This is a genomic window from Lactococcus sp. NH2-7C, assembly GCF_029953655.1.
Lineage (GTDB): Bacteria > Bacillota > Bacilli > Lactobacillales > Streptococcaceae > Lactococcus > Lactococcus lactis.
On the sequence record NZ_CP124538.1, the window covers coordinates 922,744 to 980,414 of the forward strand.

The 57,671-nt window shown below is 34.9% G+C and carries 54 protein-coding genes and 1 pseudogene (1 of these 55 running past the window's edge); 7 read left to right on the forward strand and 48 right to left on the reverse strand.

All coding sequences use genetic code 11. The features are described 5' to 3' along the window. The 20 genes from QJV49_RS04415 to QJV49_RS04510 all read right to left on the reverse strand — a co-directional run. Window positions 1–85 carry the 5' portion of an SMODS domain-containing nucleotidyltransferase gene (locus tag QJV49_RS04415; protein WP_225511833.1) on the reverse strand. The gene continues 1,004 nt to the left of window position 1, outside the view, so 85 of the gene's 1,089 nt are visible here — the first part of the coding sequence; it begins with the start codon at window positions 83–85; its stop codon lies beyond the left edge, outside the window. Window positions 86–96: 11 nt separating this feature from the next. Next, on the reverse strand, window positions 97–1,338 hold the full coding sequence (locus QJV49_RS04420; RefSeq protein WP_021722632.1) for an SAVED domain-containing protein: 1,242 nt from the start codon (window positions 1,336–1,338) through the stop codon (window positions 97–99). Window positions 1,339–1,542: 204 nt separating this feature from the next. Then, complete coding sequence (locus tag QJV49_RS04425) at window positions 1,543–3,774, reverse strand: pLS20_p028 family conjugation system transmembrane protein (protein WP_225511832.1); 2,232 nt, start codon at window positions 3,772–3,774, stop codon at window positions 1,543–1,545. Then, on the reverse strand, window positions 3,771–6,551 hold the full coding sequence (locus tag QJV49_RS04430; RefSeq protein ID WP_225511831.1) for a VirD4-like conjugal transfer protein, CD1115 family: 2,781 nt from the start codon (window positions 6,549–6,551) through the stop codon (window positions 3,771–3,773). The genes QJV49_RS04425 and QJV49_RS04430 overlap by 4 nt, the downstream gene beginning before the upstream one ends. Beyond that, window positions 6,535–6,945 (reverse strand): single-stranded DNA-binding protein, encoded by a 411-nt coding sequence (locus QJV49_RS04435; protein ID WP_081213683.1) that lies wholly within the window; start codon window positions 6,943–6,945, stop codon window positions 6,535–6,537. The genes QJV49_RS04430 and QJV49_RS04435 overlap by 17 nt, the downstream gene beginning before the upstream one ends. Window positions 6,946–6,978: 33 nt before the next feature. Next, window positions 6,979–8,811, reverse strand: coding sequence for a hypothetical protein (locus QJV49_RS04440; RefSeq protein WP_225511830.1), 1,833 nt, complete (start codon window positions 8,809–8,811; stop codon window positions 6,979–6,981). A gap of 132 nt (window positions 8,812–8,943) precedes the next feature. After that, window positions 8,944–9,285 carry a TrbC/VirB2 family protein gene (locus QJV49_RS04445; protein ID WP_021722627.1) on the reverse strand — a complete coding sequence of 114 codons (342 nt, stop codon included), beginning with the start codon at window positions 9,283–9,285 and terminating at the stop codon, window positions 8,944–8,946. Window positions 9,286–9,340: 55 nt separating this feature from the next. Next, window positions 9,341–9,592 carry a hypothetical protein gene (locus QJV49_RS04450; RefSeq protein ID WP_068872839.1) on the reverse strand — a complete coding sequence of 84 codons (252 nt, stop codon included), beginning with the start codon at window positions 9,590–9,592 and terminating at the stop codon, window positions 9,341–9,343. A gap of 15 nt (window positions 9,593–9,607) precedes the next feature. Further along, window positions 9,608–10,216, reverse strand: coding sequence for a hypothetical protein (locus QJV49_RS04455; protein ID WP_225511829.1), 609 nt, complete (start codon window positions 10,214–10,216; stop codon window positions 9,608–9,610). A gap of 48 nt (window positions 10,217–10,264) precedes the next feature. Continuing rightward, window positions 10,265–14,122, reverse strand: coding sequence for a collagen binding domain-containing protein (locus QJV49_RS04460; RefSeq protein ID WP_225511828.1), 3,858 nt, complete (start codon window positions 14,120–14,122; stop codon window positions 10,265–10,267). Between the two features lie 190 nt (window positions 14,123–14,312). Continuing rightward, entirely contained in the window at window positions 14,313–15,185 is an 873-nt protein-coding gene (locus QJV49_RS04465; protein ID WP_225511827.1) for a hypothetical protein, read from the reverse strand. A 15-nt stretch (window positions 15,186–15,200) separates the two neighbouring features. Continuing rightward, window positions 15,201–15,533, reverse strand: a complete 333-nt coding sequence (locus tag QJV49_RS04470) for a hypothetical protein (RefSeq protein ID WP_021722622.1) — start codon at window positions 15,531–15,533, stop codon at window positions 15,201–15,203. Between the two features lie 94 nt (window positions 15,534–15,627). Then, entirely contained in the window at window positions 15,628–17,469 is a 1,842-nt protein-coding gene (locus QJV49_RS04475) for an AAA family ATPase (protein WP_225511826.1), read from the reverse strand. Then, window positions 17,462–18,151 (reverse strand): hypothetical protein, encoded by a 690-nt coding sequence (locus QJV49_RS04480; RefSeq protein ID WP_225511825.1) that lies wholly within the window; start codon window positions 18,149–18,151, stop codon window positions 17,462–17,464. Before QJV49_RS04480 ends, QJV49_RS04475 begins: the two co-directional genes overlap by 8 nt. Further along, window positions 18,151–19,947: a type IA DNA topoisomerase gene (locus QJV49_RS04485; protein ID WP_225511824.1), complete on the reverse strand. Its 1,797-nt coding sequence runs from the start codon at window positions 19,945–19,947 to the stop codon at window positions 18,151–18,153. Before QJV49_RS04485 ends, QJV49_RS04480 begins: the two co-directional genes overlap by 1 nt. Then, window positions 19,940–20,143 carry a hypothetical protein gene (locus tag QJV49_RS04490; RefSeq protein WP_021722618.1) on the reverse strand — a complete coding sequence of 68 codons (204 nt, stop codon included), beginning with the start codon at window positions 20,141–20,143 and terminating at the stop codon, window positions 19,940–19,942. The genes QJV49_RS04485 and QJV49_RS04490 overlap by 8 nt, the downstream gene beginning before the upstream one ends. Window positions 20,144–20,241: 98 nt before the next feature. Next, a complete protein-coding gene (locus tag QJV49_RS04495) occupies window positions 20,242–21,981 on the reverse strand; it encodes a toprim domain-containing protein (RefSeq protein WP_225511823.1) in 1,740 nt (579 codons plus the stop codon). 211 nt (window positions 21,982–22,192) lie between these two features. Continuing rightward, entirely contained in the window at window positions 22,193–24,166 is a 1,974-nt protein-coding gene (locus QJV49_RS04500) for a hypothetical protein (protein ID WP_225511822.1), read from the reverse strand. A 3-nt stretch (window positions 24,167–24,169) separates the two neighbouring features. Continuing rightward, window positions 24,170–26,557, reverse strand: a complete 2,388-nt coding sequence (locus QJV49_RS04505) for a zincin-like metallopeptidase domain-containing protein (protein WP_225511821.1) — start codon at window positions 26,555–26,557, stop codon at window positions 24,170–24,172. Window positions 26,558–26,697: 140 nt separating this feature from the next. Beyond that, window positions 26,698–26,835, reverse strand: a complete 138-nt coding sequence (locus tag QJV49_RS04510; RefSeq protein WP_155242627.1) for a hypothetical protein — start codon at window positions 26,833–26,835, stop codon at window positions 26,698–26,700. A gap of 46 nt (window positions 26,836–26,881) precedes the next feature. Here QJV49_RS04510 and QJV49_RS13225 point away from each other — a divergent pair. After that, window positions 26,882–27,004 (forward strand): annotated as a pseudogene (locus QJV49_RS13225) (IS3 family transposase); the annotation flags it as partial. 13 nt (window positions 27,005–27,017) lie between these two features. Here the strand turns inward: QJV49_RS13225 and QJV49_RS04515 are convergent. From QJV49_RS04515 to QJV49_RS04535, 5 genes are all read right to left on the reverse strand, one after another. Further along, the gene (locus tag QJV49_RS04515) at window positions 27,018–29,186 is read right to left on the reverse strand and encodes an AAA family ATPase (protein ID WP_225511820.1); all 2,169 of its coding nucleotides are present in this window, start codon (window positions 29,184–29,186) and stop codon (window positions 27,018–27,020) included. Between the two features lie 441 nt (window positions 29,187–29,627). Beyond that, on the reverse strand, window positions 29,628–31,739 hold the full coding sequence (mobL, locus tag QJV49_RS04520; RefSeq protein WP_225511817.1) for a relaxase MobL: 2,112 nt from the start codon (window positions 31,737–31,739) through the stop codon (window positions 29,628–29,630). After that, the gene (locus tag QJV49_RS04525) at window positions 31,729–32,142 is read right to left on the reverse strand and encodes a hypothetical protein (RefSeq protein WP_225511816.1); all 414 of its coding nucleotides are present in this window, start codon (window positions 32,140–32,142) and stop codon (window positions 31,729–31,731) included. The genes mobL and QJV49_RS04525 overlap by 11 nt, the downstream gene beginning before the upstream one ends. A 21-nt stretch (window positions 32,143–32,163) precedes the next feature. Further along, window positions 32,164–32,406, reverse strand: a complete 243-nt coding sequence (locus tag QJV49_RS04530; RefSeq protein ID WP_225511815.1) for a hypothetical protein — start codon at window positions 32,404–32,406, stop codon at window positions 32,164–32,166. Window positions 32,407–32,464: 58 nt separating this feature from the next. Next, the gene (locus tag QJV49_RS04535; RefSeq protein WP_068872840.1) at window positions 32,465–33,031 is read right to left on the reverse strand and encodes a hypothetical protein; all 567 of its coding nucleotides are present in this window, start codon (window positions 33,029–33,031) and stop codon (window positions 32,465–32,467) included. Window positions 33,032–33,327: 296 nt separating this feature from the next. Between QJV49_RS04535 and QJV49_RS04540 the strand changes: the two genes are divergently transcribed. Then, window positions 33,328–34,293 carry a hypothetical protein gene (locus QJV49_RS04540; protein WP_225511813.1) on the forward strand — a complete coding sequence of 322 codons (966 nt, stop codon included), beginning with the start codon at window positions 33,328–33,330 and terminating at the stop codon, window positions 34,291–34,293. On the opposite strand, the gene QJV49_RS04545 is transcribed toward QJV49_RS04540, so the two are convergent. From QJV49_RS04545 to QJV49_RS04590, 10 genes are all read right to left on the reverse strand, one after another. After that, complete coding sequence (locus QJV49_RS04545) at window positions 34,270–34,728, reverse strand: hypothetical protein (RefSeq protein ID WP_021722605.1); 459 nt, start codon at window positions 34,726–34,728, stop codon at window positions 34,270–34,272. The genes QJV49_RS04540 and QJV49_RS04545 overlap by 24 nt on opposite strands. After that, window positions 34,728–35,192, reverse strand: a complete 465-nt coding sequence (locus tag QJV49_RS04550) for a hypothetical protein (RefSeq protein ID WP_021722604.1) — start codon at window positions 35,190–35,192, stop codon at window positions 34,728–34,730. Before QJV49_RS04550 ends, QJV49_RS04545 begins: the two co-directional genes overlap by 1 nt. Window positions 35,193–35,208: 16 nt before the next feature. Further along, window positions 35,209–35,925, reverse strand: a complete 717-nt coding sequence (locus QJV49_RS04555; protein WP_225511812.1) for a DUF2786 domain-containing protein — start codon at window positions 35,923–35,925, stop codon at window positions 35,209–35,211. 108 nt (window positions 35,926–36,033) lie between these two features. Beyond that, window positions 36,034–36,969, reverse strand: a complete 936-nt coding sequence (locus tag QJV49_RS04560) for a hypothetical protein (RefSeq protein ID WP_225511810.1) — start codon at window positions 36,967–36,969, stop codon at window positions 36,034–36,036. A 25-nt stretch (window positions 36,970–36,994) separates the two neighbouring features. After that, the gene (locus tag QJV49_RS04565; RefSeq protein ID WP_225511809.1) at window positions 36,995–37,351 is read right to left on the reverse strand and encodes a hypothetical protein; all 357 of its coding nucleotides are present in this window, start codon (window positions 37,349–37,351) and stop codon (window positions 36,995–36,997) included. Window positions 37,352–37,377: 26 nt separating this feature from the next. Next, window positions 37,378–37,860, reverse strand: coding sequence for a glutaredoxin family protein (locus QJV49_RS04570; protein ID WP_021722601.1), 483 nt, complete (start codon window positions 37,858–37,860; stop codon window positions 37,378–37,380). A gap of 4 nt (window positions 37,861–37,864) precedes the next feature. Next, entirely contained in the window at window positions 37,865–38,188 is a 324-nt protein-coding gene (locus QJV49_RS04575) for a hypothetical protein (RefSeq protein WP_021722600.1), read from the reverse strand. A 4-nt stretch (window positions 38,189–38,192) separates the two neighbouring features. Further along, a complete protein-coding gene (locus QJV49_RS04580) occupies window positions 38,193–38,423 on the reverse strand; it encodes a hypothetical protein (RefSeq protein ID WP_225511808.1) in 231 nt (76 codons plus the stop codon). Window positions 38,424–38,441: 18 nt separating this feature from the next. Next, a complete protein-coding gene (locus QJV49_RS04585) occupies window positions 38,442–39,374 on the reverse strand; it encodes a hypothetical protein (protein WP_225511807.1) in 933 nt (310 codons plus the stop codon). 22 nt (window positions 39,375–39,396) lie between these two features. Beyond that, complete coding sequence (locus tag QJV49_RS04590) at window positions 39,397–39,609, reverse strand: hypothetical protein (RefSeq protein ID WP_021722597.1); 213 nt, start codon at window positions 39,607–39,609, stop codon at window positions 39,397–39,399. Window positions 39,610–39,960: 351 nt separating this feature from the next. On the opposite strand from QJV49_RS04590, the gene QJV49_RS04595 reads away from it, so the two are divergent. Continuing rightward, the gene (locus tag QJV49_RS04595) at window positions 39,961–40,089 is read left to right on the forward strand and encodes a hypothetical protein (protein WP_255597677.1); all 129 of its coding nucleotides are present in this window, start codon (window positions 39,961–39,963) and stop codon (window positions 40,087–40,089) included. Window positions 40,090–40,107: 18 nt separating this feature from the next. Further along, window positions 40,108–40,656, forward strand: a complete 549-nt coding sequence (locus tag QJV49_RS04600) for a hypothetical protein (RefSeq protein ID WP_225511806.1) — start codon at window positions 40,108–40,110, stop codon at window positions 40,654–40,656. Between the two features lie 10 nt (window positions 40,657–40,666). Here QJV49_RS04600 and QJV49_RS04605 read toward each other — a convergent pair whose 3' ends face one another. The 11 genes from QJV49_RS04605 to QJV49_RS04655 form a co-directional block, all read right to left on the reverse strand. Further along, complete coding sequence (locus tag QJV49_RS04605; RefSeq protein WP_225511805.1) at window positions 40,667–41,371, reverse strand: HAD family hydrolase; 705 nt, start codon at window positions 41,369–41,371, stop codon at window positions 40,667–40,669. A gap of 169 nt (window positions 41,372–41,540) precedes the next feature. Then, a complete protein-coding gene (gene mnmG / locus QJV49_RS04610) occupies window positions 41,541–43,418 on the reverse strand; it encodes a tRNA uridine-5-carboxymethylaminomethyl(34) synthesis enzyme MnmG (RefSeq protein WP_225511803.1) in 1,878 nt (625 codons plus the stop codon). A gap of 373 nt (window positions 43,419–43,791) precedes the next feature. Further along, the gene (locus QJV49_RS04615) at window positions 43,792–44,379 is read right to left on the reverse strand and encodes a hypothetical protein (protein ID WP_225511801.1); all 588 of its coding nucleotides are present in this window, start codon (window positions 44,377–44,379) and stop codon (window positions 43,792–43,794) included. Window positions 44,380–44,511: 132 nt separating this feature from the next. Continuing rightward, entirely contained in the window at window positions 44,512–44,880 is a 369-nt protein-coding gene (locus QJV49_RS04620) for a DUF1033 family protein (RefSeq protein WP_225511800.1), read from the reverse strand. A gap of 114 nt (window positions 44,881–44,994) precedes the next feature. Then, complete coding sequence (locus tag QJV49_RS04625) at window positions 44,995–45,396, reverse strand: Mini-ribonuclease 3 (RefSeq protein WP_225511799.1); 402 nt, start codon at window positions 45,394–45,396, stop codon at window positions 44,995–44,997. After that, window positions 45,389–46,735 carry a cysteine--tRNA ligase gene (cysS, locus tag QJV49_RS04630; RefSeq protein ID WP_225511797.1) on the reverse strand — a complete coding sequence of 449 codons (1,347 nt, stop codon included), beginning with the start codon at window positions 46,733–46,735 and terminating at the stop codon, window positions 45,389–45,391. Before cysS ends, QJV49_RS04625 begins: the two co-directional genes overlap by 8 nt. 12 nt (window positions 46,736–46,747) lie before the next feature. Next, window positions 46,748–47,341 (reverse strand): TMEM175 family protein, encoded by a 594-nt coding sequence (locus QJV49_RS04635; protein WP_225511796.1) that lies wholly within the window; start codon window positions 47,339–47,341, stop codon window positions 46,748–46,750. A 13-nt stretch (window positions 47,342–47,354) separates the two neighbouring features. Continuing rightward, entirely contained in the window at window positions 47,355–47,954 is a 600-nt protein-coding gene (gene cysE, locus QJV49_RS04640; RefSeq protein ID WP_225511793.1) for a serine O-acetyltransferase, read from the reverse strand. Between the two features lie 106 nt (window positions 47,955–48,060). Next, window positions 48,061–48,831 carry a hypothetical protein gene (locus QJV49_RS04645; protein WP_225511790.1) on the reverse strand — a complete coding sequence of 257 codons (771 nt, stop codon included), beginning with the start codon at window positions 48,829–48,831 and terminating at the stop codon, window positions 48,061–48,063. 207 nt (window positions 48,832–49,038) lie between these two features. After that, complete coding sequence (gene pnp / locus QJV49_RS04650; RefSeq protein ID WP_225511789.1) at window positions 49,039–51,357, reverse strand: polyribonucleotide nucleotidyltransferase; 2,319 nt, start codon at window positions 51,355–51,357, stop codon at window positions 49,039–49,041. A 282-nt stretch (window positions 51,358–51,639) separates the two neighbouring features. Then, window positions 51,640–52,785 carry a hypothetical protein gene (locus tag QJV49_RS04655; RefSeq protein ID WP_225511787.1) on the reverse strand — a complete coding sequence of 382 codons (1,146 nt, stop codon included), beginning with the start codon at window positions 52,783–52,785 and terminating at the stop codon, window positions 51,640–51,642. A 363-nt stretch (window positions 52,786–53,148) separates the two neighbouring features. On the opposite strand from QJV49_RS04655, the gene QJV49_RS04660 reads away from it, so the two are divergent. Further along, window positions 53,149–54,114, forward strand: a complete 966-nt coding sequence (locus QJV49_RS04660; protein WP_225511786.1) for a ribose-phosphate diphosphokinase — start codon at window positions 53,149–53,151, stop codon at window positions 54,112–54,114. Between the two features lie 120 nt (window positions 54,115–54,234). Here QJV49_RS04660 and QJV49_RS04665 read toward each other — a convergent pair whose 3' ends face one another. After that, window positions 54,235–54,666 (reverse strand): universal stress protein, encoded by a 432-nt coding sequence (locus tag QJV49_RS04665; protein WP_225511785.1) that lies wholly within the window; start codon window positions 54,664–54,666, stop codon window positions 54,235–54,237. Between the two features lie 228 nt (window positions 54,667–54,894). Between QJV49_RS04665 and QJV49_RS04670 the strand changes: the two genes are divergently transcribed. Together QJV49_RS04670 and QJV49_RS04675 are read left to right on the forward strand one after the other, a co-directional pair. After that, entirely contained in the window at window positions 54,895–56,022 is a 1,128-nt protein-coding gene (locus QJV49_RS04670) for a cysteine desulfurase family protein (RefSeq protein WP_225511951.1), read from the forward strand. A 23-nt stretch (window positions 56,023–56,045) separates the two neighbouring features. Beyond that, window positions 56,046–56,390 (forward strand): DUF1831 domain-containing protein, encoded by a 345-nt coding sequence (locus QJV49_RS04675; protein ID WP_225511784.1) that lies wholly within the window; start codon window positions 56,046–56,048, stop codon window positions 56,388–56,390. A gap of 93 nt (window positions 56,391–56,483) precedes the next feature. Here the strand turns inward: QJV49_RS04675 and tuf are convergent, their stop codons facing one another. After that, complete coding sequence (gene tuf / locus QJV49_RS04680) at window positions 56,484–57,671, reverse strand: elongation factor Tu (protein ID WP_003132374.1); 1,188 nt, start codon at window positions 57,669–57,671, stop codon at window positions 56,484–56,486.

Below are 57,671 nucleotides of genomic sequence, written 5' to 3' on the forward strand. Positions count from 1 at the left end.
ATCCTCTTGCCAGATCTTCCATTTGATATTTAGATAATCTAATATTAGATAAAAAATCTTTAAAATATTGTTTTGCTTCTGCCATAAAATTCTCCTTTAACTTAATACTATTGAGTCCTGATACTTAAATGTTTTACGATTATGATGAAGTAGAGTCACCTTACCATACTGAGTTGCATGTTGTCCTAAAATAAAAACAAAGGCATTAGGAGCCGCGATAGCGAATTTCCACCTTTTTGACTTAATTTGTAGCCCTAGTGCCTGCAGTTTTCCATCTATTTCATAAAGAAGTTTAGCACAATGTTCTGCATCTATAACGTATCTTCTATCAGGTTTTTTTGGTTTTATTTTGAAAATACTATCTTTTTCAATGGAATAACTCTCTTCAATACTTTCACTTAGACCTATATTCATCAAATCTATAGTAATTATAAGATTTTCCCCTGTGTTTTCTATTAATTCATAATTTAGTTCCTCTTCACTAGCAGTATCTCTTTGGTAAGTGGACCAATCCCATACCTCATGATTTTGAACTGGAAATACAGTCTTATTAGATTTAGAGTGAGTATAATATCCAATAGTAAAAGCAACAGACTGAACAGAACTAATATTTAAAGAGTAGTCAATATTCGATTCTAGTTTATTCTGGGAAAACTCTCTAATTTCTGCTATTATTTCTGAATTCCATGCATCCTCAACAATGATATTTCCATCCGAAAAATAATCTGATAAATCCAGAAAATGTGAACATTCTTCAGACAATTTTTCTGTACCATCTATATATGTTCTTATCCCAATCTGCTCATATTCTTTTTCAACTTTACTTACTGAAACAAGATTATTTTCTTCCTTAATTACTGCTCGAAAATCTTCTTTCATTTGAGAAGCTAGTAACTGATTATCGAGACTCAGGTAACTTGTTCTTTTTAATTTTATTTGACTTCTTATTTCTAAAAAGTATTCTTCTAGTAAATCACGGTTATCAAGGATGGATAACCCTTTACTTTTTCTATCCTCACTAAGAAGCTCCTCTGCTTTACTAACCAAGAATTGGAGCTTCTCTTCTGAATCTGCACTTTCTCCGTTCCAAAAAAGCTCTTTATAATAGTTTTTCACTCTAAAATTTTCGTTCAGAAATTCGGAAAATACCCGTGTATCAATTGAAGAATCATCATATTTCTTTTTAAAACCACTTGTCGTTAAGTGGATGTCTTTTTTTATTCTCTTTATTTTTCTTCTATCTTTTAGACTGTCAAGTTTTTCACTGACTGCATCTTCAAATAGAATATCTCCTACTTTTATAATTATTGAAGTAGCTCCATTCCAAAGTATACCCATAAAATCTTTTTGTCCCTTTTTTCAATTCTAATTTGTCATTTTATCCTTAAAAGTTTATATCCCATTTTAAATTATTAAAGCTGTAAGATCAATCACCTATCCATATCACCTTCAAGCTTGAAGTTAACTTTCTCGTTCATAACTAAATTGTAGCATATTTTACAAATAAAAAACTTGCCAAATTTGACAAGTTTCATAAATTTTCTATTCTTCACTTTCAATCGAGTTAATATGTGGTTCAAATTGTTGCATGGTTTGCCCCGCTTGACTAAGGTTTTGAGAAGCTTTTTGAAGGCGAGCAGATTGCTTTTGTTTACGAACCTGCTTTGCCTGAGCTTTTGCCTCTTTTTGCCTTTGTTCATCCGATTGGTTCATCCGATTTTCAAGCAGATCAATGCGATTGGGTGTAGCTAGCAGCTCTTCAGCTGTTTCTTTTTCATTAGAATGCCCTGAAGGGTGAGGTGATTCTTGTGTCAAATCATTTTGAGTTTGGGTAGAATCACTAGAATTTGAACTTGAACCCGTTGCTTGCCCTGTTTTATTTTGTCTCATTTTTTCTTGAGCCTTTTCTCGACGTGATTTTTCAGGTTGAATGGGACTGCTGCTGGCATTTCCAGCAGGTTCAAACGGTTGTGCTTGTTGAGGTTTTTGCTCTTCATCTTGTGTAGTTGATTGTGTAGGCTGTTGAATATTTCTTTGTTGTTCTTTCTTAAGCGCTTCTTGTGCCTCTTTTTGTCGTTGACTTTCACTTTGTTTACCTGTAGAGTTTTGTGATTGGGCGCCATTAGTTGGCTGTCTCAAATCTGCTCCTGATGTTTTATCATCTTTTCCTGAAATTCCAGGCATCATAGTCAATCCTCTCATCCAATTTGCAAACCCGTTTACTTCTCCAGGTGTATTCTTGGTGGAATTCCAGCCAGCTTTAGCTGCCGCAGCTCCTGCTGGAGCAAGCATACCAGCAGCAAATTGTCCTCCTGAGAATGCAGCACGAGCAACCATAGCGCCTGCCATGACTTGTTTCAAAGCATTGCCGTGTCCTGAAGAAACACCCAAGAAGCTTTCCACAGCGCCTATTCCTGCAAATACACCAAAGAATACAACAACATAGAGGACAGCTTTCAAAATCGCTACAATCAATGATGGTAAACCTGCATCAAAGAAAGCTGTGGTCGATGTTATCCAATAAATAATGCCGACTGCAATCGCAACAATCAGGAAATCAAAGTATATTCCTAAAACTCCATGAAAGATATTCGCAATTAATTCTTTTACTTTTTTCGTATGACTTGCTTTTATCGCAGCTAAAACAGGTCCAGAAATCGTTGTGATTGTAATCTGTGTTACTGAAAGACCTACTTTAATGGTCATAGTTAAAAAGAGAAGACAAATGGCGACTAATGAGATAATGAGCGCTAACCAATTTACCTTATATCTTAAATAATTAGATTGGAACCAACTTTGAATATCCCCTGTCACTTTCGGACGTGGTATCAAACCAATATGACTGTTAGATGATAATTTAGAACTTCCTGAAGCAACAATCGGTGTGTTCGTAATAAGTTTATGTTCAAAAATAACAGTTGCTGGGGTTGCTCCACCACCACCGTCTTTATTTCCTAAGCTCTGTAATGTGTCATCTGACATTACACCTGCAATTTCGCCAGGAGCCCAGCCATCAATGGATTTAATAACATTATATTTAGAAGGATCTGCCACTGTACCATCTGATTGAAGGGGCACCTGCCAACCGTATGCATTTAAAGCATATTTATCAACCACATTGTTTTGAATTAAAGAAAGAGCAATGGATTTTTCACCTGAAGCTGCAGCTGTTTCTGTTACCGCATCTTGTGTAAGAGTTAACGTTTGTCCCACTGCCCAAGGAATAAAGCTAAACACTAAAGTTGCTAAAAAAACTGTTTGTAAGATATTTCTAAAAATTTTACTTTTTCCATTGAAAATAACAAAAACAGCGTAAATGACAATACTTAGACCAAAAACGATTATTCCCAATTTTTGCATAAGCGAATAAAGCTTACCAATTGTTGTATTTTGATTGCCTAAATCATTAAGAATAGTCATGAATTTGATAGAAGCATAGAAAACTTGTTGCAGAACATCTGCTAAATGAGCGAATCCTTGAACAATCCAACCTCCAAATGTTGCTATAGCTGTGGCCATAAATCCTGGCCACGCATACAAATAGTTTTGGAAATGTTGATAAAAGGCGATGGATTCTGCTTCATTAGCCACTGTTCCCCCTCCATTAGCTGTGGTCATCCAATCTCCGCCACCCTGAGGTATTGCCCAATTTTGAGCATTATCTGCACTTACTGCTAAAGGAATAATCATCAAAATCAAAAACGTCAGCATCATCACTCGTTGTGGTGTTATACATTTCTTGAATTTTAGCCATCTTTGTTTTATTAAAATCATGCGACCGCCTTTCTTGCTAATACTTGTGGATTAGGATTATTTCCAGCTGCTAATTGTTGTTCATATGTTTTCAGCTGTTCCAATTGTTCCGACCAGTCAATTGCAATACTCGATAATTTCAAATTGCGATGCTTGGTTTTGATTGGAATGTCTGCCAGTGTTTTCTTCTGATCAAATTCTTCAAATAAAAACATATACCGTGAAGGAAATTCAAACTTTCCTGTGACTAGAATTGGATAATTTGACGTCTTTTGACCTGCTTTTGTCTCTGCTTTTACTCCAATAGAAATAAAGGCTTCCCCCGATTGCAATTTTTGCAACTGGTTCTTTGTAACAACAGGTTGTTTGACAGGATCATACGACACTGAAACGTGATCTCCTTTTTCACCTGAGACAGCTTTTTTACGTGCCATCACTGTTTTTTCTCCTGAAAGTTCTTCAAATTTTTTCATGGTCTGTGTGGAAACAGATTTAATATATTCATTAATCGAGCAGTTAGATAGGATTGTTTCTGCTACTTTTTCACCATATACAGTACCAATTTGTTCTAAATTTTGCACTACTAAATCAAAGAGAAGTCCAAAACCAGCACCAATAGAAAGTTTTGTATCTAGTGCAGGAATCATCGGCAAGTTCCCAAACTCATCCAATAAGAAGTGAATACGAGTATAAAGACGTCTATCATTATCTAGTCCCATATCATAATTGGCATTGAAAACCTGATCCACAAAAAGACTCACCATCGCCCCAAACGCTTTTTTATTCGGGGGCATTACCAAAAAAACTGCCGTCGGTTGTTCTGAATATTTAATTTCCACATCTTTTTCATCAATGGTAATCCCATCAGTTGTCTGCGCTTTTGTTTTCTTAACCGCTCCAGATTTTGTACTTGTCAGCACCTCTAAACTTCGCCGATCAATCTCAATAGATTTTATTTTTTTAAATTGCTTCTTGACGTTAATGGTTACTTTTTCATCAAATTTTTCCAATTTAATTTGAATGACAAAGTCATTAGGAAGGGTCGGTTCAATGGCAAAATTCAAGTAACCCGCCACGTCCACAATAACCTTTTTATTGTTGATTATTGGCTTCCCTTTTTTATCTAAAATAGAAAGTGATGCAATTTGATTGGCATACGGATTATCTTCCTCTAAGTTTGTGCTTTTCCTTAACTTCACAGAGAGTTGTCGTGGGAAACCGAGTGTTGTAATATCCAAATTATTTTCACTTGTCATCCTGGCAATGGAATCATTGGCAAATAGTTTCAAGCCTTGCAACATACTTGAGAAAATAGAACCTTTGGTTTCTTCTCCTGCAAAGTTAGATTGTCTAAATGAATTATCTGCCATCGTCAAAAATGGTGAAGCTTTCAATTTATTTGTTCTTCTCAAGTCATCAAAGTAAACCGTAATCTTGCTCTTCTTCTCTAGGCTACCATCTTCCAATTGACTATCATAAATTGTTCCCTCACTATCCACCCAGACAAATTCCGATCCCAGTTGATTTAACAGGCTCATCATATTGGGAACAGTTACAGTTTCCCATTCTTTGGTCATTTTTGCCCGCCAAATCATTGCCATAAATAAAGCTGAAAAAAGAAACATTGAGGAATCTTCCCAGAACTTAGCGTTTCCACCTGCTTCTGCTTTAGCTTGTCTATAAAGGGATTCTGCGACAACGTCAACTTCTGTTTGTACTTTTTCGTAGTAACCTTTTTGGGCATAAGCTTTTGCTAACTGTAAAGGGTTATTACTCATAGAAAAGTCAACGTTTTGATAATTCAATACTTGAACGTTATAGCCACGTTTCCTGAGTGTTCCTGAAGCCATTTGGAAGAGTTCACCTTTAGGGTCTCCGATAACCATTGAAGCTTGGAGCTGTGCTCTAGACAATATATCGACCATCACATTGACAAAGGTTTCCCCTTTGCCTGAACGTGTCATTCCTGTAAGCAAAGTATTGACTGTTGTTTGATCAATATAATAAGAACCGCTGGGATTTTTCACAAGACGTAAAACTTGCTCACACTGTGAAATTCGTTTTCCTATCTTAGCAAGTTTTTTGATGTGCCATTTATCATTATCATTGACAAATTCATCCGCATTTTCTTTGGTTTTATTTTCAAAATCAACACGTGGAAAGTGACAAATCATTTTGCTTTTCAAAGCAAATTTACTTAAATCAAATCCTGGTTTTAATTCATGTGCAACGGGCACGCCTCCATATCCTGCAAAACGTTTCCCTCGGTTAGGAATTTTAGTGTATGTTTTTTTGAGTTCACGTTCAGTAATGAGGCGATCATCTCCTTGCTCATTTCCGTTATAATCACGATGAACAGCATAATATTTTTTCACAAGTTGGTAAAATACAAGTCCAAATACAACCCAAATGGGGATTGTCAAGATTGGCGCTCTAAAAAGTAAGCTAAAATCAAGACTATTTGCAAGATTAACCACTTGCCAATCAAAGGTTGGGAAACTACCAGATCCTCCTGCTGTCAAGAAACCAATAGTGTATCGAATAAAAGAAACGAGCCAGTTGGTTACCATTCCTGCCACAATAACACTTCCAAAACTTAAAAGTGGCAATATCAACCTACTTCGGATTTGAAAAAGTGGTTTAATTTCTTTCTTAAATCGCTCATCTGAAGTAAGACGGCTATAAAGGCTCCAAAAGCCAATAAAGAGAGGTGTCGTCACCCCCAAATAAAAAATAGCTCGAATTTTAGTGAATCTTTGATTATTTTTTAATTCTTTGGGTTTAATCATCTCTCTCATCCATATCTCGTCCTACAGGAGGATAAACCTGTGTATCATCTTCGATTCTTTGGTTCCGATTTTTTCTAGATAATGCCATTTCAAGACTTTCACCGTAATCGTATTTATCTACTTGAAGAAAAGTATAATATCTCTTTTCTCCATTTTCATCTGCATAGATTCGTGTTCCTAAATCTCCAGACAATGTCAAAGGACTTCCTTTAGATAAGGTGTCATAAAGTGTCTCTGCTGGTTTCCCATAAATGACCGCAGAAACAGTGAAGTTCAAATACTCATTGCCTTCTTTGATACGACTTCCTGAGATAAATGTGAAAGTCAGTTTAGATTTTCCACTTTGTGTTTTTCCAAATATAGGTTCATTTGCCACACGACCAGTTGCTATGTAATTATTCATAGTATTTTCCTCATTTTTTCTTTCTATGATTTTTTATTTTGTGAAATTATTAAAGAGTACCCAACCCCCTGAAAAACTTAACAAGCCAATAGCAATAACAACAACAAAGGCTACTAGAGTTAAAAGTCGATTTTGCTTATATTGATATTGCAAGAATGAGAGAACTGCCCCTTTAGATGTTGTATGTCCAGGTGTTTCATTTAAGTTTTCTTGAATTTGAGTATTTTCGTATGCTTTTTCTTGTGTATCTATATGTGTATTTTGTTGTGTAACTTCTTGCACGTGTTCTTGAGCTACCTTATTCTTAATTTCTCCTTGAGATGGAGGAGAAATTCCGGCTTTCGGATCAAGTGAAGTGGCCTTCGGTAAGTCGCCCAACTCATCTAATAAAAAATGAGAATGAGAGAAATTAGGTGTATGGAACTGCTCTACACCTGAGTTAACTTCTTCTAGATTCAACAAAGGTTGAAGTTGAATATTTAAGGGCAATGCCAAGTTCTGTTTGTAATAAACTTCAAGTGCTTTTTGTTGCACTTCTGACAGATGATAAAGTTCTTCTCGAACATTATCTGCTTCTTTCTTCCTTTCAATTTGCAAATCTAAAAGTGCCTCTCCTAAAAATGCTCTGAGTTGCGCTGTTTCATTAGAAAGTACGTTTGAGAGTTCATTGTGCACTTGATTTTTTGATTCATTTTTAATTTGCTTCAATTTTTCTTCTAAGGCAAGCGAAGCTTCATGCTTGATGGTTTCAACACGCAACTCATATGCTTTTCTTTCTTCAAGTAAAGCTAACTTTTCTTTATCTTTAGCACGCTTTGATTCAAAGTCCAGAGCTTCTTGTAATTTTTGAGCTGCAGTATACACCAATTTGTTTTTTAATTGAACACGTTTATCTTGTTTTTTTAAGCTTATTGCCAGTTGATTTTTCTTTTCTACCTCAAAATAGGCCATTTTTCGCTCAAAAATTGATTTTTGTAATGTTTTACTTTCTTGATTAAATTGATCAATTTCTTTGTTTATAGTTTCTATTTTTTCTGAAATTGGAATTGGAACAAAGAAATCAGGTGAAGTAGTTTTCAATTGGAAATAAGTGAAAGAGTATGGTTTAAAATCTATTTGTTCTTCCCTTGAAATGAGTGGGGGTGAAACTTTTTTTACAATTTCTTCTTTCTCTATATTTTCATGGTTATGGGCTTTATTAATTTGTTTTTCAGCAATTTCTGTAATATTTTTAGAAGTCTCTTTTTCTTCTACCTCTTGGGTTTCTGGTGCCCCTCCTTTCTCAACTAAAACTTCAGCAGCACCAGTTTCTTCTTTTTCTACTTCTTCTAATTCTTGATTTTCTTCCTTAGTATTTTTTTGATTTTGATAAAACGGAATAATGAATTCCACATACTCTTCATCATCCCACTCAAAATCTGGCAATAACGGTAAATGCTCATTACCTAACCCACTACTCTCCTGCCAAGCTTCAAAAATTTCTTTTAGGTAATTCAATTTTTCTTCAAAAGGCACTGCCGAAAAGGGCATTAAGTTGAACATTGCCTCAGAAAGTGGTTTTAATGCATTTTCATAGTCATTTGCAATTTCAAAATCCGTTAGAAATAGTTCATCTTCTGTAGAGGTAACTCCCTCCTGATTCAAAACCAATTCCATTTTTGAAATCAGAAACGTCTCTTCAGCATCCAGCTTTTTCGCTAATTCATTAAAAATTTTCTCTGCATTTTCAAAAGTAATTTGAGGAAAAAACCTCTTATCTTCCTCATCATCTAAAAAAGACTGGATTTTTGACTTCTCTAGTTTTGAAAGTGACAGCTTGAGAAAATAATGATCTTTAAGTGTTGTTTTTTTCTTAAATAATTGCATAGTTTACCTTTCATTTTGTTCTTTTCTTGATTTTATCCTGCATTCAAAAATCTTGCTTTATGCCCCCACTTCACTTCCGAAAATTTTTAAAATAATAAAAAAAGAACCACCTTTACAGTGATTCTTTTGTAATTATTTAAGATTCAAGTAGTTCATGTACCAAGCAATAAATTGTCCAGCTCCAAAGATAATCACAATGGCAACAAGAATCCCCCACCAATAACTTCGTACCCATTTTTTGACTGCTTTACCGCCTAAAGCATAAGCAACAGCCGTTGCGACAACCACTAGAATGATAATAATAACAGACCAGGTTTGAATTTTAGTTGTTAAATTTGCCGCATCTGTTTGTGTTTTCGCAAAGGGATCAGTCGCAGATGCAGCAAAAGTAACATTTGCTTTCAAAATAAAGCCTACCATTAGTGTACTAATTGCCGTCCAAAGTGCAACTGTCTTATGTTTCAATAACATCATTAAAAATTTCCTCCATTTCTGATACTCAGTTTACTGTATTTTAAGTTTTTCAGCTTTATTGTGCCAATTCACTTCCAGAATTAGAGTTTTCTTGTGTTCGCTTCTGACGTTCTATCAATTTTTTTCGTTTTTCTACAATCATTTCATCAAACATCTGTTTTTGTTTTTCAGCAATGTAGAGTGCTTGATAGTGTGCTAGAATTTGTTTTGGATCTTCTTCAAAAGCCTCTGCAACTTCTTTGAAGTAACGCGAAATCTCTGTAATTTCTGCTGTCTTATATTTTTTTCGTTTTGTACTTATTGCCATATCTAATTGCCCTTTCTACTGACGGATAATATTGATTTGAGTATTCGGATCTTGAGCTTGAATACTCTCAATAGTTTTTTCTAGTTCTTGTTGTTGAACACTTTCTTGTGCATTTTGTTGTGTAGACTGTTGTGTAACTTTTTGCGCACTTTCTGTTGTGGTCATCTCGTTTTCTGCTAAACTTTTGGCAATTGCTAAAGCTTCATCATAAGAAACCGTGGAGTATCCTGTGAACCCGTTGTATACTGCACTATAAGTAAGAGGCGTTATAACACTGTTTACTTGTGCTGTAGTAGAAGCAGTTAGATTTTTTTGTTTTAATTCTTTAGCTTGTTCTGTTTGTTTAAAAGAACTTGAAAAACTGCTTGAACTCTCCACTTTTTTCTTGCTTGCTTTTTTTTCAGAAGCCTGAGTTTTAGATGTTTTGACTTTTGATTTTGAACTTTGTCTACTAGAAGAGGAAACAGTCGCTTTCAAATGTCCTTGTGCCGTTTGGAGTTGTGATTTTGTTCCTATTCCTGACAAATAAGCAACTCCAGCACCTAGTGCTCCAAGAGAACAAACTCCTACAAAGATGATTATCAACAATAATGAATTTTTTCGATTAAAGAGGTCTTTTTTCATATTCCTCAACTTTCACTATAAAGAATGAGTTGTGCTCATCTCTACTTATTATTTATCTTCAGCATTTTCAGCTGATTTTTTTGGAAAATAACGACGTTTAATGATATCTGCTCCACCTACAAAGAGTGAAATTCCAAGTAATATCATACCTAAACGTGCTAGATAATGCTGTGTCGCTTCACCAGTCTTTGGTAAGAAAATATTGGCAATCTTTTGGAGAGTATCTTGTAATTTGGCATAGAAAGTATCTGAATCACCTACTTTTTTGCCTGAATTCTCACCAATAGCTGTCACCGTGGCTTTGTCTCCATGAAGTTGACCATTTGGCAATTTAGGAAGTTCTCCATTTCCAAGGATTACTTCACCAGGCTTCAGTGTCAAAGCCTTCCCATCTGCTGTTTCAAGAGCTCCTCCAGAGGCTATTTTAAGGGGCTTGCCATTAAAAGTCCATGTAATATTTTCCACCTTGACATCTCCCTCAATCGTTTGATCTCCAGGCGTCACTTTGTTTAAGTTCTCAGAACCATTATTAGTGACTTTGAAGAAGATTGGGATTTTGGTATTACCAATCGTCGCAAACGTTTCCTTAGTGTCGTGGTCATTTGGTCCTGCATTGTTATCCTTGTCGGTATTATTTCCTTGCCCTGCGGTCGGATATGCGACATTAGATTTTTCAATATCAATACTTGGTTTTTCTTCTGGAGTTTTGGCATACCACTTGTCCTTATCTCCCACGGTTTCGTTAGAAGTCACCCCTACTGCAGTAACTGTAAATTCATCTCCGTGTGTTTCTCCTACAGGAAGGGCAGGGAGAAGTCCATGAATTTCTATGGTTTCTTTGGGTTGAAGCACTAAAAGCTTACCGTCCAGTAAAAATTCACCCTTATCATTAACAGTCAACGCTTTGCCTTTGTAAGTGACTTTAATCTCCCCTACATTGACTTTACCCACCAGTGTTTTATCTCCAAAGAGGATATGGCTAAGTGCCTCTTTTCCGTTGTTGGTAATCAAGCCAGAAATATCCGTTGTTTTATCCTTTTGAACAATTAATGCGCTCTTTTCCGTATCATGATCATTCTCTCCAACGTTATTGTCCTTGTCAAAGTAGTTCCCGTTTCCTGCTTGCGGCACTTCTTTACCATTTGTTTTCTCAATATCAATACTTGGTTTTGGTACTTCTGGTTGAGTTTCTGGCTTATTCGTTAAACTCATCTTAGATAAGGCTACAAAAGGATTATCTTCTGTGGTATCTCCCACCACAATATTTCCTTCGTCGTTGGGGTTCTTGCCGCTTGAATTATCAGTCACATTATAGGTACGTGTAGAAAAAGGTTTTGAGCCATCTTCATTGGTTGAAGCCGTAATCGTAAGTAAGTCGGTTTTCGTATCATGACTCATATGGATATAAATATCTGGAATCTTATCGTAACCATCAATTCCTTTGGTTTCAGACATTTTCCAATCCCCGTAAACCAGTTGGGTTGCTCCATAACCGTCTTCATCAGTCGCAGGATTCACCCCTGTAGTGACTTTAATTGGTTCAGCCGTTGTCCCTTTCTCTGGGGTAAATGTAAATTCAACTCCATTGTAACCTGAACCATTGGAGGTCGCACCAGCAGTTTCAGCCAATTTTTGGAAAGAAATTTTTGCTTTAATGATTTGTTCTTTTGAAGTTAAACCAGGAACGACAATGTTTGCGGTTTGATCATCTTTTTTAGTGATTTCAAACTCGTGTTTGGTTGAATCAACAGTATATCCTTCTCCTGCATCTACTTCTTGGACATAGTATTTTCCTTCAGCTAAATTCCCAGCTCCAATTTGGAGCTTGTTGTCCTCCATGTCAATAACAACATCGTCTCCTGTTTTGACCACATTCCCATTGATCACCATCTCCGTAACCTTATCCCCTATTTGGAGTTGAGCTTTGGGCGTATCGCCCCATTTTACGGAATCACCTTTCTTGTGAGGACTTGACCCAGTCGAATTATCATTATAGAAGAGTTGATATTTGGCATCTTTCATCACGGCTTTACCGTCTTGATTTTTACCTGTTTCTTTATCTTCTTTGCTTAAGCTAAACTGACCTTTCACTTCCTGATTGGTTCCCGCTGCTTCATCAAAAACCAGCTGTGTCTTATTGTCTTTATAAGTCAACTCAACATCCACTGGTTTGAAGGTTAAGACAAATCCATTGGAAGCTTTAATTTCTTCCACGTGGTATTTGCCTAGTGGAATTTTATCACTTTTTGCTTTCCCATTGGCATCCGTTGTTATGGTATAGCTTGTCCCTTTATCTGCACCATCGAGCTTAGTAATCTTGAATTGATTTCCTGCCAGAGAATAATTACCATTCCACAGGTCAGTTCCTGATTCAACTCCTTTTTTGACGATAGAGATTTGACCTTGAACGGCATCATTTGTCAAATCATTGCCAGAAATCATTGTGGTTTTTCCACCCGAAACATGTACTTTCACATCTGGACGTTGAGTTTGACCAGTTGAAGACCACTTATCTGAAATTTCATGAAGGGTATAATCACCTGGTGGTAATGGTTTTGATTTTGGAGATTTCCCTGACCCATCAAGTGTAAGCGTATCTACCACTTTCTCGTTTTTGTCGACGACTTGGAACTTCAAATCTGTGAAGCCATAGTTACCATTAGGAAGATTGTCCCCATATTGTGCGGTTGTTTTATCCAGCTGTAAATAACCTGAAGGGTTTAAGGTTGGACCTTGAGTCCCAAAGAGAGATTGGATAATTGAACCTTGAAGCTTGTTTCCTAATGTATCTTTAAAACTTAATGAAATATTATTGTTTGGTTGCAAAGATACATAAGAATTTGGAGACAACGTCGATTTGTCCTGTGAAATCGTATCATCCGTTGAAGCTGTTAAGACATTGTCCTTCAATATCAAATTTGTCGGATCAGAAATAAAATAACCTAAACTTGTGTTGGAAACATTTGCGGCTTGTCCTGCATCAATATCTGCCACCTTGACCACAGATAATGAGTTTGTGGGTAAAGCTTGCCCTGTATCCTCATTTACATATGTAATTGTTGCATTTATAGAATCTGGAATTCCAAGCGTACAACCACCATAGGTTGCTCCAGATCCTCCGCCTGAGCCGCCTCCTTCAGATCCTCCACCATTATCTACAGCTTTCACACCTGTCATGACCACTACATATCCTAATGTGATATTACCTGAACCATCGTTACGAGCCGCAACCATAAGTTTGTATCCATCCCCAAAAACATCCCTAGGTGTTGTGCTATCAGAGGAGTCGTAGTAAGTGGCATCTTGTATCGTAACCTTTATACCAATCGGAACATACTTGCCAGACGAAACTTCAAAGGCCTGACCGACATTATGAATCCCTACATATTGTCCTGGACCATCTACATAGTTAAAATTGTCTGAATCCTGGAATCCATCACTTGACATAATAGCGTTCTTGACAAAATTGTAGTTTGGAATTGACAAGTCTGCAGGATTTGCGGAGGCAAGTGACCCTAAACTTGTTCCTGCATAAGATGTTTGTCCATTGTACCATCCAACTTTCTGTCCACTGCCATCTGAGTCAACTGCGCCAACATAATAATCAGGATTCGATCCCTCTGTTAAAGCATCTACCCCTTTTTGAATATTTGACCATGCCGTATTGGGAGTTTTGTAAACAGGACTTGAACCAATTGAACCCATTTGAGTGAAATCAGATGGAAGTGTTGCCGCATGTGTAATAGTTTGAATGAGTGAGGGGTTGATAAGCCCTGCCGTTACAACACCACCTACTAGGAGTGTTAAAACAGAAGCTCCGTAAAGCCATTTTTTTCCTGACTTCCATTGGCGGAAACGAGAGTTTTTGGATTCTGTTTGAGCCGTTTCCAATTTGTTTTTCTTCATGTAGAAAAATCTCCTTATTATTAGTTTAAGCCATGAGATTCATTCTCGAGCGGTGAATCTCAAAACTTAGTTTGAGTTTATCTTGTATTCAAAAATTTTGCTTTATCCCCCCACTTCACTTCCAAAAATTGCAAAATAAAAAACGGATAACTGATATCCGCTTTAATTCTTTTATTCCATTCAGGACTTTTTACCATTTAGCTCCTGGTTGTTTGTTATTTGCATTTCCTGTTCCCGCATTTTGTGCTGCTTCTTCTTGTTTTGCCAATGAATCAGCATCTGTGCCAGATTGCCAACCAGCAGGTGCATTTCCACCACCTTTATTAGATGGATTTGACTGTGCTGGAGTTTGCGCTGCTGGCGCAGTGTAATTTGGTGCACTTGCTTGTCCTGTTGCAGCCTGTGATTGACTGTAGTAAGTGTTATTATCTTGTGCAGGAACTTTCGAACCTTGAGTTACTTGCGGCTCAGAAATTTGTGCTGTATTATCTTTTTGTACTTGTTGTGTGGCTTGAGTTTGTGCATCAGTTTCTTTTTTATCTTGCGCTGCTTGATCCGCTTTGGCTTTAGTAACTGCTGCCTCTCTTGCTTTCACACTTGCATTGATTTTATTTTTTAAATCTGTTTTAAGCGCTTTGCTCTCAGAACTCAGATTATTGACAGCAGTTTGAGCGTTTTCTTGTTTTTTGGCATTGCCATTATCTGATTGGAAAGTTGATACAGCTGATTTAGCCATATTTTCCAATTTCACTCGTGCTCTGATAGCTCCAATATTGTTTAATAATCCTTCTTTTGTTTTTTCATTTGTTACTTTAGCTACCGCTTCATCTGCGGCTTTAAGATTTTGATCAGTTGGATTCTTTTCAGCAGTTTCTATAGCTTTTATCGCCGTTGCTTCAACCGCTTTCTCAGCTTTAATTTTAGCATCTCTAGCCTTTTGTTCCTGAACTTGTTTGGCTTGTACAGTATTATTGTGGTTCACAACACCTACTGTTACACCACCTCCCGCAAGAACAAGGACTATAGCTGCAGTAATTCCAATTTGTTTTTTTGTAACTTTCATCCAATTTCTCCCAATTTATTTCTTTGTATATGTAATCCCGTCAATAGTGATAGAATTATCTGTTTTTGAAAAACTTTTTTCTCTTGTATTTCCTTTATCATAACCATTAGTCATTGTAATCTTAATTTTATCCTTATCAATTTTATAGTTGGCAGTCCAAGCAGGGTCAGGATTTTGACTTTTATCTGGATCCCCTCCATTCATCAGCATTTTATCTTTATCAAATGTCACAATATCAGTATATCCACCAGTTCTTTGATACGTTCCATTCAATTGATTGGTATTTCCACAAGCTGCTAATGCCATCATTGCTCCAAAAGTCAATACTACAAGTGATACTTTCTTCATTGTTCAATTCCTTTATTTTAATATTTCATTTATGCTACCATTATCTCTTAATCTTAAGTGATTTTCAAGGACAATAAGGTAAAATATCTTTATTTTACGTTTTTGTTGTGTCGCAACCATATTGCAATATTCTCTGCTTTTTAAGTTGCTCACTTTCTACAGAAAATATTAATGTTCGTCGTTCCAAGGCTTCTGTCAGTGAAGGCGCCTCTCCTTTGACTCGAACAGTAATGAAAAGCGCTTCTTCGTTTCCTCGATGTTCTAGAAGAATTTTGGATACCTCAGCCGTCAATTTCTTGGTAATAAATCGCTCAATTGGACGTGCCCCATTACTTTTATCTGAGCCATTATCTACAAGATAATCCAACAACTTATCATCATATAAGAGATAAGCTTTTTGTTTTTTCATGCGTTTCTGAAGAATTTCAATATTTTTAATTGCAATTTCACGTATCGTTTCTTTATCCAGCATATTAAAAATAATTTTATCACCAATACGATTCAAAAATTCAGGACGAAAATCTGTCATCAAAGCATTTGTGATGCGTTGTAAAAATTGCATTTGATCACGTTCAGAAAGTTCTGTTCCCATAATCTCCGCATTATTTTTTATCATCTCCGCTCCAGAGTTAGTGGTCATGATAATAATTGTGTTCTTAAAAGAAATCAATCGTCCTCTTCCGTCTGTCAAACGTCCATCATCCAAAATTTGAAGTAGTAAATCATGAACTTCACGATTTCCTTTCTCAATTTCATCAAGTAAAATGACAGAGTAGGGTTTCATTTTGACTGCTTCCGTCAATATTCCTTTTGTTTTTCGTGAACCTAGCATTTTTTCAGAAGAGCCTTCCTGAGAATATTCACTCATATCTAATCGGATCATACTATGTTCATCATCAAACATAGCTTCTGTAAGTGCTTTAGCAAGTTCTGTCTTTCCTACTCCTGTCGGACCTAAAAACATGAAAGAAGCTAAGGGACGATTGTTATTCTGCATTCCTGCTCTTGCAATAGTTACTGCGTTTGCCACATCACGAACAGCTTGATTTTGTCCTTTAACACGCAATTTTAAAACATCTTCTACTTCGTCTAAGCGTGTACTTTCCTCTTTTAAAATAGTTGTAACAGGGATTCCTTTCAATCCTTGAATCATTAAAGCAATCGCTTTTTCAGTAATTATTTTTTGTCCTCTAAGTCTTGCTCTAGCACAAGCACCATCAATAAGATCAAGAGCTTTATCAGGGAAGTTCAATTCAGGAATATAACGTTCTGCAAGTAAAACGCTACTTTTTATCGCAGAGTTTTTGATTTTGACATTATGAAATTTTTCGTATTTTTCTCGAATTCCTTCTAAAATTTCTACGGTTTCTTCGGCACTAGGTTCATTGACAATAATTTTCTGAAATCGTCGCTCCATTGCTTCGTCTTCTTCAATATAATCATGAAATTCATCTGCTGTGGTAGCACCAATTAACTGAATCTCCCCACGAGAAAGGACAGGCTTAATAACATTTGCAGCATCAAGAGCACCTTGAATACGTCCAGCTCCCATTATTGTATGGATTTCATCAATGAAAAGTAAATTATCTGCTTTATTTTCTTTCAATTCTTTAATGATACTCTTGAATTTGATAATAAATCCGCCACCTTCATCACTCATCAGCGTCGCAAGTTCTAAATTTCGGACAACTACATCCAAAAATTGTGAATTAATTTCACCACGAACAATTCTTGCCGCAATCCCTTCAGCAATCGCTGTTTTTCCAACCCCTGCATCACCCACTAAAATGGGACTATTTTTTGTCATGCAGGATAATGCTGCAAAAACATCGTCAACTTCTTTATCACGACCAACAAGCTTAAAGCTATCAATTTTTCGTAACACTTTTTCTGTTAGATTTTCTGTGTATTTGTCTAAGAATGGTGTATCACTCATCGTCATCCTCTTCCAGTTCTTCAGCTTCAGCCAAGGCTTGTGCCCTTGCTTCTGCTAAAAGTTGTGCCTTTTTAAGTTTTTCTTGTTCCTCTGAATCCACCGTAACGTCAACTTTCTGCGTTTCCTCTATAACAGATCGAGGTTCAGCAGTAAACTCTGCCTCAATGATATTGGAAATAGAATCAGATACTTCCTGTGCTTTATCAAAAGTGAAATTTTCTTTTATAATCTCTTCAGTTTTACTAGTCGCTTCTGACTCTTCTGTGCCTTGTGGTTCTGACCATCCTTTGAATGTAGGAGGTTCATTGATTGAAGGAGTTTTTTCATTACTCTTAGAATTAAACATTAATTCTTCATCAGAAATAGTGCTAGAAATATCTGGTATCTCCAAGTCAATACTTTCTGGAATCGGAGCATCTATCAATTCTTGAGCCAATTGTTTTAGTTCAGAAAAATCAGGTGGAAGTATTGAAGAGGACGCTCGCTCTTTTTCTTCAAAAGTTTCCACTTTATCTTTTTGTGTATTTTCTTGTGTAAGTTCTTGTGTAGAATTCTCTAACACAATGAATTCTTCCATTTCATCCAACAGGTCTAGTGCATCATTCACACCTGCCTGATAAGTAAAATCATTTTTAGATTTTAGTTTTTTTAAAGCTGCTTTTAATTCTTGTTTATAGTACATTATTTTACTTGCCCTTTCACCGTTTCTCTAATTTCTTCTCGAATACCTTCTAAAAAATCGTGAGCTTCAAGTTTGCCTTCACCAATGAGCTTTAAAGTCATTTCCCACTCCGATGTTTTTTCTGGATTGGCAAACTGACTGCCTAGCTCTTCTAAGGCACGAATTGTTTTTCTTGCTTTTTCCAAGGGTATATATTGCCCCGTTTTCTTATCCAGTTCCACAAACCCATCTCGCACCAACCCAGCAAGTATAGAAGCACGTGTGGCACTCGTACCAATACCATATTTGACAAGCACTGTCTTCAACATCGTGCTTTCTGTTAGTCTTGCAGGTGGTTGTGTTTTTCCTGCTTTAATTCGGTTTTCTACCTTAAGAATTTGTCCTTTCTCATAATTAGGGAGTGGCTCTTTTTCTTTTTTAGATTTTAAAGCCATGCTGTGCCATCCTTCTTCTAAGATAACCGTTCCAGACACAGAAAATTCTTTTCCATTGTCAATAGTAACTTTTGTAACAGCTAATTTTTGATCTTTTTCAAACATCATAAGCATACGAGTGGTCACTGTTTCATAAACCAAACGTTCATCATGTGATAATTCTGATAAAACGGGGAGCGTTTCTGTTGGAATCAAAGCATAGTGCTCTTTTACTTTATCTGTATTCACATATTTTTTTCGTGCTTCTGTGTAAGCTGGAGAGAAATCTCTCCCTAAAAGTTCCTGGTACTTTTTAAGATTTACTTTCAAATAGGCAAACTCATATTCTGTGATGAGCTTGCTGTCTGTTCTTGGATAACTCATCACTTTCTTTTGATACAAACTTTCTGCCACCGAGAGTGTTTGTGCTGAAGAAAAATGATGATGTTGACTCATATAAGCTTGAAGTTGTGTCAAATTAAAAAGAAAAGGAGCTTTTTTATCTTCAACTTCTTTGATAACATCTATCACTTTTGCATTTTTAGATAGACTTACTAACACTTGTTTTGCATCCGATTCAGACAGAGAATTTTTATCTCCACCAAATACTTGTTCATTGGTAAAAATAACACCATTTTCATCTTGAACTTCTATTTTCCAAAAATCTTTCGGTACATGCGCTGCAATTTTATTATCATTTTCAATAATTAAATTCATTATTGGTGCCTTCACACGTCCCACTGATAATTTTTCATAGCCCTTTTTATTAGCTGTTTTCTTGATTTCTTGAAGTTGTCCTTTGGTTTTCAAAACACTTCTGACAAGTGGTGTGAGATTAGCCACACCTACTAACCAATCCGCAGTACGTCTCGCATCAGCTTCTACAAAAAAGTTATAAGTTTCATGTGCGGGTCGAAGATGATTATAAGCTTTTTGAATTCCATCTTTTGTCAATGAGTTCGCCCATAGGCGATATTTAACCTTTTTTCGATACTCTGGAAATTGATTAAGCAATGTATAAAAAATGCTTTCCCCTTCACGATCTGGATCTGTTCCAATAATAATTTCATCCGCCCACGCTATTTCTTTTTTTAGGTTGTTGTATAAAAATTTAATAGTCTTCAAATGATTATCACGGTCTGACTTTTTTGCGCCTTGTGGCTTAAAACCATACAATATTTCTTTTGGGAAATAGGGTAAGGGTTCTTTGTAAGCTGGTTCAATATCATTCACAATATCAAGGAGATGTCCTGCAGCTGGTGCAATATGTAAGTTAAGTTTTGAAACAATGTAACTTGCTCCAGATTTGCTGAATTTTCCTAAAGCTTGAGCATAGCTACTTGCCTGAGAATTTTTCTCTGCCACAATTAAACGTTTAATCATACTCGCCACCTATTTCCATTTCTAAAACAGGTTCATCTGTTTTTTGAATACGTCCCAAATGAAGGATGGTTTGTACCTGTCTCTCCCATGCTTCATAAGTTTCTAATCGATCCACACAATTCACACTACCATCAACACTTTCATAAAAGATAGCTAAATCAATTTGTGAAATAGATTTTACAATCACTTTTATCATATCGTCTTCCTTTATTTTATTTTTGATGATTGTAGCATGTTAATGAAAATTTTCGCTTCACACCCCCACTTCACTTCCAAATTTAAATCAAAAAGCACTCAAAGTTGAGTACTTCTTTGAACTTCTTTATTTTGCTGGTGCCCTCGACTCTCAGACTTTACGTACTGTAATTGCTCATTCCAATCTTTTCCAATACTTGGCTTGTCTCGTTTAACCTTACCACCTTTTTCTTGATACTCTTTGATTCGCTTATCTGACATTACTTTTTTAACAAATAATTCTCCTGCTTCATCGTTATCGACTGACAAAATAATCTCTTCAGGCATTCTGCCATACCGCTTTTCATATCTCTCCATACTTTTATGAAGAATATTATCCTTTAATCCTTCCAGAGATTGATATTGAACTCTGGTATCTTTGTTAAATTGGTGTCCCTTTAGTTCAAAATAAGAAAGTGCGTCAATTGCGGCTTCAGTAAAAACCATTTTCCCTTGAACTTCTAAATTTGTTGGCCCACTTCTAAAATTAAAACCGTGGCCTGTTGTTGAGTTTCTCCAAATTTGCTTTTTATATAGTCGTTGCTCTTTGATAAACTTTTGAGCAGCCTCTTCAGCTAAGGCTTTGGTTTCTGTTTTTCCTGTTTCAAGTGGCTGTTCTAATCCTCTAGTACCAATTCCTACTTTCCACGTGAACTCTTTGATAAAATCACCCAAACCTGTTTCTTTTATATCTGAGCGGTAATCTAGTGGTTTTGTGCCTTGAAGAGTTATTCCAACATCTTCAGATCCATCCGCCCAAATAAAAGCAACCTCTTTGTTTTTAGTTTGCTTAATTAAACCACTCTCAGCAACCTTCTTAACTGTGGAAGATTCAAGTTTTCGTTCATTAACCAGATAAACCATAACCTCATTTAAACGGCTCCCTTCTTCAAAGATTTGTGGCATCACAAAAGGTTGAGATTGAACACTAGAAAAGTCAAACGATCCACTGCCATCTACCATCACATTTTTTTGAATAGCTTGATGAAAATTAACGCCATCAATATATTTTGCGAAATCAATTATATCTCCACCAGCATCACTTGAAGGGTTATAGTCTTTGAAAAGGTTTTTTCTGATATCAAATTTCACATTTTTTTGATCCACCAGCTCATATTCTGAACCCGATGTTTTTCTTACTGGGATACCATAATATTTTACATAATCCAGAATACTTGTATTCTTGGCTTGTTGCTTCATTTTATCTGTAATTTGAACAGAATGATTTGCATGTTTTTTACTTATTTGTTGTGTAGGTTTGTGTGTAAACTCTTGTGTATTTTTTAACTGTTGGCTTGCCTCTATTCCAAGTTCTTTATGAAAATATTGTAACGTAGAATAAGTATATATTTTGGGATTAAACCCTAGATTCTCTTTTGCTTTATCTTTTAACGGTGTAGAAATATATTTTTCATAATCTCTAACATATTTTGAAAACTTATTAACGATTTCTGTTTCTTTATTTTTAACAAAAAATTTTTGATCTGGAAATACAGACTGGTTTGCTAAAATAAACCCCGCTTCAGTGTCAGACTGTACAATTGGAATAGCATGTTGAAAGTCTAAACCAGCAGTACTATACCCCAATTGTTCACTAGGAACTTGGTAGCTTGCATCCTTTAAAAACGGAAAGCGATTAATTCTCAAATCGTGAGTAAAAGGGACATAAAAATCAATTTTCCCAACTTCCATAATCAATCCATAGGGTCTTTTTTCATTTTTATTCCACAAAATTTCTCCATTTGTCTTTTTTTGTAAATATTTGAAGTATTCTTCTGTTAATGTAAAATAGTTAATCATTTGATTTTTTCTCCAAGTCTTGATAAAATAAGAATTAAGGAAATTAGAAGAATTGGGTACTCTTCTAATTTTACAGTGTTGTGATGTTTGAAGAAGCAATATTCCTCACGCTAATTTATTAAATAATTGCTTCAACCACCTACGAACCTACGGGTTCGTTTTTTTATATTTCTTCAAAATGTGTGTAATTTATACACACATTTTTATGTATTCATCTACCAATTTTTTGTGCAGTTTTGTGCACATTATTGTTTTTAGATATTGGATGTTCCGTATGATACCCTTTGATAAATTCACCTAAATTTTCTTTTTGTCTCAAACCAAATTCCTTAATATTTGCTTTTTGGAAATCATCAGGCTTAGGATTAATAAAAAATTTTTTAGGGAGAACTGCTTTATCTCCTGATTTAGTGTAATCAACCATAATCTCAAGTTCTTTCTCAAGAGGATCTTTACTGATTGATTTTTCTTCATTCAGTTCAATCATTCCATCTGAACCAGCCTCTGAAATCATATTTTGAAGTTCCTTTATTCTGTCACCTACGTTTCCAGCATGCCAAGGTTTCGTCCAAGGTACACCTTCTTCAGTGTCTTTTGGATCATAAATCCAAACTTCATCTTTTTCTCGAATTACTTCTTCGCTTAAACTTTTACCGTCTATTTTCTCAATATAAGGTTCAAGTTCAAGATAATCTTCAACAAAATAGTCCATGAAAGCATCTAAATCTTCACCAGGAATATAAGGCCCCTCTGTTTTAAAATAAGATTGCTCTGCAGCAAATTGGAATAAGCTAGGGTTAATTCCTTCAGCTTCCTGCAAATCAATCATTGCTGCAAATTGTTTGCCTTGAGTGTATTCTGGATTTTCATACTCTTGATAATTAAAACCTTCAAAAGTAATCTCCAGCTCTCCCAGAGCACCTTCAACGTAAGTAATTTTATCTGAGGCTTCATAGATATTTTCAGCACCTTGAGACAAAACTTCTGCTTTGAATCTTTCTTGGGCTTGAGCAATTGCATTTTCTACCTGTGCTTTAGATACTTCAAATTTAGCTTCAGACGATTCTGGTGCTTGAAATTTTTTATTTTCTTTAACTACATCACGACACTCCTCTTGTAAGGGCCGCAACATCTTATCCAACTCCAAAAGTTCTGATTCATCACGACCTGTAATGAAAGGAATTGTCGGTGTAAGCACATTACGATTGAGAAGTTCTTTGGATAGTTCAGAGAAAGAAAAACTTCCAGCTTCAAAATAAGCTTTCCATGTAAAATAATCGCTTTCCTCTTCGTCACGACTTGAATAATAACTTTTTACCTCTTCAGCCGAACTTTTCAGCTGGTTTAACTGATTATAGGTTAGTGCTGAAAGCTCCTGATCACTCAAGATTGACAAGTCAAATTCCTTAATCCACTTGTCGTGAGAATATTCCACATCGTCGCCAATATCAATCCCTTGAATGGCTCCCGTTATTTGATTGGTTTGTTGATTAAATCTTAATTCCTTGTCAGTCACATACTCTTTTTCAGCTATTAATTGAGCCATTTTTTCAATGACTTCACCCTTGGTTATATTTGTCATCCTCTCAATATCATATGGATAATGAATCTCATTTCCAACCATTTCAATGGCTGTGATAGGCTTATTTTCTGTACCCATAAACCGATTTAACCGAACACCCAATCCTTTTTCACTATCTTGAAAACTTTGAACTTCAAAGAGATCATACAGTCCTAACTCTTCTTGGAGTTTTTGTAAAATTTCTTGATTTTCTTCCATCGTACGTTCTAATTTTTGAGTATCAATAAAATCAATTTTTACTTCGTTTTCCATATTCCTTGTCGCTTCCTTTTCTAAAAATTTTTTTTGATGATTTTCAATCCACTCGCTAAGACTATTATCTGGAAGATATTCTTCAAAATAATCTTCGAAGGCGGGATGATTTCCCAAAGTCTCTAAAAATTTTTCTGGATTCTTGCCTAGATATAAAGTTTGTTCGGCATTACTATCCACGAGTTTGAACTGCAAATCAGAAATCTCAACGTATAGCTCCATAGGTTCAAGTGCCGACTCCAAATTGACACCATTTGGAAGTTTGAGATTATTTAACTTTTCAAGTGTTCCCTTTGCTCTAATTTCATAATTGTTCACTTGCTCTTTGTATAGCGGTTGACTTTCTTTCATTTTCTATCTTCCAATCTCTTGTTTTTCAGGCTTAGATTTCTGAACCGTATTTTCTGACTTGTTTTGAGCACGTTGATGGGCTTGTTCCATCTTCTGAGCTTTTTTCAACTCGGGAACTAGACTTGCATCAATCGTTTTAATCATTTTTCCAGCTGTTCGTTGAATTTTTCCTAGACTTTGACTCATTTCCTTATCATCGTCAAAAATCTTGGCGTTTTTTGTCCATTGTGCAATGTAAGGAACGGAACGTTCTTGAGTATCTATACCATAGTGCTTAGAAACCACAAATGCGGTCATTTCAGCTTCTAACTCTTGTTTAGCATACTCTTCTGATTTTTTTTGAGTTGAGCCTTTCTGGTGAAGTGTTGCGTGGGTCAGCTCGTGTATTAAAGTTGCAACATTTTCTCCTGGAGTATTCAAATGATTCATAATAATCTTATTAGCTTCAGGATAAAATGCCCCACCTGCATTCCCTAATCGGTTAACTTCTCCAGACTTTGTCCATTCAATAGGTACGGATTGTTCCAGTGACTTTGCATAAACCTCAAGGCCAGTTTTTATGCTATTGGCTAACTTTTCATCATGCTCAAAGTTAATATGACGATTAGGCATTACTTTGGGCATTGCTTCAGGTTTTAAGTTGGTTTGAGATATTTCAAAAACTTTATATCCATAAAACTTGTTATAAGTAGAAACCTGAACCTCATGATTGTCTACTTTCCGCTTTTCTTCTTCGGTCCAATATTTCTCATAATGATGTTGGAGTTTTCCATTACGTTCTTTCTCAAAATAACGCTGCTGATTGATTCCAATAAGTGTTATTTGAGATTTTTCACCTGATCGAACAGATAAAGTATCCATTTTAAGAGTTTTTGATTCGCCTGTTTTTTTATCCGTAATGGTGCGGGTAATTCCCTCTACATCATTTGATTTAATTCCCAAAACTTTTGCCATATTTTTTCGACTATCTGTTGTTTTTCCATTCCATTGGTCAAATGTTGCGACTGCATTTGCTCCACGCCACTGTGAGTGGATGAGAGCCACGTTTCTTGGACTCAAATCAGGAAACTTACTCATAAACTCTAAATATTCAGCCATGGATTTAGGGTCTTTTGACCAGTTTTTAACAAGATCAAGGGCATGTTGAGAGAGCTCCATAGGATCTTTAGGTAAGTCTTGTGTAGTTTCTTGCGCAACTTCTTGTGTATGCTTTTCCATATTGTTTTTTTCTCTCCTATAATTTTCTGGATTTTCAAATAACGGTGTTATTTCAAAACTCCCATTTGAAAAAATACTAGCGACTTTGAGATATTCACCTTTTCCTGTTGCAGAGCGGACTATCTGTCCTGTCGAGGCATTATAAAAAATATCAAAAGTATTGTCTTTGAAATTAGCTCTTGCATAGCTCCGTGCATCATTCGCAATCATTTCAAGTTCATCCACAGATGCTTGTGTTATTAGATAGTTTTTCCTATCTTCTGGATACATAGGTACCACATTGATATTTTTTTCTGGAAATAGTTCCCCTCGCAGTCCCTTCTCAATATAATTATTTCCACCCCGAATAGATTTATAAAATTCCTTCTTTTCTCCTTCACTCAACGCATCATAATCTGTCTTTGAATGCTTAATATTTAAAATGAGCCACGCTAACCGATTTGCCTCTATGTTGACACGATATTTTTCGGGATTAGTTCTTTTTAAAGTGGGACTATCATTGAATTTAGCTTCACTATATTTGGCGTAATCTTCACGAAAATGAGGTGTTAATTCTGGAATCTCAGTTTGTGTTCTTTTTTCTACCATTTTTTCTCTTTCACTTTCGTTTGGAATATTTTTAATATCTGGAGTCTCCAAATTGTTTAACGCTATTTCATAATTTTTTTGAGCTTGTTTTCGCTTTTCTAGCTCTATTTCTATACGTTTTTGATTTTCAAGTTGGAGTCTCTCTTCTTTTTCTGAAACAATGGCTTGGATTTGTTTATTTTCTTGTTGAGCTACATACAGAATTTCTTCTAAAGTGTCAAAATTTTCAATGAGATATTTTCCAAAATCATACTCCGTTTTCATCACAGTTCTACCGTTGATAATATACTCAGCTTTAGGCTTGGTTAGAGGTTCACCCGTTTTCAAGCTATAATCTCGTTGACTTACGGCAAACCTTGGATCAGAAATGGATTCAGAATTATATTCATCTGTAAATAACATACGAACCACATGTTCTTTTACCTTAAAAATTGCTTGAGAAGGTTCTGTTTTTTCTTCAAACCAAGAGTAGTAATCCTTAATATCTTCAAGCGTACTTACCTGCCGCTGTTCCACCACTTTACGTTTCTCAGTTAAATTGGGAAGATAACCCAACAAGCTGTCTCCAAGTTCAATTTTCCGCATAAAAAAATCCTTTCTTAATGTCTAAGAAAAGGATATTATGGATCTGATTTTCTTGCCCTATGCCCCCACTTCACTTCTGTTTTTGTGTGCATATAATTGTGTATCTTCGTGTGTACAAAAAATAAGCCATTTTTACTGACTTACTTTTCTTTAGCTGAGGTAACTGAAATATTTACGGCTATTTCTAACCAATTTTCTTCTTGTTTGATAGCTGTCAGTAATTGATGGTTCTCTAATATTAGTTCCGTTAAATTCATTGCCCCTAACATTTCTGCCATTGTCAATTTTTAAAATCCATTTTCTTAACTTATTTCTTTGGATATATACTATAAATATGGACATAAGAAATTTGTTTATCTCTGTGCTATTCTCGCTTTATTTTCGCGTAAAGTGATTGCTTGGAGAATTGGAGATAAAATTGATGGACAACTTGCCAGCGATACACTTATACATACCATTATCAATTCCACTCTTTAATATTTCTTTTTTTAATTTTATCATTAGTTATTAAACTAACATGATAAGAATCTCTATTAAAGAGCACTTTTATTATCACCCTTACAGCATTTCTCATCGTTTTTGGGGTTACAAAATTTATGTGTTCATCATAATAAGAACGTCCATGAGAAAACGAATTTATCAAATTGACTGCTTCACTAAATTTATCTTGGAGTTCCTCGTCAACTTTATAATATTCAATCAAAGTTGGCACTACTTTGCTCGTTACATTTTCAATATTATAATTTGAACGAGCATTTGACTCCAAAACCACTCGCATTTTATTACCATAATGATAAGCATTCAATTTTTCTGACAGTTCTGAATTTGTCAATAGAGCAAAATCAGCGAGTTCTAAGAATGCTGATTTATAATAATCACTGAAATTCTTGAGCTCTTCCTCAGATATAGGGGTAATCTTACTTTCACCTTGTAGATTTTTGTTAATTCTCCAACGTTTTTTATTATTTCCAACATTATATCCAAAACTGTGAAAATCAAATGAAGAATGAGTGAAAATAAAAATTTGAATATTTTCATTATTTATTCTTTTAATCACTGAATTAATTCGTTCAATCAAAAGAATTCTATTGTCCGCATCAAAACTTGTAATTGGATCATCAATTACTATTGCTTCTATTATCGGATCAAGTTTTCCTGAATTTTCGGTAATATTTTCAAATAAATCATAGTAAAAGTGAATAAAAGCCAGCAACCTTCTTTCTCCCTCACTCAAATCTTCAACCGTCATATCAATTTCTGTGTTAAGATGTTCAATTCTATATCCTTGTCCAGATTCTAAAAGTTGAAGTTTAAACTCAAGTCCTAGCTGTGCCAATTCTTGATTGACAATCTCTTTAAAAGGAGCATAATCATCTGTTTGCTCACTCCAAGTTCTTATTTGCTGTTTATTATCGGATACAGCTACTTTTTCTTTGTTTATTCGAGTATCATATTTTGGAATCAAAGTCTCTAACTCCAAAACTCTTGGGATATTTTGTAAATTTTGAGCGACTTGATGTTTTGCTAAATTTTCTTGATTAGATAAGTCTTTTTCCACTTCCCCAAGTTCATCTATAAGTTCACGTTTTCTATCTTGAATTGCAATATCTAATGCAAACAAATTATTCAAGGTTTGTTCATCAATGCAAATGTTTAACATTGGATTTGAACGCTTCTCACTTAAAAATTTTTTGATCACTTTGATTGCATCATTGAAATGATCTAAAATTTTTTTATCCAACTTTGTTTTTATATTGACTAAAACCTCTGACAGAGGTAATTGTTGTTCAAATCTGTCAATAGCTTGAATAAGTTTAGAATATTCCGTGTTTATTTTTTTATCAACAATAGATTTAACAAAAGATGAATCAAAAGAGTTACCACAAAACTCACAAGTTTTCTCATGATTCTCCTCTTCTTGTTCTAGCTTATGTAGCTCTACCCCTTCCTCAAGCCATCTCAAAAGTTCAGAAGTAAATTCTTCATCTGGAATTGTAACTGATTTAGATAAAGCCAGATTTAGTTTCTCAAATCTCTCTAATGTCATATTATTACTCAAAACAGAAGTCAAATTTGATATCTCATTAGTTAAAGAGCTTTTCTTTGCATTTAATTCTGTCAGTGACGTATTCGCTGATGATGTTAAATTTGGCTTAATATCTTGCCTCCAAGATTTAAGTGCTGAAATTGGATCAGTTTTTGCGTAATTTTTTTGATTTATACGAATTCCTTTAAAACTCTCTTTTGCTCTTTTTAACTCGGTTTCAATTAAATTGAAGAGTTCACCTTTCAAATCTTCTTGTTGGGAACCTAACTCAACAATAGTTTGTTCTATATTTTTATTAGCACTCTCTATATCTTCAACTTGTAAAGCAAAATTAACTTTTTGTTCACCAATAGTGATTTTGACACCATTAATTCCTGCCAACTCATCTACCTTTATGTTTTGAATAACATATTCCGTACTAAATACTCTAGTACTAACTGGGTCTTTACTTTCAATCCATTGAGTAAGACCACTTTTGCCACTACCATTCATACCAAAGAAAATATTAATTTTGGCTAGCGATTCATGGCAATAATAATTAACAAAAGACTTTGAATTAACATCCGAAAACTTATCAATCATATAAATACTCCCAACTGTTCAATATACTACATACTCCTATTTTATCACATTAGAAATCCCTTTCTTACTTTAGAATATACAGAAATAATCTATTAATGTTCAATGCCTACAGTTTAAAATTCTCCAGGTTATTCTTTACACTATCAGAGTAGATTTGTATAACGCAATAAATATAGTTCTGATTCGCTCCTATGCTAAGTTTTTTTGCTCCTTATTAATCAAAGATTTCTTTCCTCGTCAATCATAAAACCACAAAATAAGACTAGAATTTATATTCGATGAGTACATTACAAGTTCTATTTTCTAATTATTATGCTTGTTCTAACGCTCATTTTTGTATTTTTTGGGTTCTTTCCAACCGTTAATTATTTCCGTGAAAAACTCATCTTTTTGTATATCAAAACATAAGTACCTTCGAAAATTCTTCAATGACTTTATTGATTATCTTTCCATCTCCTCTTCTTCATCCGACTGTCGTTTCTTCCGCTCAGCTCGCTTAAGTTCATTATTATTGAGTGACATCATATTTTGAAAAGCTTCATGACCATTTTTCAATACCTTTTTAAATGAACGTTTCTTCTTAAATCCAGGTAACTGGCGTTTTTTTATATACTTTTTATTTTTTCTATAAAATTGTCGATGCTTCTGTGTACGTTTTAATTTGAATTTTTTCTTTGAAAATTGCTTAATTTTATTTTTGAAACGCTTTTCACTTTCCTCTTCTCCATAAATCTTCTTCAGCTCTTGCAATAAAGGAATGTTGTCTTTTTTATTTTTTGCAAGATTATTATGATAAATTTTATTTTTTATTTGTAAAATTTTCTTTTCTTTTTCTATAGAAGCAAGAACTTGGTTTCTGTCTGTATCATAAATAAATTGAATTAAAGTTTTATCCCTGGTATTTTTTACCAGATACTCCTCCTCTTCTAATTTTTGTAATCTCTTCTCAACCTGCTGATCCGTGGATTGATCAATAGAAACTTGTCGTGCTGTTTCAACTTCTGATTTTAAATGTCTCTTCTTTTCTTTTTCAAAATCTGATAAATCCTTACTCGAAATTTGTTTGAGTTGTGCTAGCTGAATATGTTGTTCAAATTTTCTTTTAGAAAAGTTTTTTAAGCCAACATTGCTTTGCATGTCCTCAAATTGATCCAATGCCCGAATTTTTTTCCTAAAATATTGCTCTTTTGCTTCCGCATAAGATTTTTCTACTAATCCTTTGTACCTCCCAAGTTCTTTTGATGAAATTTTAGTTTTCTTCAAATCTTCAACCACTTGTTCTAATTCTTTAGAATTTAAGAAATCTGAAGTTATAGCTTCTGAATGATTCAAGGAATGTTTTTTTAGTTCTTTTAGCATACGATTCGCCAATGCTATTTTCAAAGTTTTCTGACGTTTTTCAACTTGTTTTTCTAAATCAAATTGTTCCGCCTTAGAATAAACTTTATGATAATCTTTCAGTTGTTCACTAGTAGCTCGTGCAAAAGCTTCATATTCTGATTTGCCAACCGTTCGAATATACTCTTCTACAAATGCCGCCAAATATGCTTTGGATTCTCGAAATTCCTTTCTATTAGAAGAGTAATTCAATTTTCCTTCTTTGGGAAAATGTCTTACCGTTTCTTCTAAATAGAAGTTCAATAGTGTAGAATCATAGCTATCTGTAACTTGATCCAAAATCAAATGGCGATGTTTCCCTACTTCAACTTCTTTTAGAATTTTTAACTCTTTTTCTTCATCAATTTCAAGAAAATAGAAAAGATTACTTTTAAATCGTGTAATATTTTTTTCTTTGAGCTTGCCTCGAGGTTCTTTGATTGTAATAGTTTTTCCATTAATTTCTTTTTGAACTTCCAAAATTTTACGGCTAGTTTTTGTTTCAGAAAACGAAAAATGTACATGGATATGCTTTGTATTAAGATGTACACTTCCCCACCAAAATGTATTTTCATCAAAACCTTCAGATTTTAAAAATTTGCCCATATTTTCTTGCATGGCTGCTTTTAGTTTATCTTGATTCACGACACGTTTTTTTGTCTCAAGTTCCAAAGCTTTTTTTGCCTGATATATTTTCTTCGGGTTTTTGGGTTTCTCTTTTTCAGCTGCCTTGAAAACTTTGTCTAACCGATCAATTCTTGCTTCAAGTTCTGGATTATATTCCAAAACACCAACTCTAATCATGTAAGCCACATCAAAAGAAACCACAGGATTCCATAAGTTGTTACCAAGAAGTTGTGCTTCATTCAATTTTTCTTTTAACTCTTCCATTTCATTCACAGAAATATTATTGCTCATTTCAGTAAATAGGCCTGTACGACGATCGTCTTTATTTACAACTGCAGTGTCCCGCTTCATATAGCTAACCATTTTCTCAAAGTCACTTGAAACTTCCAAATGATTTTCAAAAGCTTCTTCCACATGATCAATTAAAACTGCGGACTCTCGATCACTATAATCTACGTAGCGTGCGAATTTTTCAACTGATGTTGCTGTTTCAAATTTGAAAGTCACAATAATATCGGGAGAATCTGAACCAACTTTTTTATTTCTCATCTCTTATCTTTCCCACTTTCTGCCACTCGGAATAGCCATGTCTCCTGATTGTTCCTCTATCAATATGCATTATTTTTTCTATTTCACGCATCGAAAAACCAAGTGCAGCTAGCTTTCTTTCTTGCTCCATATGTTTTTCATCTAATCCTCGATTCCGCTCACGAGTGATTCCTTCATTATAGAATGCACTAAGCTTACGAAATTGTTTGAAATACATCCTAGCAACAACTATCATTTCTATTTCATTGGAAGTATAAAAAGTTTTTGTTCTAGGATTTTTCAAATTTGTAGCTGCTTCTAACCACCGTTGTGTCCGATCATCATATTCTCCCAAATCATCTAAATCTAATCCAATGCCTAGCAATACTGATTCTGCTTGATGAAAATAATCTAATGATTTCATTTGCACGTCCTCTCTTCTTGATTATTTTTCCTGTGAATTTTTAAGACTATCCAAAATATGCTCCACTTCTTTTTGGATTTTTTCAAAGAAATTTGTCGACTCATGTTTAACTTTTTTCTGAGTCCCTTGCTTCACTCCAGCTTGTGTTGCAACATCATTTTTAGTGAAAAAATGATACACACTCATCCGTACAGGAGTCTGTAAAGCCAGAATAAGGATTATCACAATTCCAAAAATTAATTTACCATTTTTCTTTTCTTTCATTTGAGTACCTACTCTTTTCCAATTTGCTTTTTAAAATTCTAAGCTACTTATTTTGAAATCAAAAATATCTTCTTCTATTATTTTTATACAACCAAGACTCATAATCTAATTCCGTTTCGCCTGTATAATAAAGTTTTTCCCATTCCTCATGCTCCTCTCTTTCAAACAATTTAATTTGATCATCACGATTTTCTTGAATATTTTCCGTATTTTTTAGAGCTTGACCTGTATATTTTTTATAGTACTCCGCAAATTTTAAAGACTCTTCAGGAGAATAACCAAACATCATTTGCTGCATCCCTCTTAGAATTTCAACTTCTTCTTTTAACTCAATCACTTGTTTTGTTAGAGTAGAAAAAGATTTTCCAAAAGCTTTCGTGTTTTCTATTTGCACCTCTGCTAAAATTTTTTGAGCATTGGTACTTGCGTTATAACTATCGATCACTTGTTGCCAACGGTTATCAAAATAATTTTTATTTTGTCCAAGTTCTAAATCAAAAAGATAATCATTTAGAATCTCAGCCACTTTTTCATTAGCATTGATTTTTTCTTTTTTTGCTTGTTCTTGAATTCTTTTTTTTATTTCTTTTGGAAAATTTTTCAACTGCCATAGTTCTTTTTCCATTTTTATTTCTCTTTTCTATGCTGATTTATTCAGCTTTATTAATAGTGCTTTGCACGAGAAAGTTCAGATATACCGAAATTATTGGTATATCCAAGAAACCCTTGCACTGCAAGGTATAGACGCCTGCGGATATACTGTTTCTCTTATGCTCCTTGGACTAATAACATAGAAATTTACAATTTCGTAATGTTACTTGTCCCAAGTGGGTCTGGGCAAAGCCCAGCTGTTTTTCCGTCTCTATTTGTATCTACGTTACAATTACGATATAATTTATTTAAAAAACCGAGGTAAATTTTATGTCAGAAGTCGCCTTTAGTCTGGAAAGAAAACTTGAAATCAATAAAGCTCAAGTTCGATCTTGGCAACATCAATCCCTTGTTACTGATAAAACAAAATTTGAATGTCTAGACCCAAAATGTAAAATTCCAATGAGCTGTGCTTGTTGGGAAGAAGGAACTCATAAACGTGAGCCTTATTTTTATCCGACCTTTAAAAAAGAACATCCTCATGTTTTTGGCTGCAATTATGCTTCTCCAAAAGAAATTAAAGAAGCTATCACTAAAGAAGTAGAACAAGCATTTGAATCTCAACAAAAACGTACCGAGATTGTGCTTGGAAATCCTAAATCTTTTTCAACAACTACTGGCACTTCTACCACCGCTTCTGACTCTACAGCTTCTGATGGTAACGATGATAAATCTAAAACGAAAAGCATTCGAACACAAGTTACTGAGATGGAACATATGGAACAATCCACTTGGTATCGTAACCTTGCTTCATTTGTTTCTATGTACTACGATGAAAAAATCAATAATTTATCTCCTATCACTCTAAGACTTTCATTTGATAAACGGGATAACTTTGATGTGAGTCAGCTCACTGGTGCACGAACCCAATCAAGTTTTTCTCGTTTTTTTCATGAAATTACCACTTCCAATGTTCCATTAGATGAACTTCATATCTTCTTTGGAAAAGCTAAAATTATTAAGTTAAACAATAATGGTTTATGTAAAATTATTTTTACTAACAAACCATTTATTAAACTTTTATTTAATGTTAAGCATATCCCTAGCAATATTAATATAAAAAAATATATTGGTACAAAAAACAATTTGGAAAAGTTGCCTGAATTGGTCGTATATTTCGAAGGTGCTTTATCTTTTATTGACCAATTCAAGAAAGATGGAACAACATATCCTCAACTTACAGCTATTCCTCTGACTAAAGAATTTTATCGTTCACTTTACTTTGAAAAAATCTAACTTATGATTTTCATTTTTTGAAGCAAACTCAGAAAATTCTTGATAGGACATTCGGCATATCTTTTTTGTATAAATTCGATATTTATAATAAAAATCAAATTGATATTTAGTCTCAAACCAAAGTTCATCGATTGTATTTTCGAATTGACTTTCATCTTTATCTCGTGAGAATCTCAAAGTCATTGAGTAGTTTTCATCAAAAAACCAGTAAGCATAAATTAAAAACTGCTCTATTTTATCCTGATCAGTTAATTCACTTTTTTCAAAAACTTCCATTTTGTTTTCTGCTTCTGGAAATTTTTCTATATATTCTCGAGTCATTTTGAAAAAAATTTTTCTATTCTCGTCATAAATTTCATGTGCCATTTTCGTATTACCAACTCCTTGCTGTCCAGAAAATAGCAAGGAGTTTAATATTCTTCTGTTCTTTGACATTAACTTCTCCTTAAATCTTTCTCTTCGCTTTGATTAGATTTATTACCTCCAAGGATAGAATCTATTTCTTCTAGATGGTTGTCGATAAAGAAGGACCAGTCCAAGTTATGATGCGTTTTTATGATTTTTAATGCTGACAATGCTACTTCGAGTGCCATTTTTTCGCTGCTAGCTGTCTTTTCTCCACCAGTTGAGTCATTAATAAACAGATTGATAATCTCATCACCACTCATCCATCGTTCATTTTCAAAATCATACCCTCCTTGCTGCTCTGGAACCGAATCATCTGTATAATCCAAAAATTTTCGCAATAAAAATATCACTGACTCACGAGAATATACCTCATCTGCCCACCCTTTAGGACGTTCTTTATACAAAAAGGCCCTCTCATCTTTCCGCCACATCTGCTCCCCATTTCCATCAAGTCTTTGATATCCTACAGGAGATATTCCATGAATACTCATAATTATTTTTCCTTTCTTACGCAATTCTATGAAGAGTTAAATCTGTTTTTGACGCTTGATTACGTCCTTCTTCAAAAGCAACAACCACATCTATAGGAGGAAGGTCTGTAGAGACCTCACCCATCTCTTGAGAATATTCCTCCCATGCTTCGACAACCACTTGAGGGATCTCAGTTAGAATCATCAATTCATTGCTCATTTGTTTAAATTGAGCTTTTTGTTTTTCAAACGCTTGATTAAGACCAAAGATAAAACCTTGTAAATAACTATTTTTCACATCAGCAATTTTATATATTCCATATTCTTTTTTATATAATTCAATGAAATCTTTATAAAAAAACATCATGGCATCATTCGCAAGAATGAACATTTCCTTGGCAAGTTCCATATCAGATCCCATCCCATAGAACTTGATACAACTCTTTCTTTGTCCATCCTCTTCATTCACATACTTAGAGGAATAAAAGTGCTTTACGCGAAAGTTTCTTGAGATTACTCCAGCGAGTTCTTTTTCCCACCAAAACAGTTTTTTATATACAGTAACCGCCTGATGTGAAATAGTATCAGGCATCTCGTCTGCTACTTCAGACTGATCAATATGATATTGAATCATCAACTTTTGTGCCAATAAGAATGCAGACTGACATTCTTCATCATTTGCTTCATCTTTTGCAATGGCGAGCAAGCCTTTTATTTTTTTTATAATTTTAGCTTTTACACTTTTTTCACCCATTTTCATCCTCCAATGCTATTTTAATAATTAATTTTATTGGTTTAATTTTTCTGTTAATCTTGTTTAGTTCACTACCACCCTATGAAAAAATTTTTTTGATTATTCACTTTACTCCATTTTTTTTGATTTTACATCATCCGTAAATTTGAATTTCCCTAATTGAATATCTGAAATTTGTTTTTTCATTTTAGTGATAGCTTGTGTAATTGATTTTTTATTTTGTTGTGCTTCTTGAATTTGTTGAGCATATCCTGCTATGTCTGCCTGCAAGCTTGAAATTTTAGATTGGTTGTTACTTAAATTATTTCCTGTTAGATATTGATTTTTCAACTGAAGTTCTGCTATTTTTTGAGTGGTTGTGCTCTGATTTTTCTTCAAATCATCAATTGCAGTATCCATTTTTTTCATTTGGGAATTTTGAAAATCAATTTCCGTTTCAATTGCATCCACAGCATAAGCAGCTTGTGACTCAATTTTGATTGGTGTTTTTGATTGCTTTAGATAGTGACTATTACTTGAAATGAAGAAATAAATTAAGTCAGGTTGCTGTTTATCTGATGAGTTTGTTTGGGCACTATTTGCTGCCTGAGCTTCTTGTGAATTATCAAAAATTGTTGTATCTACTGATTGATTTGATAAATCAGTGTTTTGAAAGCTGAGTGACAAAGCTTCAAACTTGGAAGAAATATTTTTAATAAAAATTTCAGCCTTGTTGTCAACTGTTGGAATATATTGCATACTACCATTTCCATTTTTTACAAAAAGTTTTGGCGTTAATTGATTCATAGAAATATCTTCGGTAGCTTGCAAATCTATTTTCATGATCTTGTTTTTAACATCATATTCTTGGTGAGTAATTTCAATCGTCCCTGAGCCATCAGAAAAGCTTTGAGAGGTGACTAATTGACTTGGGGGTATAATTTGTTTATCATGAGCAAAAAATGTTCCTAGGAGCAATAATGCCTGCAAAGCTATCAAGCTCATAAAAATCAAAAACTTCGTTGCAGCAACATTCTCTTTCATCTTCTGTCTAATTTTTTTCATTTATGTTTTTTCTTTCATTATCAAATTATTTATGATATTTAACGACTATTTCTGTAAAATTTTTCATGAATTTCGTGAAATGTTCTATATCCGCTTCTTTATTGCTTTCTTTTTTTGTCATCAAAGTCAAAGCGTAGGTTGCTTCACCAAGCATAAACATCATTTTTTCAATGTCACTTGGGCCACTATCTTTCAACTTTGTTTTTATCTCCACGCCTGCCTCTGGCAATTTATTAATCAAAAAATACTCTTCTTCAAAAGTTTTTTTCTTCATCAGTTTTTCTTCATTTTTTATTAATTGAACATCTAATTCTTTAATTGTTCCTGACTGTGTAATGCCTGTGACGGATATTTGTGTTTCTTTTTTATTTTTTATATTCACTATTCTTCTCCTAATCTTCAATTCCTTTATAAATTTTCAAATGCTTTTTGGATATTTTCGGTCAAAGGAACATACTGACCTCTGATTTTGTCCCCATAAGCAACAACAACTTCAGTGGTAACGGTATTTTTTTGTTTTTGGATAATCACTAAAGAGCTGGCATACTGCAGTTTATACTTTTGTTTCAGTTGCTGCCCTTCCCTACTCTCGGTATTGACATATAGTACTGGAAAATTAGCTTGAATTTTAGCTTTTTCAATCTCAGTTTTGGCAGCTTCACAGTAAGGACATCCATCCTTAAAAAAAACCAAGATAATTTTTTGATTCTTCTTTTCACTTTCATTTAGCCTCTGCATCACATTTGGAGTCTCTACAAGGTCTTTAGGACCATTTTGAGTCTTGACATAGTAAATTATTCCACCTGTACCACCAAGCATGACAGCAGCCAAAACAAGTCCCAAAAACACCCTTTGAAAAAATTTTTTCTTATTCTTAATGTAAATCTTCATAATTTCAGCTCATCTCCATTCCTTCTAGTAAGTCTAATATCTCTTCCTCCGTCAATTGAAAAGTTTTCATGGCTTGAGGAATTTTTTTCTTTTGACTTGTAATTGCCTTTATCTGCTTAGTGTTACAAATCACACCTACAATTCTTCCGAAAGTCGCAAAATTATTTTTAAGATTAGAAGAGAGTAAAACAAATTGTCCCGGTTCAACATGGTAGAAATCAGGCTGATGAGGTTCAATCTTAAAATAATGTTCTTCTTGATCTATACCATTAGATAAAACAAATTTAACTCGAAGCAGCTTATACCTTGGAATATTTATAGTTGTCATATTTTTACTCCTTATCACTTGTTGCAATCTTGTCCCATTTCCCATTTTCTCTTAAATAGTAACGACGGTTGGCAATCGCACTCATTGAGCGACCCATCGAGCGCCCCATCAACTGAGAAATTTTGGAATCTGACAAACCTTGTTCAGAAAAATCATAAAGCATCTTTTCTTCGGATTCTCCCCAATTTCTATATGTCAAGCCAGTTTCCGTTTTACGTCGTGTTCTACTTGCCATTTACATCACTCCTTTTTCTTAATTAAATTTTTTAGGCAATAAATAGTCTTTTAGACGTACTTCTATACCTTTTTTAAAATATCCTACCCAGTCATATTGACAGTAAAGTTCATTTGCCAAAAATTGGTCGTCAAAAATACTTTCAAAAGCAGCAATACGCATTCGATTATCATCAAATTTCAAATCAATATCGACACCAACGTTATAAAGTGTTTCTACAATATTCTCAAGATCTGATTTCTTCATTCCCTTTTCTTCTAACCGTTTCAGAGATGATAGATACTCAGGGAAATCATGAACAAAGTTCTCAATATGACTTAAAGCTGCAGTTTTTTCGTGACTTTCAACAACTTCTTCATCCATTTCTTCTTTTTCAAAGGCTTGTTCCTCAAATGTTTGACTAGGATAAATTTCTTGCGTTCCCCCTTTTTCATTTGGCAATCTATCAAAAACAAATTGAGCTAATGATTTCCTCAACTTGTCTAACCTCTCTTTATCCTCTGTATCTGAATCTTCTTTAGGGTAAAGAAATTGGGGTAATGCTGCTTCAATATTTTCTATAGTACGATTGGCAACCTGATAAAGCGTTTTATCATAAAATAGATATCCAGCTGCCCATTTTTCTTCAAAGTAAGCCATTAAATCAAAATCAAAGAATTTAAATTCGTCAAACGTATAGTTATATGAATCTTGAGTGCTGTTTGTGGAGTAATTTTTGAAAGCAATAATATAACCTGCTTTAGTTGCTTTCTTCCATGCTTTTTCAACAGTTGCTCGTCCCCATTCTCTATGCAAGACAGATTTATAGACATCAAAAGTTTTTGAATAGTGTAAAAGGTGGGTCATTAGCCCAATCCCTTCAAGTCCTAAACTTTTATCAGTCAATAATTTATTATCAATTTGTGTAAATCCTGGTGTCCGCTCGACACGTTCCACTTTTCCAGATGGCATATTTTTCTCTCCTTCTATTCTTCTAAATCAGCATTCCTTCTGAAAATTTGCGATTTTCATTGCGCCAATATCTATCAATGGCATCTCTTGCCTCAGAAACAATCTCGAAAGATTCTTCAAACTCATATGGAAACCGATTTAGAAATTGTGAATCAAAAGTAATAATAAATTTTCTTGAGTCGTTCATTTTGATATCAAATGTTCTGTATCTGGTAATCATTTTTATATTTTCCAATAACTCCTCCTACTGTGTCTTAAGACACATTTTCTACATTTCCTATTTACTTTAAAAAACAGAACTAAAAAAGAGAATAGATTTCTCTATTCTCTTCATCTGTTGATATTATTGAGTTTTCTGGGTTCTAACCAAATTTAGGACACTTAGTTCTTTTTATTATTTATCGTAAAATTTATCTCTCATCCTGATTACAATTCTCGGCACTTATAGAATACAATTTTAGAATATGTCTTCAATCTTGTCAATTCAGCATTTTATCTATACTTTCTAATACCATATCATTCAATAAAATGAAAATAAAATGATAAAATAATTATAACAAACTAAAATTATCGAAAGGAGAATATAATGTCAGATATTCAACTCATTACAATTTTTAATACCAGTGCTACAGGAACTCCCAATCAATTCAAAACCTATCAAGTGATGGATGACAATTCTCTACGACTTTTTCAAGTGTCATCAGCATCAAATTAAAAATAGAAAGGATTATCTATGACTCCACTAGATTTAACTCATCTTACTGAAGATATCAAAAAAACAAAAAACTGGTCAATTCATCGTAAAAGAATGTATGCCATGGGATTAATGCATAACCTTTATATTACTGATGGTTCAAATAATGAAAATGAACACTCAATTATTCCTGCAAGTGACCGTTTGTTAACTGCGCAATTGGTCAGCGAAGTTCTTGACCAGCTGATTGAATATGATGAAATTACGATTTTTGAGGAAATGGTCGAAAATCATAAAACAACTTGTCCCTCTATTCAATTTTCACATATTTTATCTTTTGATGACGAAGCAGGAATACAGTATATTTTGAATTCTAATAGCTGGCTAAAGGTTTTACGTGGTTCAAATGACATAGCTCTTGTTATTACTGGTAATCTTGTTGGGGCATTTACTTTTTACCTTGAAAGTTCTAACGGAACTTTTGAAGAAAAAAAGATTACTTTTAACAAAAATGGAATTTATAGGCTATCTAACAAGCCTATTGACAGACTTTATTTAACTGCTGACTCTTTAAAACTAGTCCAATAATAAAAAACGGTTAATCACCGTTCTTTTCTATAAATGAATCAAAAAAATCTTGAATGTTTGTAAATTCATAATCAGCAATCGTTTCTTTTTCAGGACCAATATATGCTGTCTTCATCCCCAACTCTTGGGCGGGTTTGATGTCATGTTCGATAAGATCTCCAACCATTAAAGTCTCAGACGCTTGGAAATTTTCTTTGCTGAGCACATTTTTAAAGGCACGCGCATCTGGTTTCAGATAGCCTGTTTCACCAGAGATGTAAACAGAAAATAATTTTTCAACTTGAGAACGACGTAATTTTTCTCTCTGCTCCACATGACCTCCATTACTTAAAAGGGCAAGTTTATAGTTTTTTGAAAGACTTTTTAAATTTTGGATGAGTTGTTCATCAGGCTCTATCAATTCAAACAATCTATTCAAGAATTTTTTGAAAAAGCCTTTAAGATAATTTTCATCAACTTTCAAATCAAAATATTCGATAGTCAAGCTTAATCTTTCTTCTCTTAGCTCTTCAATCGTCATTTTTCTTTGGTGGACTTGTGGCCAAAGCAATTCATCAAATTCATGGTATTTCTCCATGAAACGGTTGAGCTCTTGGTCAGTAAATGGTCCTAATTGTTCTGAAAAAAGTTGGCGGTGAGCTAATTCCCAATATTTTTCTTTAAAAGGGAAAAGTGTATTGTCCCAATCAAAAATAATATTTTTTATTTCTGTCATCTATTTCCCTCATTCCTTGTTTAAGCCTATTTTATCAACTTTTAAAGTATTCCACAAGAAAAAAAGTTACTGACGAAAATTTTAAGTTGCTTCCTCAGTGCCAAAGCACAAGGACTCTCCCCAAAATTTTCTGTCAGTAACTTTTTGTCAGTAAAATTTTAATTTTTAATTATTTTCCTTCAAGATAAACCATGAGGATACTTATGTCAGCAGGATTTACACCTGAAATCCGACTCGCTTGTCCCAGCGTTTCTGGATTTATTTTTTTGAATTTTTGACGGGCTTCAGTAGCAATTGAGTCAAGCTTATCCCAATCCATATTTTTAGGAATTCTTTTCGCTTCCAAGCGATGCATTTTGTCCACTTGATCCATTGCTTTTTTGATGTAACCTTCATAAGTAATTTCAGTTTCAATCAATTCAATGACGGTACGATCAATCTTTTCTGGTGCTTGTCCGATAAAGTCGATGACTTCATTGTAGTGAACTTCAGGTCGTTTCAAAAATTCTGCACCTGTCAGCGCATCTTTAATTGGTCCAAAGCCCAATTTTCCTAATTTTTCTTGTGTGTCAGGCAAAGGTTTGAGTTTTTCTGAATTTAATCGTTTCATTTCACGGTCAAATTGAGCCATTTTTGCTTGGTAATGTTCCCATTGCTCATCTGAAACAAGGCCCACTTGACGGCCAATTTCAGTCAAACGGCGGTCAGCATTATCATGACGAAGAATCAAACGGTATTCTGCACGTGATGTCAAAAGACGATATGGTTCCAGCGTTCCCTTAGTTACCAAATCATCAATCATTACCCCAATATAAGCTTCACTACGTTTTAAGATAAATTCAGGCTTGCCTTGAACTTTAAGTGCTGCATTTATTCCAGCTACTAATCCTTGCCCTGCTGCTTCTTCATAGCCTGAGGTTCCGTTGGTTTGTCCCGCTGTAAATAGTCCAGAAACCAATTTTGTTTCAAGTGTTGGACGGAGTTGATGAGGCATCACTACGTCGTATTCTATAGCATAACCCGGACGCATCATTTGAGCATTTTCAAGTCCTGGAATTGATTTAACTAAATCAAATTGGACATCTTCAGGCATTGAAGTTGAAAGTCCACCGATATAGACTTCTTCTGTGTTCCGTCCTTCTGGTTCAAGGAAGAGTTGATGACGAGGTTTGTCAGCAAAGCGAGTGATTTTGTCTTCTATTGAAGGACAGTAGCGTGGCCCTACTCCTTTAACAATTCCTGAAAAAAGTGGTGCTCGGTGTAAATTATCACGCAAAATGGTATGACTATTCTCAGTAGTATAAGTGAGCCAGCATGGAATTTGATCTTTTAGATAATTTTCATCAGAGCTCATAAAACTAAAATGATTAGGCGCTTCATCACCTGGTTGAATTTCTGTTTTGTCGTAATCAATAGAACTTGCCAAAACGCGTGGAGGCGTTCCGGTTTTAAAACGACCAATTTCAAATCCAATTTCACGTAAATTATCTGCTAGACCAATTGATGAAAGAGAGTTATTAGGTCCTGAAGAATATTTAAGTTCTCCAATAATAATTTCACCACGCAAAGCAGTACCTGTAGTTATAATTACTGCCTTAGCACCATATTTAGTTCCTGTCGAAGTCTTGATTCCGATGACTTTTTTCTTTTCTTCATCAAGAATAAGTTCTTCAACCATTCCTTGACGGAGTGTCAAATTTTCTTGGTCAGAAACTGTATTCTTCATCGAAGCGGCATATTCATCTTTATCGGCTTGAGCGCGAAGAGCTCGAACTGCTGGACCTTTACCGGTATTAAGCATCTTCATTTGAATATAAGTCTTATCAATGTTGCGACCCATTTCACCACCGAGCGCATCAATTTCTCTGACAACAATTCCTTTAGCTGAACCACCAATTGATGGATTACATGGCATAAAGGCAACCATATTAAGATTAATAGTCATGAGCAGTGTTTTAGAGCCCATCCGTGCAGCTGCTAGTGAAGCTTCAACCCCTGCATGTCCTCCTCCGATGACAACGACGTCATAATTTTCTTGAAAATCCATTTTTTACTACGAATTTATTAAATTCGCCTTTCTTTATATTTTGATAAAAGTTCTTGCAAAAATACTGACAGAATTATTAATCCTTCTTTTACTGACAGCTTTTATAGTCCTTAATTAGCCTTATTAAAAGCTGTCAGTAAATATTTTGCAAATAAAAAAGCCAAAGCTGTGAAAAATATGTCAAAAAATCCTCTCATCAGTTACTGACAGAAAATAATCAAAATTGATCTTTCTGTCAGTAACTTTTAAAAGTTTCTTGTCATATTTTCCCGAGCTTTGACCATCGAGTTCTTATCTAAGATAATGATATTTTAACTCATTTTAAGCATTTTTTCAAGACTATTTTCTTATCATTTTAAATCTTAGACTGTTTTTAAAAAATTTCTTCCAATTCACGGTATAAAACTTGCTCAATGATATCTTGAGCAGACATATAATCATTAAAAAGAATGATACGATCTTTCTTCTTATTAGTAGGATCATATTGACCTGCGTAATCAATTTTGCCATCAGCTAATCTTACTGGAATAGCACTCCCTTGGGGATAGATGCCTAAAAACTTCCCTGAGTTAATTCCGTCGCCTATCAACTTCAAATAAGGTAGCTCATTTTCAGAACTTACCCCTTCCAAAGTTAAGTCATATTGTTGACCCTCAAAAGTTGCCGAAGGACCTGAAATAACAAGAGTTTTAGTTTTCTTAGCGATTGAGTTATTCTTCCAAAGCCCTGATAGTGTTAAAAAATTTTCTTTTTTGATTTCTTTGGTGTTTATTTTGATTCCCGTATTATTTGATTCTGTTTTATTTTCAGTTTTATTTTCAGTCGAATTTTGTGTGCTTGCTGTTGAATTCGAGAATGAATGCTCTTTAGATTGTTCTTGAACATTATGAAATAATGCCAGTCCAAGAACTGCGATAAGTAATATTAAAAATCCATCTAATATAATTAACGGTTTCTTCATAGCGCCTCCTAACATTAGATTTATATTATAAAATAATTATAATATAATTTCAAGTTTCTTACCAATGAAATGCTTACGATTATTTTATCAGAACAAAAGAAAGCTTACTCAATCAGTAAACTTTCTCATTTTTTAATTCTCAGTTCTCATTGAACAGAAACGTTCTGGCAGTTCTCCAGATTTTTTACTATAACCTGAGCGTTTTTTCTCAAGAGGAACCGCATGCCAGTCTTCCAGCAAAGCAATGCTGTGATAGCGTTGTAAATAACCTACACAGTCTTCACACCATTCTTCATCACCGTTTTTCCAAAATGCTGTTTGCAAACCAGACTTGCTAGTGAATTCTTTAAAATTCTTAGCCATTTCAAACCATTCTTTTTTATAACATTTTAAAGCTTTATAAAAATCATCAAACTCATCTACTGAAACTATGTCTTCTTTCCAGCCGTCGAAGAACCACCATGGTTCATCGGTGCCGTACATTGTAACTACTCTATACATCTCTTCTTCTTTCCGCTGATTTTTTCTTTGTATCTTTGCATACCTATTCTAGCGGATTTTTTTCTTTTTTTAAAATAATTTGCTTAATACTTTGATCTTTGTAATTAATAAACTTTAAATCAGATCTACTTCAATTGTTTTAAGACAAAAATCCCAAAATTCTTGAAGTCGCTCTTTTTGTTGCGTTAAATGGAGAATTCCAACAACAGCTTCAAAACCTGTTGATATTCTGTAAGTAACAACGTCGGTATTTTTGGCCGTCGTTTTAGAATGAGCATTACGCCCTCTTTTAAAATAGGTCAATTCATAGTCAGTCAAAAAATCAACTTCATCCATTGCGGAAATAATTTTTGCTTGCGCTTTGGCTGACACAAATCTCGTTGCATTTTTTTGAAGCATGGCTGGCTTTGTCAGGCCTTTGTCTAATAAGTACTCACGCACAAAGATCTCATAAATCGCATCCCCAATGTAGGCCAATGCAATTCCATTCAAAAGTTCTGCTTGTTGCTTATTCACGATGCCACCGTACCCCGTCTTTTGTATCTTCAAGAACAATACCTTGGGCTTTCAAAGCGTCACGAATTTCATCTGACTTCGCAAAATCACGGACTTCTCGTGCCAATTGTCTTGCTTCAATCATAGCTTCAATTTCGCTATCCAAACTTTGCTCAAATTCAAACTTAATCCCTAAAATTTCTAAAACTTGGTCAAAAAATTCTTTGACCTCAGGCCCACCGTTTCCTTTATTAACCCAAGAAACAAAGTCATAAAAAACAGTCATTCCATTGGCAATATTGAAATCTTCATCCATGGCAGCAACGAAATCATTTCTAAAAGTCGTGAGAGCTGACAAATTAGACTCAGCTTGTTCATCCAAATGACGATAAGCATTTTCAATTTTTTTGATATTATTTTCAGCTTCTGTTAGTGCATCATCAGTAAAATTGACTGGTTTTCTATAATGAGTAGTTGCTAAAAAGAAACGCAAAATTTGTGGGTTAACTACTTGAAGGAGTTCATGAACCGTTGTGAAATTGCCTAGTGATTTAGACATTTTTTCACCGTCAACATTTACGAATCCATTGTGCATCCAATAATTAACAAACTTCTGTCCGGTTTTTGCTTCAGATTGTGCAATTTCATTTGTATGGTGTGGAAATTCTAAATCTGCTCCTCCACCATGAATGTCAATTGTTTCACCTAATAGTGAAGTTGACATGACTGAACATTCAATATGCCAGCCTGGACGACCAGCTCCCCAAGGCGCTTGCCAAGAAACTTCATCAGCTTTTGCAGATTTCCAAAGAGCAAAATCGGCTGGTGATTCTTTAAGTTTTGTTTCTTCATCCGTACGTCCAGAAGCCCCTGCAAGTAAATCTGCAAGATTTTTATTCGCTAATTTAGCGTAATCTTTAGATTTAGACACACGGAAATATACGTCTCCTTGAGAAACATAAGCAAATTCTTTATCCACAAGTTCTTGAATAAACTCAATCATCGCTTCGATGAATTCTGTTGCTCTCGGATTTTGACTGGCTCTTTTAACATTTAAAGCATCAGTATCTTCATAAAAAGCAGCAATATAACGTTCAGAAAAATCTGTCGTAGTCATGTTTGCAGCTTTTGCACCGTTGATAATTTTATCATCAACATCTGTGAAATTAGAGATATATTGAACTTCAAATCCTCGAAATTCCAAATATTTTCTAACCAAATCAAAAGCAACAACAGAACGAGCATTTCCCACATGGATGTAATTATAAACAGTCGGTCCGCAGACATACATTTTTACTTTTCCAGGTTCAATCGGCTGAAAATCTTCTAGCTGTCGACTATAGGTATTATATATTTTCATTCTATTTCCTTCTTAATCTTCATCATAAACAATAGAGGTGATAAGAGAACGTATTGGTAAATAAAGCAATGGAATCCCCGTATAAGCAGGGTATCCAATACTCGAAATCACAATAGCAAGAGCAGACATCACAATCAAATCCCAAGGTTTTCGTGACTGATGTCTGCTGATTATTATTTCATTCAGGCGGTAAGTATATTTGATAATCAAAGAAGCAAACCGTGAGGTCACAATAATATATAAAACATATATGATTGTGAAGTATGCGGGATGAATTCCATTATCAATTTGAGTCATAAAGGGAAAAAGTGAGACAAGCATGAGAAAAATTGTATAAGCAAAAATCTGCCAACCACTAATTTTCTTTATGCGTCCAAAGAACTTACTAAATTGAAAATAATAAGAAACAACAACCAGAAAACTCACAAAGAAAATAATGAGTGAGCTGCTTGTTTCACGAAAATCATACTGATTATTGCCAATAAGTTTTGGTAAAGGAATTTCTAAAACCATAATCGTTGCAATGATAGACATAACAGCATCCGTAAATGATTTTAAAGTTGCAAGTAAATTTCCCTCATAAATAGCTACTTTTCTCTTTTTCACTTCTCATTTCTCCTCACAGATGTGATGAATGATAGCTTGCTTCTCGTTTTTCTTCAAGGCTTGTGATGCGCTCGACATCTTTTTTACCTTTAACTCGAACAACTTTTGCGGGTATTCCAACAACAGTTACTTCTGGCGGAACATCTGTTACCACAACAGCACTTGCCCCTACTTTTGCATTTCTTCCAACTTCAATAGGGCCTAAAAGTTGTGAATGGGCAGAAATTAATGCCCCTTGTCTAATTGTTGGATGACGTTTCCCTTTATCTTTTCCTGTACCGCCCAAGGTAACTCCATGATAAAGTTTGACATCCTTTTCAACGATGGCAGTTTCGCCAATCACTAATCCTGAACCATGGTCAATAAAGACGCCGTGAGCAATTTCTGCTCCTGGATGAATTTCAATTTGAGTCCAAAACCGCCAAAATTGTGAGTGCATCCGCGCCAAAAGTTTCAAATGATGATGCCAAAGAAAATGTGAAATTCGGTGAGCTGCAAGAGCTTTTACTCCCGGATAGGTCAATAAGACTTCCAGGGCAGTTCTAGCTGCTGGATCATTTTCTTTGGTCACTCGAATTGCTTCAGACCAAAAACCTTTCTTTTTTTCGTTCATTTTTTCCTACTTCGTTAAAAAATACTTATAGTAAATTATACCATAAGCATTGTGGGCCTTGTTGATTCAAAAACGTTGAATTGACTAAATCAATCTTTCAATTCATTTAATCTCTTGTTAATTCTTCCCAAGTGACCATTGAATTTTGAACTTCTTCTTGTGAGTAGTCCAAAGGATTTACCGTAATTCCAAGGCTTTTACCTATGTCATTTATGGCCTCGTCTTCTCCATTTAATAATTCATCAATTTTTAAAAGTAGAACTTGTCCATTATTTTCCTTAAAGGCTTGACTAAAGTAATCTTCATTGTGCCACTTAGCCAAACTATCTAAGTTATCAAATAAAGGAAGGTATTCTTCATTGTCCTGATTGATTAGATTAGGGAAAGTTCTTTGACCACTTGTTGTGACGAAAGCTGGGACGAAATAATATTTTTCTCTTTGTTCAGCCTCAAGATTTTCCGGGCTAAAAACTTTATTCAAAATTTCAGTATAATGAACTAAAAATTGCATTAATTCTGGTGTCCCAAAATAGACGGTGTTGCCTTTGTCCTCATCTTGAGGCAATTTAGGATTGATTGCTAAAATATCAATATCCGTTTCCATTAATTGGTCTAAAATTTCAATTAATGAGTGCAATTCCCATTCCGTCTCAAAGTCTGTCAGTTCTGACAGGAAAACTTCAAGTTCTTCTTCTGTTGTAAAAACAGGTAGAGCCTTGTGGTCTTCAATCGGAACGAAGAAAACTGATTTTGGTGCCAATACTGGAAATTGATGAAAAGCATAGACCAATGAGAGGTCTTCCATAAATGAGCCTGGATTTGCTAATGAAACTCGCAAACGTTCATCTAATTCTGGATTGAGATTATAATTTGACATATTTTTTGCTGACAGACCTGTCAGTAATTATTTACAAGCTAAGTAAACAAATAGTTTACTGACAGAAATCCAAGCATGAATAATCACATTTCGGTTATAGTCTATCCATTAGCCCTCTAAGACTTCTGAATAGACTAGCATTTTCATCAGCAAATTTTATTTTATTTCAAGGTCTATTTTTACAGCTTTTCCATTTTATAATTGAGCTTATTCTGGTTTTTTAGTTGAAAGTTCTGGAAACTCTTCATCAATATGTGATTTACGTTCCCGGCGCTCAAAACTGTGATTCCCAACTTTATTTCCTTGGTTATTACGGTCATTATTGCGACGGTCAAAACTATTACCACGGTTATTTCCGTTACCTTTACGACGGTCACCATTTTCACGGCGCTCTCTTGGTTTACGCTCAGGTTCAACATAATCTTCTGGCTTTTCAACTAAAGCACGCATTGATGCATCCACGCGACCTTTGTCATCAATTTTCATGATTTTAACTTTGACAGTGTCACCTAATTTCACAAGATCTTCAACATTTTCTGTCCGAGCCCAAGCCATTTCAGAAATATGAACCATTGCATCTTGCTTACCAAATAGATTTACAAAAGCACCAAAACTTTCGATACGAACCACTTTTGCATCGTAAATTTCACCAACTTTTGCTTCACGAACAAGTTCAGTAATAATTTCTTTAGCACGATCAATCGCTGCTTGGTCAGAAGAGAAAATTGAACAAAGTCCTTCGTCATCAATATCAATTTTTACGCCTGTTTCAGCAATAATTTTATCGATTTGCTCACCACCTTTACCGATGACAACTTTAATCTTATCGACAGGAATTGTAATTGTATCAATTTTAGGTGCTGACGGTGCTAACTCTTCACGAGGTTGTGCAATTGTTGCTTCAATTACATCAAGAATTTGGAAACGTGCAGTTTTTGCTTGTGCAAGAGCTTCGGCAAGAATTTCTGGTGTAATTCCTGAAATTTTAATATCCATTTGCAGCGCAGTAATCCCGTCACGAGTTCCCGCAACCTTAAAGTCCATATCACCAAAATGGTCTTCAAGCCCTTGAATATCTGTCAAAACAGTATAATTTGTTCCGTCAGAAATCAAGCCCATCGCAATCCCAGCAACTGGTGCTTTGATTGGCACACCACCAGCCATAAGAGCAAGTGTTCCTGCACAGATTGAGGCTTGTGATGACGAACCATTTGATTCTAAAACTTCAGCAACCAAACGAATGGCATAAGGGAATTCTTCCAATGATGGCAATACTTGTTCTAAAGCACGTTCTCCGAGCGCTCCGTGACCAATTTCACGACGACCAGGTGCCCCGTAACGCCCTGTTTCGCCAACAGAATACTGTGGGAAATTATAATGATGCATAAAACGTTTTTTATATTCATCATTTAAGCCATCAATGATTTGTGCTTCATTCATTGGTGCCAAAGTCAATGTTGATAAAGCTTGGGTTTGACCACGAGTAAATAAACCTGTCCCATGTGTAATATTACGGGGGGTAAAGTCAATTTCAGCATCAAGCGGACGAATTTCATCAATCTTACGTCCATCAGGACGGATTTTATCTTCGGTAATCAAGCGACGAACTTCCGTATGTTCCATTCCTTCAAGAATTTCAGCAAGATCACGCAAAATGATTGATAGATTTTCATCGTTCTCATATTTTGCACTATAAACAGAAATTATCGCCTCTTTAACTGCTTTTGTCGCAGATTCACGCGCTAATTTTTCTTCAATTTGAACTGCTTTTTGTAAATCTGAATTGTATGCTGCAATAACTTCGGCTTTTAAATCTTCATCAACATGCAGAAGTTCAACTTCAGCTTTTTCTTTTCCAACTTTTGCAACAATTTCATTTTGAAATTCAATTAATTTTTTAACAGCATTATGTCCTGCCAAAAGTGCACCCAGCATCACTTCTTCTGAAAGCTCCTTGGCCCCAGATTCAACCATATTGATTGCGTTGATATTTCCTGCAACAGAGAGTTCCAAACTTGAAACCTCTTTTTCTGCAACAGTTGGATTGATGATATATTTTCCATCAATATAAGCTACTTCAACCCCTGCAATTGGTCCATCAAATGGAATATCAGAAATTGCAAGCGCTAAAGAAGAGCCAAACATTGCTGCCACACGGCCTGAAGCATTTTCATCATGAGAAAGGACAGTATTAATGACTTGAACTTCATTACGAAAACCTTCAGCAAACATTGGACGAATGGGGCGGTCAATTAAACGAGCAGTCAAAGTTGCATCAGTTGAAGGGCGTGCTTCACGTTTGTTGAACCCCCCTGGGAATTTACCAGCAGCATACATTTTTTCTTCATAGTTCACTTGAAGTGGGAAGAAATCACCTGTAGCCATTTTACCCATTGTAGCGGCTGTTAAGACAGTTGTATCTCCATAACGTACAACAACAGCACCATTTGCTTGTTTTGCAACTTGACCTGTTTCAACAGTTAATGTCCGACCTGCAAATTCGATTGAAAATGTTTCTTTTGTCAATGTTTTTCTCCTTGACTTGAAATGCTATGAACTTTCTCTAACAGTCCAGTCTCCTGCTTTTGTAATATATTTTAGCTTTATGTTTTTCTAAACAAAAATCAATCTGTCATTCATAAACCTCTTGTCAGTAATTTTTCACTGACGAAATTTTTTTATTTTCTGTCAGTAACTTTTTTACTGACAGATTCACTTTTGTATAGAGCTACACGTATGTCCCATTATACTATATTTTAAGTAAGAAAAAAAGGCTCATAGAGAGCCTTTCAGACAATTTTTAGTTTATTAGTTAGCGGCTTTTACAGCAATTTCGCCAGATACTTTAAATTGGTTTGCAGCTGGAAGAGCTTTGTAAGTGTCAAGTTGTTCTTGAGTTGCAAAGTAAAGATTTCCAGTGATTTCAGATTGGATTGATTGACCATCGGTCCCTTTCATGTCGCGTGCCATAATTGAAGCATCTTTACCAACATAAACGTCACCTTTGATATTACCACCTTCAAGATCGAAAGCAGGTGAGTTAACAATCAAGCGTCCAACTGTCAAAGTATAAGATTTAGTGACTTGATGTTGATCATTTTGTTTAATCATTGCAAGTGTACGTTGAACGGCTGATTTTTCATTGAGGAAAGTGCCATCAATTGTAAGGTCTTTACCTGAAGCGTCAACATCAGCGTTAGTAGCTACAAGCCAAGCCCCATTTTTTCCGAGTGCTTTTTTCAATACTGAAACATCAGCAGTACCAGTTGTTGCCCCAGTTTCTGTATCTGTTCCATTTCCTTCAAATGAATAAGTTACATTTCCGTGAGCGCCCGCTGTAATTCCACCAGGTTTGAATGAAACGACATCGCCTTTAACAACTGAAGTTGTACCAGTTACTTTAACTTTTTGAGCATCTGGTAATTTATTGTAAGCATCAAGAAGATCTTGGCTAGCAAAAGTCAAGTTACCATCAATTGTTGCTTGTCCTTCAACACCTGTACCAGTTTGTCCGTGGAAGCCAGCTGCAAACACATCAACATTTCCTTTAACAGTACCATTTGAAATATAGAAACCAGGAGATTTCACTTCAATTTTATCGACTGTTAAAGTATAGCGGTCAGTAATTTTGTGGCTGCTATCTTGATTATAGATTGCCAATTTACGAGCAACTTGTCCGTCACCTAAGAAAAGACCTTCAACAGTCAAAGTTTTCCCAGAAGCATCCATATCACCTTTAGTTGCATTCAACCAAGCTCCGTTTTTAGCAAAGCCTTTTTGCAAATCAGAGAAGTTATTTGTTCCTTGAGTTGCACCAGCAAAAACTTCTGCTTTAGATGATTGTTCTGTTTTTTTATCAGAGCTACTTGAAGAGTTATTGCTTCCACAAGCGGCAAGTAAAGAAACTGAGAGTACTGAAACTGCAAGAAGTGAAATCACTTTTGTTTTTTTCATTTTTAATTCCCCTAAAAATAAATAATTTGTTCGTAACACTTAGCTTTCACGAACCTTACAGAACCATTGTAACACCTCGCTTTTGTAAACGCAAGACTTTGCACGAACTTTCACAAACTTTGTATTCTAGTTTTATTGAAAATGTTTTCAATCACTTATATACCATACTTTAAAGCTTTTTTTAATTTATCAGAATTTTAAGTTTGTGAAATTATTTTTTACTTCAAAAAATTATTCTAAATACTCTCAAATTTTATTTTCTGATTAATTCACAAAGATATTTACAGATATAGACTAGGAAAATCACCATTATTTTGATAAAATAGAACTATATTATTTCATAAAAGAAAATGGAGAGAAATCGTGGTTTACTCTGATTCACACTTAAAGCTTTTTGCCTTAAACTCAAACCCTGGTCTTGCTGAGAAAATTAGCCAGTTTACAGGAGTTCCTCTAGGAAAACTTTCTTCAAAACAGTTTTCTGATGGTGAAATTATGATTAACATGGAAGAAAGTGTCCGTAGTCAAGACATCTTTATTGTTCAGTCGACGAGCTGCCCTGTTAATGATCACCTTTGGGAATTATTAATCATGATTGACGCATGTAAACGCGCTTCTGCTCGTACAATTAACGTTGTTATTCCTTATTTTGGATATGCTCGTCAAGACCGTACTGCGACTTCTCGTGAACCAATCACAGCTAAATTAGTTGCTGATATGATTGTCAAAGCTGGAGCTGACCGCCTACTAACTCTTGATATTCATGCTGTCCAAGTTCAAGGTTTCTTCGATATCCCTGTAGACAACTTGTTCACTGTCCCACTTTTTGCTGACTACTATCGTAAGAATGGATTGTTTGGTGATGACGTTATCGTTGTAGCACCAAAAAATTCTGGGATTAAACGTGCACGCTCACTTGCTGAATACTTAGAATCTGCAATTGCTATCGTTGACTATGAAGATGATGACAAAAACCGTGAAAACGGATATGTTATCGGTAACGTTGCAGGTAAAAAAGTAATTCTTATCGATGATATTTTGAATACTGGGGTCACCTTTGCCAATGCTGCAAATGTTGTGCGAGAAGCTGGAGCAAGTGAAATTTATGCGGTTGCCAGCCACGGATTATTTACTAGCGGAGCAGCTGATATTCTTGAAAAAGCTGATATCAAAGAAATTTTGGTCACAGATTCTGTTGTAACAAACCATCGCAAACCTTTAAATGTAAAATATTTGAGTGCAGCTGAGTACTTAGCCAGTGCTATTCTTCGTATCCACGAAGGACGCCCAGTTTCTCCACTTTTTGAACATGAAAAACCACAAGACTAAAGTAATTCTTACTGAGTCACTTCTGATAATTAAAAATGCCAACTTAAAGTTGGTATTTTATTTTTGATGCATCAATTTATAAAATAAAAGTCATCTCATTGATGACTTTTTTTATTTTCATTATTTGATAACCATTACATTACAAGGAGCATGATTAACTATATATTGTGTTGTAGAACCAATGATGAAACGGTCAATTGCATCAAGTCCAGTTGAACCAATCACAACTAAATCAATGTTATTTTCTTTTACAAAATTAATAATTTCTCTTTTAGGACTACCAGTTAGACGTACAATCTCAAAATCAACTTCTGTTCCTTTAAGATATTCTTGGACTTGCTCTGCAACGTAATCGGAATGCTCTTGTACACTTTTATATAAGGTCATCGTATCTAAATGTACTGGGATATTTGCTAACTTATCATTTAAAACATACACTACTTTCAGATGTGAATGATTTAATTTTGCCGTGTCAATCGCCTCACGAAGTGCATCGTAAGCCTGTTCTGAACCATCTACTGCAACTAAGATATTTTTATATTCTTCAACCATGATAAAACCTCCCTAAGAATATTATATAATTAAAATTAGAAATATACCATCAATAAATAACATCCTCGCAAATAGATATTTATTGAACAATCTGTATTGCTTTTCAGATAAAAAGAATAAAAAAATGGTAAAATAGAGCTTACAGATAGGGAATTATCTAGTTCTGATTGAATTAAATAATTTCCATATAAAATATCCAGCAATTACTACGAAAGGTAGGAAAATAAAATTATATATTTAGATAACGCTGCTACTACTCCTTTACTTCCTGATGTTATTACCGCAATCTCAGAAAGTTTATTCGCTAATTTTGGAAATCCCTCTAGCATTCACAGTCTCGGACGTTCTTCAAGTCAGATTGTTCGTAAAGCCCGTGAAACTGTGGCAAATGCTCTGGAAGTTCCAAGTCGTAATATCATTTTCACCTCAGGTGCTAGCGAAGCTAATAACCAAGCCTTGATTGGTTATGCACTAGCTAATAGGGATAAAGGAAATCATATTATCACAACAGCTATTGAACATCCTTCTGTACTCAATACTGTTCGATATCTTCACGATCGCTATGGATTTGATGTTAGCTTTGTAAAACCAAAAGCAGATGGAACATTTCCAGCTTCACTTATTGAGGAAAATCTACGTCCTGATACAATCTTAGTCAGCATGATGTGGGCTAATAATGAAACGGGCCAACTTCTTCCAGTAAAGGAAGTCGGAAAGCTCTTGAAGCAACATCAAGCCGTTTTCCATGTTGATGCTACTCAAGTAATGGGAAAAATTTCCGTGCATCCTTTGGATGTTTCAGCTGATTTTCTCTCAGCATCAGCGCACAAATTTCATGGCCCAAAAGGGGTCGGCTTCTTGTATTATAACGAAAAGCTACATTTTGATGCTTTGATTCATGGAGGAGAACAAGAAGAAAAAAGACGGGCTGGTACAGAAAATCTCCATTCTCTTGTTGGTTTAGCTAAAGCCTTAGAACTTGCACTTGAAAATATTGAATCAAATTATAAAGCAGTTGAAAAACTTAATGAAACCTTACTAACTAAACTAGGAGAACAAAAGATTTCATTTTATAAAAATAATTTTGGTCCAAGTATGCCTCATGTTCTAAATCTTGCTTTTCCAAATGAAAATCATGATTTACTCTTGACCAAACTTGATTTAGCTGGTTTCGCAATCTCAACTGGTTCTGCTTGTACGGCCGGTACAATTGAACCCTCCCATGTTCTTGAAGCTGTTTACGGGAAAAATTCTGAAAAACTAAAAGAAAACATACGTATTTCTTTTTCAGAAATGAATACAATTGATGAAGTTAATCTCTTCGTTGAAAAGCTTAGTTCTATTTTGAAAAAATAAACAATTTATTTAGGAGACTCACAATGGCATTTATCACTGAAAAACATTTGGAAGGTAGCAAATATATTTATCAACTTGCGCCCACTGTTAAAAAATTCACTCTAAAAGATACAACTTTTATTCAAACTAAAATTGGTAATTTTGAATTTAAAAGACTTCTTGAAGAGGTTCCAAATTCAAACGAAGGATTTTTATTAAAAATTATTGTTAATCCAGATTTAAGTGGTTTTAAACTTTCAGTTACTGACAAATCCGGTTTACGAAATGTTGATATTTTTAAAAATGCGAGTGAAATGATTCAAAATAAATTTTACTTTCAAATGGATGCACTTGTTGACCGAGGTGTATTTACAAAATCAGAAATTTAAAAAACTCCCTTTGGGGAGTTTTTATTTTAAGCAAAATTTTAAATAAAAAAAGAACTGCCATAAATGACAGCTCCAATTTGCTTAGATTTATAATTAAGCTTTGATTTCAGCAACGATACCTGAACCAACAGTACGTCCACCTTCACGGATAGAGAAAGTAGTACCTTGTTCGATCGCAACTGGGTGGATCAATTCAACGTCGATATGCACGTTGTCACCAGGCATTACCATTTCAGTTCCTTCTGGAAGTTTAACTGAACCAGTAACGTCAGTTGTGTGGAAGTAGAATTGAGGACGGTAGTTGTCGAAGAATGGAGTGTGACGTCCGCCTTCTTCTTTGCTCAATACATAAACTTCACCTTCGAAGAGTTTGTGTGGAGTGATTGAACCTGGTTTAGCAATAACTTGACCACGTTCGATTTCGTCACGTTGGATACCACGGAGAAGTGCACCGACGTTATCACCAGCAAGACCTTCAGTAAGTGTTTTACGGAACATTTCGATACCAGTAACAACAGCTTTTTTAGTTTCTTCTTTGATACCAACGATTTCAACTTCGTCACCAACTTTAACAGTACCACGTTCGATACGTCCTGAAGCAACTGTACCACGACCAGTGATAGAGAATACGTCTTCGACTGGAAGAAGGAGTGGTTTGTCAGTGTCGCGTTCTGGAGTTGGGATGTATTCATCAACGATATCCATCAATTCTTCAACTTTAGCAACCCATTGTGGTTCACCGTTCAAAGCACCAAGTGCTGAACCAGCGATTACAGGAATATCGTCACCTGGGAAGTCGTATTCGCTCAAGAGGTCACGAACTTCCATTTCAACGAGTTCCATCAATTCTTCATCATCAACAAGGTCAGCTTTGTTAAGGAAGACGATAAGGTATTTAACACCAACTTGACGTGAAAGCAAAATGTGTTCACGAGTTTGTGGCATTGGTCCATCAGTTGCAGCAACAACGAGGATTGCACCGTCCATTTGGGCAGCACCAGTGATCATATTTTTAACGTAGTCCGCGTGACCTGGAGCGTCGATGTGGGCATAGTGACGTTTTTCAGTTTCGTACTCGATGTGAGCAGTGTTGATTGTAATACCACGTTCGCGTTCTTCTGGAGCAGCATCGATAGATGCGAAGTCAGTCGCTTTAGAGTAACCTTTGTCAGACAATACTTTAGAGATTGCAGCTGAGAGGGTAGTTTTACCATGGTCAACGTGTCCGATAGTACCAATATTAACGTGTGGTTTGCTACGGTCGTATACTTCTTTAGCCAT

Excerpts from the sequence above, each read along its gene's own strand:
- QJV49_RS04420 (WP_021722632.1), bottom strand. The coding sequence starts at position 1,338 with ATGGGTATACTTTGGAATGGAGCTACTTCAATAATTATAAAAGTAGGA.
- QJV49_RS04425 (WP_225511832.1), bottom strand. The coding sequence starts at position 3,774 with ATGATTTTAATAAAACAAAGATGGCTAAAATTCAAGAAATGTATAACA.
- QJV49_RS04430 (WP_225511831.1), bottom strand. The coding sequence starts at position 6,551 with ATGAGAGAGATGATTAAACCCAAAGAATTAAAAAATAATCAAAGATTC.
- QJV49_RS04435 (WP_081213683.1), bottom strand. The coding sequence starts at position 6,945 with ATGAATAATTACATAGCAACTGGTCGTGTGGCAAATGAACCTATATTT.
- QJV49_RS04440 (WP_225511830.1), bottom strand. The coding sequence starts at position 8,811 with ATGCAATTATTTAAGAAAAAAACAACACTTAAAGATCATTATTTTCTC.
- QJV49_RS04445 (WP_021722627.1), bottom strand. The coding sequence starts at position 9,285 with ATGATGTTATTGAAACATAAGACAGTTGCACTTTGGACGGCAATTAGT.
- QJV49_RS04450 (WP_068872839.1), bottom strand. The coding sequence starts at position 9,592 with ATGGCAATAAGTACAAAACGAAAAAAATATAAGACAGCAGAAATTACA.
- QJV49_RS04455 (WP_225511829.1), bottom strand. The coding sequence starts at position 10,216 with ATGAAAAAAGACCTCTTTAATCGAAAAAATTCATTATTGTTGATAATC.
- QJV49_RS04460 (WP_225511828.1), bottom strand. The coding sequence starts at position 14,122 with ATGAAGAAAAACAAATTGGAAACGGCTCAAACAGAATCCAAAAACTCT.
- QJV49_RS04465 (WP_225511827.1), bottom strand. The coding sequence starts at position 15,185 with ATGAAAGTTACAAAAAAACAAATTGGAATTACTGCAGCTATAGTCCTT.
- QJV49_RS04470 (WP_021722622.1), bottom strand. The coding sequence starts at position 15,533 with ATGAAGAAAGTATCACTTGTAGTATTGACTTTTGGAGCAATGATGGCA.
- QJV49_RS04475 (WP_225511826.1), bottom strand. The coding sequence starts at position 17,469 with ATGAGTGATACACCATTCTTAGACAAATACACAGAAAATCTAACAGAA.
- QJV49_RS04480 (WP_225511825.1), bottom strand. The coding sequence starts at position 18,151 with ATGTACTATAAACAAGAATTAAAAGCAGCTTTAAAAAAACTAAAATCT.
- QJV49_RS04485 (WP_225511824.1), bottom strand. The coding sequence starts at position 19,947 with ATGATTAAACGTTTAATTGTGGCAGAGAAAAATTCTCAGGCAAGTAGC.
- QJV49_RS04490 (WP_021722618.1), bottom strand. The coding sequence starts at position 20,143 with ATGATAAAAGTGATTGTAAAATCTATTTCACAAATTGATTTAGCTATC.
- QJV49_RS04495 (WP_225511823.1), bottom strand. The coding sequence starts at position 21,981 with ATGATTAACTATTTTACATTAACAGAAGAATACTTCAAATATTTACAA.
- QJV49_RS04500 (WP_225511822.1), bottom strand. The coding sequence starts at position 24,166 with ATGAAAGAAAGTCAACCGCTATACAAAGAGCAAGTGAACAATTATGAA.
- QJV49_RS04505 (WP_225511821.1), bottom strand. The coding sequence starts at position 26,557 with ATGCGGAAAATTGAACTTGGAGACAGCTTGTTGGGTTATCTTCCCAAT.
- QJV49_RS04510 (WP_155242627.1), bottom strand. The coding sequence starts at position 26,835 with ATGGCAGAAATGTTAGGGGCAATGAATTTAACGGAACTAATATTAGAG.
- QJV49_RS04515 (WP_225511820.1), bottom strand. The coding sequence starts at position 29,186 with ATGATTGATAAGTTTTCGGATGTTAATTCAAAGTCTTTTGTTAATTAT.
- mobL (WP_225511817.1), bottom strand. The coding sequence starts at position 31,739 with ATGAGAAATAAAAAAGTTGGTTCAGATTCTCCCGATATTATTGTGACT.
- QJV49_RS04525 (WP_225511816.1), bottom strand. The coding sequence starts at position 32,142 with ATGAAATCATTAGATTATTTTCATCAAGCAGAATCAGTATTGCTAGGC.
- QJV49_RS04530 (WP_225511815.1), bottom strand. The coding sequence starts at position 32,406 with ATGAAAGAAAAGAAAAATGGTAAATTAATTTTTGGAATTGTGATAATC.
- QJV49_RS04535 (WP_068872840.1), bottom strand. The coding sequence starts at position 33,031 with ATGGAAAAAGAACTATGGCAGTTGAAAAATTTTCCAAAAGAAATAAAA.
- QJV49_RS04540 (WP_225511813.1), top strand. The coding sequence starts at position 33,328 with ATGTCAGAAGTCGCCTTTAGTCTGGAAAGAAAACTTGAAATCAATAAA.
- QJV49_RS04545 (WP_021722605.1), bottom strand. The coding sequence starts at position 34,728 with ATGTCAAAGAACAGAAGAATATTAAACTCCTTGCTATTTTCTGGACAG.
- QJV49_RS04550 (WP_021722604.1), bottom strand. The coding sequence starts at position 35,192 with ATGAGTATTCATGGAATATCTCCTGTAGGATATCAAAGACTTGATGGA.
- QJV49_RS04555 (WP_225511812.1), bottom strand. The coding sequence starts at position 35,925 with ATGGGTGAAAAAAGTGTAAAAGCTAAAATTATAAAAAAAATAAAAGGC.
- QJV49_RS04560 (WP_225511810.1), bottom strand. The coding sequence starts at position 36,969 with ATGAAAAAAATTAGACAGAAGATGAAAGAGAATGTTGCTGCAACGAAG.
- QJV49_RS04570 (WP_021722601.1), bottom strand. The coding sequence starts at position 37,860 with ATGAAGATTTACATTAAGAATAAGAAAAAATTTTTTCAAAGGGTGTTT.
- QJV49_RS04575 (WP_021722600.1), bottom strand. The coding sequence starts at position 38,188 with ATGACAACTATAAATATTCCAAGGTATAAGCTGCTTCGAGTTAAATTT.
- QJV49_RS04580 (WP_225511808.1), bottom strand. The coding sequence starts at position 38,423 with ATGGCAAGTAGAACACGACGTAAAACGGAAACTGGCTTGACATATAGA.
- QJV49_RS04585 (WP_225511807.1), bottom strand. The coding sequence starts at position 39,374 with ATGCCATCTGGAAAAGTGGAACGTGTCGAGCGGACACCAGGATTTACA.
- QJV49_RS04595 (WP_255597677.1), top strand. The coding sequence starts at position 39,961 with ATGTCAGATATTCAACTCATTACAATTTTTAATACCAGTGCTACAGGA.
- QJV49_RS04600 (WP_225511806.1), top strand. The coding sequence starts at position 40,108 with ATGACTCCACTAGATTTAACTCATCTTACTGAAGATATCAAAAAAACA.
- QJV49_RS04605 (WP_225511805.1), bottom strand. The coding sequence starts at position 41,371 with ATGACAGAAATAAAAAATATTATTTTTGATTGGGACAATACACTTTTC.
- mnmG (WP_225511803.1), bottom strand. The coding sequence starts at position 43,418 with ATGGATTTTCAAGAAAATTATGACGTCGTTGTCATCGGAGGAGGACAT.
- QJV49_RS04615 (WP_225511801.1), bottom strand. The coding sequence starts at position 44,379 with ATGAAGAAACCGTTAATTATATTAGATGGATTTTTAATATTACTTATC.
- QJV49_RS04620 (WP_225511800.1), bottom strand. The coding sequence starts at position 44,880 with ATGTATAGAGTAGTTACAATGTACGGCACCGATGAACCATGGTGGTTC.
- cysS (WP_225511797.1), bottom strand. The coding sequence starts at position 46,735 with ATGAAAATATATAATACCTATAGTCGACAGCTAGAAGATTTTCAGCCG.
- cysE (WP_225511793.1), bottom strand. The coding sequence starts at position 47,954 with ATGAACGAAAAAAAGAAAGGTTTTTGGTCTGAAGCAATTCGAGTGACC.
- QJV49_RS04645 (WP_225511790.1), bottom strand. The coding sequence starts at position 48,831 with ATGTCAAATTATAATCTCAATCCAGAATTAGATGAACGTTTGCGAGTT.
- QJV49_RS04655 (WP_225511787.1), bottom strand. The coding sequence starts at position 52,785 with ATGAAAAAAACAAAAGTGATTTCACTTCTTGCAGTTTCAGTACTCTCA.
- QJV49_RS04665 (WP_225511785.1), bottom strand. The coding sequence starts at position 54,666 with ATGGTTGAAGAATATAAAAATATCTTAGTTGCAGTAGATGGTTCAGAA.
- QJV49_RS04675 (WP_225511784.1), top strand. The coding sequence starts at position 56,046 with ATGGCATTTATCACTGAAAAACATTTGGAAGGTAGCAAATATATTTAT.
- tuf (WP_003132374.1), bottom strand. The coding sequence starts at position 57,671 with ATGGCTAAAGAAGTATACGACCGTAGCAAACCACACGTTAATATTGGT.